At 73.3% G+C, this 57,671-nt stretch carries 42 protein-coding genes and 2 pseudogenes (2 of these 44 cut by a window edge); 27 read left to right on the top strand and 17 right to left on the bottom strand.

Annotated elements, in window-relative coordinates:
* From ACIO5D_RS24565 to ACIO5D_RS24540, 6 genes and pseudogenes are all read left to right on the top strand, one after another.
* Positions 1 to 3,229, top strand: the 3' portion of a protein-coding gene (locus tag ACIO5D_RS24565) for an SDR family NAD(P)-dependent oxidoreductase (RefSeq protein ID WP_400797772.1). It extends 10,655 nt beyond the left edge of the window; the window shows 3,229 of its 13,884 coding nt (coding positions 10,656–13,884); its start codon lies off the left edge, out of view; its stop codon occupies positions 3,227 to 3,229.
* Positions 3,226 to 6,849: pseudogene (locus tag ACIO5D_RS24560) on the top strand (type I polyketide synthase); the annotation flags it as partial. The gene ACIO5D_RS24565 and the pseudogene ACIO5D_RS24560, both read left to right, overlap by 4 nt.
* Positions 6,847 to 8,577 carry a type I polyketide synthase gene (locus ACIO5D_RS24555; RefSeq protein ID WP_400797803.1) on the top strand — a complete coding sequence of 577 codons (1,731 nt, stop codon included), beginning with the start codon at positions 6,847 to 6,849 and terminating at the stop codon, positions 8,575 to 8,577. The pseudogene ACIO5D_RS24560 and the gene ACIO5D_RS24555, both read left to right, overlap by 3 nt.
* Positions 8,564 to 11,935 carry a type I polyketide synthase gene (locus tag ACIO5D_RS24550; protein ID WP_400797769.1) on the top strand — a complete coding sequence of 1,124 codons (3,372 nt, stop codon included), beginning with the start codon at positions 8,564 to 8,566 and terminating at the stop codon, positions 11,933 to 11,935. Before ACIO5D_RS24555 ends, ACIO5D_RS24550 begins: the two co-directional genes overlap by 14 nt.
* Before the next feature lie 5 nt (positions 11,936 to 11,940).
* A complete protein-coding gene (locus ACIO5D_RS24545; protein ID WP_400659706.1) occupies positions 11,941 to 12,729 on the top strand; it encodes an arylamine N-acetyltransferase in 789 nt (262 codons plus the stop codon).
* Positions 12,726 to 14,354: a bifunctional 3-(3-hydroxy-phenyl)propionate/3-hydroxycinnamic acid hydroxylase gene (locus tag ACIO5D_RS24540; protein WP_400659709.1), complete on the top strand. Its 1,629-nt coding sequence runs from the start codon at positions 12,726 to 12,728 to the stop codon at positions 14,352 to 14,354. The genes ACIO5D_RS24545 and ACIO5D_RS24540 overlap by 4 nt, the downstream gene beginning before the upstream one ends.
* A gap of 154 nt (positions 14,355 to 14,508) precedes the next feature.
* Here ACIO5D_RS24540 and ACIO5D_RS24535 read toward each other — a convergent pair whose 3' ends face one another.
* From ACIO5D_RS24535 to ACIO5D_RS24525, 3 genes are all read right to left on the bottom strand, one after another.
* A complete protein-coding gene (locus ACIO5D_RS24535) occupies positions 14,509 to 15,738 on the bottom strand; it encodes a 3-deoxy-7-phosphoheptulonate synthase (RefSeq protein ID WP_400797766.1) in 1,230 nt (409 codons plus the stop codon).
* Positions 15,735 to 18,602: an AAA family ATPase gene (locus tag ACIO5D_RS24530; protein WP_400797763.1), complete on the bottom strand. Its 2,868-nt coding sequence runs from the start codon at positions 18,600 to 18,602 to the stop codon at positions 15,735 to 15,737. The genes ACIO5D_RS24535 and ACIO5D_RS24530 overlap by 4 nt, the downstream gene beginning before the upstream one ends.
* A gap of 219 nt (positions 18,603 to 18,821) precedes the next feature.
* The gene (locus ACIO5D_RS24525; protein WP_363614055.1) at positions 18,822 to 18,950 is read right to left on the bottom strand and encodes a hypothetical protein; all 129 of its coding nucleotides are present in this window, start codon (positions 18,948 to 18,950) and stop codon (positions 18,822 to 18,824) included.
* A gap of 503 nt (positions 18,951 to 19,453) precedes the next feature.
* Between ACIO5D_RS24525 and ACIO5D_RS24520 the strand changes: the two genes are divergently transcribed.
* Positions 19,454 to 22,567: a BTAD domain-containing putative transcriptional regulator gene (locus ACIO5D_RS24520; RefSeq protein ID WP_400797760.1), complete on the top strand. Its 3,114-nt coding sequence runs from the start codon at positions 19,454 to 19,456 to the stop codon at positions 22,565 to 22,567.
* Here ACIO5D_RS24520 and ACIO5D_RS24515 read toward each other — a convergent pair.
* The 7 genes from ACIO5D_RS24515 to ACIO5D_RS24485 form a co-directional block, all read right to left on the bottom strand.
* Positions 22,557 to 23,594 (bottom strand): LLM class flavin-dependent oxidoreductase, encoded by a 1,038-nt coding sequence (locus ACIO5D_RS24515; RefSeq protein ID WP_400659718.1) that lies wholly within the window; start codon positions 23,592 to 23,594, stop codon positions 22,557 to 22,559. The two genes, ACIO5D_RS24520 and ACIO5D_RS24515, sit on opposite strands and share 11 nt — an antisense overlap.
* A gap of 25 nt (positions 23,595 to 23,619) precedes the next feature.
* Positions 23,620 to 24,810 carry an acyl-CoA dehydrogenase family protein gene (locus tag ACIO5D_RS24510; RefSeq protein ID WP_400797757.1) on the bottom strand — a complete coding sequence of 397 codons (1,191 nt, stop codon included), beginning with the start codon at positions 24,808 to 24,810 and terminating at the stop codon, positions 23,620 to 23,622.
* Between the two features lie 53 nt (positions 24,811 to 24,863).
* Positions 24,864 to 26,624: a dipeptide ABC transporter ATP-binding protein gene (locus ACIO5D_RS24505; protein WP_400797754.1), complete on the bottom strand. Its 1,761-nt coding sequence runs from the start codon at positions 26,622 to 26,624 to the stop codon at positions 24,864 to 24,866.
* Entirely contained in the window at positions 26,621 to 27,478 is an 858-nt protein-coding gene (locus ACIO5D_RS24500; protein ID WP_363614064.1) for an ABC transporter permease, read from the bottom strand. The genes ACIO5D_RS24505 and ACIO5D_RS24500 overlap by 4 nt, the downstream gene beginning before the upstream one ends.
* The gene (locus ACIO5D_RS24495) at positions 27,475 to 28,452 is read right to left on the bottom strand and encodes an ABC transporter permease (protein ID WP_400797752.1); all 978 of its coding nucleotides are present in this window, start codon (positions 28,450 to 28,452) and stop codon (positions 27,475 to 27,477) included. The genes ACIO5D_RS24500 and ACIO5D_RS24495 overlap by 4 nt, the downstream gene beginning before the upstream one ends.
* Position 28,453: 1 nt before the next feature.
* Positions 28,454 to 30,100 (bottom strand): ABC transporter substrate-binding protein, encoded by a 1,647-nt coding sequence (locus tag ACIO5D_RS24490; protein ID WP_400797749.1) that lies wholly within the window; start codon positions 30,098 to 30,100, stop codon positions 28,454 to 28,456.
* Positions 30,101 to 30,424: 324 nt separating this feature from the next.
* The gene (locus tag ACIO5D_RS24485; protein WP_400797747.1) at positions 30,425 to 31,909 is read right to left on the bottom strand and encodes an MFS transporter; all 1,485 of its coding nucleotides are present in this window, start codon (positions 31,907 to 31,909) and stop codon (positions 30,425 to 30,427) included.
* Positions 31,910 to 32,032: 123 nt separating this feature from the next.
* On the opposite strand from ACIO5D_RS24485, the gene ACIO5D_RS24480 reads away from it, so the two are divergent.
* Positions 32,033 to 32,461, top strand: coding sequence for a winged helix-turn-helix transcriptional regulator (locus ACIO5D_RS24480; RefSeq protein ID WP_400758884.1), 429 nt, complete (start codon positions 32,033 to 32,035; stop codon positions 32,459 to 32,461).
* A gap of 71 nt (positions 32,462 to 32,532) precedes the next feature.
* Here ACIO5D_RS24480 and ACIO5D_RS24475 read toward each other — a convergent pair whose 3' ends face one another.
* The 3 genes and pseudogenes from ACIO5D_RS24475 to ACIO5D_RS24465 all read right to left on the bottom strand — a co-directional run bounded on the left by ACIO5D_RS24475 (position 32,533) and on the right by ACIO5D_RS24465 (position 35,211).
* Complete coding sequence (locus tag ACIO5D_RS24475; RefSeq protein WP_363614074.1) at positions 32,533 to 32,754, bottom strand: DUF5988 family protein; 222 nt, start codon at positions 32,752 to 32,754, stop codon at positions 32,533 to 32,535.
* Between the two features lie 7 nt (positions 32,755 to 32,761).
* Positions 32,762 to 32,923 (bottom strand): annotated as a pseudogene (locus tag ACIO5D_RS24470) (IS21 family transposase); the annotation flags it as partial.
* 344 nt (positions 32,924 to 33,267) lie between these two features.
* Positions 33,268 to 35,211 carry a hypothetical protein gene (locus ACIO5D_RS24465; RefSeq protein WP_400797744.1) on the bottom strand — a complete coding sequence of 648 codons (1,944 nt, stop codon included), beginning with the start codon at positions 35,209 to 35,211 and terminating at the stop codon, positions 33,268 to 33,270.
* Between the two features lie 306 nt (positions 35,212 to 35,517).
* On the opposite strand from ACIO5D_RS24465, the gene ACIO5D_RS24460 reads away from it, so the two are divergent.
* The 7 genes from ACIO5D_RS24460 (at position 35,518) to ACIO5D_RS24430 (ending at position 40,383) form a co-directional block, all read left to right on the top strand.
* On the top strand, positions 35,518 to 35,670 hold the full coding sequence (locus ACIO5D_RS24460; RefSeq protein WP_363614080.1) for a hypothetical protein: 153 nt from the start codon (positions 35,518 to 35,520) through the stop codon (positions 35,668 to 35,670).
* 123 nt (positions 35,671 to 35,793) lie between these two features.
* Entirely contained in the window at positions 35,794 to 36,141 is a 348-nt protein-coding gene (locus tag ACIO5D_RS24455; RefSeq protein ID WP_400797742.1) for a hypothetical protein, read from the top strand.
* Between the two features lie 574 nt (positions 36,142 to 36,715).
* Positions 36,716 to 37,294 (top strand): hypothetical protein, encoded by a 579-nt coding sequence (locus tag ACIO5D_RS24450; protein ID WP_363614084.1) that lies wholly within the window; start codon positions 36,716 to 36,718, stop codon positions 37,292 to 37,294.
* Between the two features lie 33 nt (positions 37,295 to 37,327).
* Complete coding sequence (locus ACIO5D_RS24445; protein WP_400797739.1) at positions 37,328 to 38,281, top strand: AAA family ATPase; 954 nt, start codon at positions 37,328 to 37,330, stop codon at positions 38,279 to 38,281.
* Positions 38,282 to 38,325: 44 nt separating this feature from the next.
* Positions 38,326 to 38,781 carry an HNH endonuclease gene (locus ACIO5D_RS24440; RefSeq protein ID WP_400797737.1) on the top strand — a complete coding sequence of 152 codons (456 nt, stop codon included), beginning with the start codon at positions 38,326 to 38,328 and terminating at the stop codon, positions 38,779 to 38,781.
* Positions 38,778 to 39,020: a hypothetical protein gene (locus ACIO5D_RS24435; protein ID WP_400797734.1), complete on the top strand. Its 243-nt coding sequence runs from the start codon at positions 38,778 to 38,780 to the stop codon at positions 39,018 to 39,020. The genes ACIO5D_RS24440 and ACIO5D_RS24435 overlap by 4 nt, the downstream gene beginning before the upstream one ends.
* Positions 39,021 to 39,312: 292 nt before the next feature.
* Entirely contained in the window at positions 39,313 to 40,383 is a 1,071-nt protein-coding gene (locus ACIO5D_RS24430) for an HNH endonuclease (RefSeq protein WP_400797731.1), read from the top strand.
* A gap of 142 nt (positions 40,384 to 40,525) precedes the next feature.
* Here the strand turns inward: ACIO5D_RS24430 and ACIO5D_RS24425 are convergent, their stop codons facing one another.
* Positions 40,526 to 41,539, bottom strand: coding sequence for an IS3 family transposase (locus ACIO5D_RS24425; RefSeq protein WP_400797728.1), 1,014 nt, complete (start codon positions 41,537 to 41,539; stop codon positions 40,526 to 40,528).
* A 188-nt stretch (positions 41,540 to 41,727) separates the two neighbouring features.
* Between ACIO5D_RS24425 and ACIO5D_RS24420 the strand changes: the two genes are divergently transcribed.
* The 4 genes from ACIO5D_RS24420 (at position 41,728) to ACIO5D_RS24405 (ending at position 44,283) form a co-directional block, all read left to right on the top strand.
* Positions 41,728 to 42,297, top strand: coding sequence for a hypothetical protein (locus ACIO5D_RS24420; RefSeq protein ID WP_400797725.1), 570 nt, complete (start codon positions 41,728 to 41,730; stop codon positions 42,295 to 42,297).
* Between the two features lie 90 nt (positions 42,298 to 42,387).
* Positions 42,388 to 43,239, top strand: a complete 852-nt coding sequence (locus ACIO5D_RS24415; protein WP_400797722.1) for a hypothetical protein — start codon at positions 42,388 to 42,390, stop codon at positions 43,237 to 43,239.
* A gap of 47 nt (positions 43,240 to 43,286) precedes the next feature.
* Positions 43,287 to 43,955 carry a hypothetical protein gene (locus ACIO5D_RS24410; protein WP_400797719.1) on the top strand — a complete coding sequence of 223 codons (669 nt, stop codon included), beginning with the start codon at positions 43,287 to 43,289 and terminating at the stop codon, positions 43,953 to 43,955.
* Between the two features lie 106 nt (positions 43,956 to 44,061).
* Positions 44,062 to 44,283, top strand: a complete 222-nt coding sequence (locus ACIO5D_RS24405) for a DUF6928 family protein (RefSeq protein ID WP_400758926.1) — start codon at positions 44,062 to 44,064, stop codon at positions 44,281 to 44,283.
* Between the two features lie 84 nt (positions 44,284 to 44,367).
* Here the strand turns inward: ACIO5D_RS24405 and ACIO5D_RS24400 are convergent, their stop codons facing one another.
* Both ACIO5D_RS24400 and ACIO5D_RS24395 read right to left on the bottom strand, forming a co-directional pair.
* Positions 44,368 to 44,544, bottom strand: a complete 177-nt coding sequence (locus ACIO5D_RS24400) for a SitI3 family protein (RefSeq protein ID WP_400797801.1) — start codon at positions 44,542 to 44,544, stop codon at positions 44,368 to 44,370.
* 108 nt (positions 44,545 to 44,652) lie between these two features.
* On the bottom strand, positions 44,653 to 45,081 hold the full coding sequence (locus ACIO5D_RS24395) for a MarR family transcriptional regulator (protein ID WP_400657631.1): 429 nt from the start codon (positions 45,079 to 45,081) through the stop codon (positions 44,653 to 44,655).
* Between the two features lie 38 nt (positions 45,082 to 45,119).
* On the opposite strand from ACIO5D_RS24395, the gene ACIO5D_RS24390 reads away from it, so the two are divergent.
* The 5 genes from ACIO5D_RS24390 to ACIO5D_RS24370 all read left to right on the top strand — a co-directional run bounded on the left by ACIO5D_RS24390 (position 45,120) and on the right by ACIO5D_RS24370 (position 51,601).
* Positions 45,120 to 45,944: an SAM-dependent methyltransferase gene (locus ACIO5D_RS24390; protein ID WP_400797716.1), complete on the top strand. Its 825-nt coding sequence runs from the start codon at positions 45,120 to 45,122 to the stop codon at positions 45,942 to 45,944.
* A 906-nt stretch (positions 45,945 to 46,850) separates the two neighbouring features.
* Positions 46,851 to 47,735: a hypothetical protein gene (locus ACIO5D_RS24385; RefSeq protein WP_400797713.1), complete on the top strand. Its 885-nt coding sequence runs from the start codon at positions 46,851 to 46,853 to the stop codon at positions 47,733 to 47,735.
* On the top strand, positions 47,732 to 49,117 hold the full coding sequence (locus ACIO5D_RS24380; protein WP_400797710.1) for a cytochrome P450: 1,386 nt from the start codon (positions 47,732 to 47,734) through the stop codon (positions 49,115 to 49,117). Before ACIO5D_RS24385 ends, ACIO5D_RS24380 begins: the two co-directional genes overlap by 4 nt.
* Positions 49,114 to 50,673: a prenyltransferase gene (locus ACIO5D_RS24375; RefSeq protein ID WP_400797707.1), complete on the top strand. Its 1,560-nt coding sequence runs from the start codon at positions 49,114 to 49,116 to the stop codon at positions 50,671 to 50,673. Before ACIO5D_RS24380 ends, ACIO5D_RS24375 begins: the two co-directional genes overlap by 4 nt.
* 601 nt (positions 50,674 to 51,274) lie before the next feature.
* Complete coding sequence (locus ACIO5D_RS24370) at positions 51,275 to 51,601, top strand: putative quinol monooxygenase (protein ID WP_400657468.1); 327 nt, start codon at positions 51,275 to 51,277, stop codon at positions 51,599 to 51,601.
* A gap of 290 nt (positions 51,602 to 51,891) precedes the next feature.
* Here ACIO5D_RS24370 and ACIO5D_RS24365 read toward each other — a convergent pair whose 3' ends face one another.
* A complete protein-coding gene (locus ACIO5D_RS24365; protein WP_400797799.1) occupies positions 51,892 to 52,182 on the bottom strand; it encodes a DUF2716 domain-containing protein in 291 nt (96 codons plus the stop codon).
* Between the two features lie 177 nt (positions 52,183 to 52,359).
* Here ACIO5D_RS24365 and ACIO5D_RS24360 point away from each other — a divergent pair, with 177 nt between their 5' ends.
* The 3 genes in view from ACIO5D_RS24360 to ACIO5D_RS24350 are tightly spaced (at most 16 nt apart) and all read left to right on the top strand, a layout consistent with a single transcriptional unit that may run on beyond the window.
* Complete coding sequence (locus ACIO5D_RS24360) at positions 52,360 to 53,844, top strand: Dyp-type peroxidase (protein WP_400797796.1); 1,485 nt, start codon at positions 52,360 to 52,362, stop codon at positions 53,842 to 53,844.
* Between the two features lie 16 nt (positions 53,845 to 53,860).
* A complete protein-coding gene (locus ACIO5D_RS24355) occupies positions 53,861 to 55,972 on the top strand; it encodes an FAD-dependent oxidoreductase (protein ID WP_400657470.1) in 2,112 nt (703 codons plus the stop codon).
* Positions 55,969 to 57,671, top strand: partial view of an alpha-keto acid decarboxylase family protein gene (locus tag ACIO5D_RS24350; RefSeq protein ID WP_400797704.1) — the 5' portion only. It continues 130 nt past the right edge of the window; 1,703 of the gene's 1,833 nt are visible here — the first part of the coding sequence; its start codon is at positions 55,969 to 55,971; its stop codon lies beyond the right edge, outside the window. The genes ACIO5D_RS24355 and ACIO5D_RS24350 overlap by 4 nt, the downstream gene beginning before the upstream one ends.

Genomic DNA, 57,671 nt, shown 5'->3' with positions numbered 1-57,671 from the left:
CGACACCGTGGTGGCCGCCTTCGAGGAGCGCGGCGCCCGGGTGCGGCGGATCCCCGTCGACTATGCCTCGCACACCGCCCACGTGGAGTCGATCGAGGCCGAACTCGCCGAGCTGCTCGGCGCCGTGAAGCCCCGTCCCGCCGCGATCCCCTTCCTCTCCACCCTGGAGAGCCGCTGGCTGGAGGGTCCGGAGCTGGACGCGGGGTACTGGTACCGCAACCTGCGGCAGACCGTCCGCTTCGCCGACGCCGTCGAGACCCTGGCGGGCGAGGGTTTCCGGGCGTTCGTCGAGGTCAGCGCCCACCCCGTGCTCGCCCACGCCGTCGTCGAGGCCCTGGAGGAGGCCGTCCAGGCGCCGACCGTCGTCACCGGGACCCTGCGCCGCGAGGACGGCGGCTGGGACCGCGTCCTGCTCGCCGCCGCCGAACTCCACGTCCGCGGCCTGCCCGTGGACTGGTCCACGGCCCACGCCGAGGCCGGCACCGTCCGCCCCTCCGAACTGCCCACCTACCCCTTCCAGCACCAGCGCTACTGGCTGGAGCCCGTGGCCGCCACCGGTGACGTGACCGCGTTCGGGCTCGCCGCCGCCGGGCACCCGCTGCTCGGCACCTTGGTCGAACTGCCCGACGGGGGAGAGGTGTTCACCGGGCGGCTGTCGATCCGATCGCACCCGTGGCTGGCCGGCCACGCCGTCTCCGGGACGGTCCTGCTGCCCGGTGCGGCCTTCCTCGAACTCGCCCTGCGGGCGGGGGAGCGGACCGGTCTCGGCCGACTCGACGAACTGGTCGTCGAGGCGCCCGGGATCCTGCCCGAGCGCGGTGGCCTCCAGGTCCGTGTCACGGTCGATCCGGCCACCACCGCCGACGACCGCCGGGCCGTCCACGTGCACTCGCGGCCCGAGGACGCGGAGGGCGGCGTGTGGACCCGGCACGCCACCGGCTTCCTGGCGGCCGAGACCGCACCGGAGTTCGGCTACGAGGCGTGGCCGCCGGCCGGCGCGGAGCCGGTCGCCCTGGATGGCTTCTACGAGCGGCTGGCCGAGGCGGGCTACGAGTACGGCGACGCGTTCCGGGGCCTGCGGGCCGCCTGGCGGTCGGGCGAGGAGGTGTTCGCCGAGGTCGCGCTGCCGGAGGAACTGACGGACTCCGCCGGGCGGTTCGGACTGCACCCGGCCCTGCTGGACGCCGCCCTGCAGTCCGCCAACCTGGGCGCGGCGCCGGTGGCAGGACCGGGGGAGGTGCTGCTGCCGTTCGCCTGGAACGACGTGGCCCTGTACGCGTCCGGGGCCACCGCGCTGCGGGTGCACTCCCGCCGGGAGGGCCCGGACAGCGTCTCCTTCGCGCTGACCGACCCGGTCGGCCGGCCCGTCGGTGCCGTCGGGGCGCTGGTCCTGCGGCCGGTGGCGCCCGAGCGGCTGTCCGCCGCCCAGGACACCGCCGCCGAGCACCTGTACCGCGTCGACTGGGCGCCAGTCGACCTGCCGCGGGCGGCGGACCGCCCGTCCGAGGACGACGTGCTCGACCTGACCCGCGTCCCCGAGGGGTTGCCGGCGCCGCAGGCGGCCCGCGCACTCGTCGGCGCCGCGCTCGGCGGGATCCAGGAGCACCTGGCCGGTGACTCCGCCGGCCCGCTCGCGGTCCTGACCGCGAACGGCGCCGGGGACCCGGCGGCCGCCGCCGTCCGGGGTCTGGTCCGCACCGCGCAGCTCGAACACCCGGGCCGGATCGTCCTGGTGGACACCGACGGCTCGGCGGTGCCCGCCTCACTGGTGGCCGACGCGCTCGCGTCCGGCGAACCCCACGTCACCTGGCGCGACGGGACTGTGGTGGTGCCGCGCCTGGCGCGTGCTGAGGTGCCCACTGGCACCGGGCTGGTTCTGGATCCGGCGGGGACGGTGCTGGTGACCGGTGGTACGGGGACGCTGGGCGGGCTGGTGGCCCGGCATCTGGTGGAGTCGTACGGGGTGGGGCGGCTGTTGCTGGTGAGTCGTCGCGGTCCGGAGGCGCCGGGTGCGGCGGAGTTGGTGGCCGGGCTTGAGGCGCTCGGTGCGTCGGTGGAGGTGGTGGCTGCCGACGTGTCGGACCGTTCGGTGGTCGACGAGCTGGTGGGTGGGGTTCCGGCGGAGCGTCCGCTGACGGCGGTGGTGCACACCGCCGGCGCGCTGGCCGACGGTGTGTTCGAGGCGGGGTCCGCGGAGCGGCTGGGGGAGGTTTTCGCCCCGAAGGCGGACGCGGCCTGGCATCTGCACGAGGCGACCGAGGGGCTGGGCCTGGCGGCCTTCGTCCTCTTCTCCTCCGGCGCGGGCGTGTTCGGGAACGCCGGGCAGAGCTTGTACGGGTCGGCGAACGGTTTCCTGGACGGTCTGGCCGGGTGGCGCCGTGAGCGGGGCCTGCCGGCGGTTTCGCTGGCCTGGGGCCTGTGGGCGCAGGCCAGTGGCCTGACCGGGCACCTGGACGAGGCCGACCGCGCCCGGCTGGCCCGGGGTGGTCTCAAGGCTCTGGCGACGGAGGAGGCGCTGGTGTTGTTCGACGCCGCGCTGCGTTCGCCGGAGGCGCTGCTGGTCCCGGCCCGGCTGGACCGCGACGCGCTGCGCAAGCAGGCGGCGGGCGGCGAGCTGAACCCGCTGCTGCGCGGTCTGGTCCGCACCCCCCGCCGCACCGCCGCCACCGGCGCACCCGCCGACGACGGCCGTGAGGTCCTGTTCCGCAGGCTCTCCGCGGTGGGCGAGGCCGAACAGCTCCGGCTGCTCCTGGACCTGGTCCGGGCCAGCGCGGCCAAGGTGCTCGGCCAGAGCATCGACGAGACGGTGAAGCCCGCTCAGGCGTTCAAGGACGTCGGTTTCGACTCGCTGACCTCGCTGCGGATCCGCGGCAGCCTCACCGAGGCCACCGGTGTCCGGCTCCCGGCGACCCTGGTCTTCGACCACCCGACCCCGGCCGCCGTCGCCGAGCACCTGCGAGACCGGCTGGGCCTGGCGGGCTCGGTGGCCGTGCCGCCCATCCTGCTCGAACTCGACCGGCTGGAGCAGGCGTTGGCGGCCACGGCCGGGACGGCCGGCGCGTCCGGGGCGCCCGACGGACTGCGCGCCCAGGTGGCCGCCCGTCTGGAGGCCCTCACCGCCCGCTGGGCGGAGTCGGGCGAGGAACCCGAGACCGAGGGCGTCGACCTGGGCGCCGCCTCGGACGACGAGCTCTTCGACCTGATCGACAACGAACTCGGCCTTTCCTGATGACGGATACGAGGAAGAACCCCATGTCGAACGACGACAAGCTGCGCGACTACCTCAAGCGCGTCACGGCCGACCTCCAGCAGACCAAGCGCCGCCTGCGCGACGTCGAGGCCCGGCGCACCGAGCCGATCGCCATCGTCGGGATGGCCTGCCGGCTGCCCGGCGGCGTCGCCTCCCCGGCCGACCTGTGGCGCCTGGTCCACGACGGCACCGACGCCATGGCCCCGTTCCCCCGCGACCGGGGGTGGGACGTGGACGGCCTGTACGACCCCGACCCGGACGCCGCCGGGAAGACCTACGCGGAGGAGGGCGGATTCCTCGCCGACCCGGGCGGCTTCGACGCCGCGCTCTTCGGGATCTCGCCGCGCGAGGCGCTGGCGACGGACCCGCAGCAGCGGCTGCTGCTGGAGACCTCCTGGGAGGCCCTGGAGCGGGCCGGCATCGACCCGGCCTCGCTCAAGGGGCAGCCGGTCGGCGTCTACGCGGGGCTGATGTACCACGACTACGCGCACCACGTGCTCAACCTCCCGGAGGGCCTGGAGGGGTACTTCGGGATCGGCAACTCGGGCTCGGTCGCCTCCGGCCGGGTCTCCTACACCCTCGGTCTCGAAGGCCCTTCGGTGACGGTGGACACCGCCTGCTCCTCCTCCCTGGTCGCCGTCCACCTGGCCGCGCAGGCGCTGCGCGAGGGCGAGTGCACGCTGGCCCTGGCCGGCGGTGTCGCCGTGATGGCCACGCCGGAGGTGTTCGTCGACTTCGCCACCCAGCGCGGCCTGGCGCGCGACAGCCGCTGCAAGGCGTACGCGGACGCCGCCGACGGCACCGGCCTGGCCGAGGGCGTCGCCGTCCTCCTGCTGGAGCGGTTGTCGGACGCCCGGCGCCTGGGGCACGAGGTGCTGGCCGTGGTCCGGGGTTCGGCCGTCAACCAGGACGGTGCGTCCAACGGTCTGACCGCCCCGAACGGTCCCTCGCAGCAGCGGGTGATCCTCGCCGCCCTCGCCAACGCCGGGCTGACGCCCGCGGACGTCGACGCCGTCGAGGGCCACGGGACGGGGACCTCGCTGGGCGACCCGATCGAGGCGCAGGCGGTGCTGGCCACCTACGGGCAGGGCCGTCCGGCCGAACAGCCGCTCTGGCTGGGGTCGGTGAAGTCCAACATCGGCCACACCCAGGCCGCCGCCGGCGTCGCCGGCGTGATCAAGATGGTGGAGGCGCTGCGGCACGGCGTGCTGCCGAAGAGCCTGCACATCGACGCGCCCACCTCGAAGGTCGACTGGGACTCGGGCGCGGTCGCGCTCCTCACCGAACGCCGCGACTGGCCGGAGGTCGACCGGCCGCGCCGGGCCGCCGTCTCCTCGTTCGGCGTCAGCGGCACCAACGCCCACGTGATCCTGGAGCAGGCCCCGGTCGGGGACGCGCCGCAGCCGGACGCCGAACCGACCGGTGCCGCACTGCCGTTGGTGCTGTCGGCCGCCTCCGAAGACGCCTTGCGTGCCCAGGCCGGCGCCTGGGGCCGGCTCCTGGCCGAGCAGCCGGACACCGGCCTGGCCCGTACGGCCCGCACCCTCGTCGCCGCGCGCACCCGGTTCACCGAGCGGGCCGTCGTGGTCGCCGCCGACCGGGCGCGGGCGCTGAGCGGGCTGAGGGCCCTGGCCGAGGGAGGGGCCGTGGCCGGGCTGGTGTCCGGTCGGGCGGAGGTGAGTGGTCGGTCGGTGTTCGTTTTCCCGGGTCAGGGTTCCCAGTGGGTGGGGATGGGGCGTCGGTTGCTCGCTGAGTCCGTGGTCTTCGCGGAGGCTCTCGGTGAGATCGATGAGGCTTTGAAGTCTTATGTCGACTGGTCGTTGCTCGATGTGGTGAATCAGGTGCCGGGTGCGGCCTCGCTGGAGCGGGTGGACGTGGTGCAGCCGGTGTCGTTCGCGGTGAACGTCGGCCTGGCGCGGCTGTGGTTCTCGTTGGGTGTTGTTCCGGATGCGGTGGTGGGTCACTCGCAGGGGGAGATCGCGGCGGCGCATGTCGCGGGCATCCTCTCGCTGGAGGACGCGGCGGCGGTGGTGGCGTTGCGGTCGCAGGCCATCGCGCGGGGTCTGGCGGGTCGGGGCGGGATGGTGTCGATCGGGCTGCCGCTCGCCGAGGTGACCGGCACGCTGCCGGACGGCGTGGAGGTCGCCGCTGTCAACGGCCCCTCCTCGGTCGTCGTCGCCGGTGACCCGGCGGGTCTGGACACGCTCGTCGTCTCGTACGAGGAGCAGGGTGTGCGCGTGCGGCGGATCCCGGTGGACTACGCCTCCCACACCGCCCACGTGGAGTCGATCGAGGCCGAACTCGCCGAGCTGCTCGGCGCCGTGAAGCCGCGGCCGGCTGTCGTCCCGTTCCTGTCGACGGTCGAGAGCCGCTGGCTGGAGGGTCCGGAGCTGGACGCGGGGTACTGGTACCGCAACCTGCGGCAGACCGTCCGCTTCGCCGACGCCGTCGAGACCCTGGCGGGCGAGGGTTTCCGGGCGTTCGTCGAGGTCAGCGCGCACCCCGTGCTCGCCCACGCCGTCGTCGAGGCCCTGGAGGAGGCCGTCCAGGCGCCGACCGTCGTCACCGGGACCCTGCGCCGCGAGGACGGCGGCTGGGACCGCGTCCTGCTGGCCGCCGCCGAACTCCACGTGCACGGCCTGCCCGTGGACTGGTCCACGGCCTTCCCGGACGCCGCCCTCCTCCCCGCCTCCGAGCTGCCCACCTACCCCTTCCAGCACCAGCGCTACTGGCTGGAGACCCGCCCCGCCACCGACGTGGGCGCCGCCGGGCTGGCGCCCGTCGGGCACCCGCTGCTGGGCGCGGCGGTGCAACTGCCCGAGGGCGGGGCGCTCCTCACCGGACGGCTCGACCCGAAGGATCACCCGTGGCTCGCGGACCACGCCGTCGCCGGCACCGTCCTCGCCCCGGGGGTCGTGCTGCTGGAGCTGGCCTCGTGGGCCGGCGACGAGGCGGGCACGCCCACCGTCGAGGAGCTGGTGATCGAGGCCCCGCTGCTCGTCCCCGGGCGCGGCGCCCTGCAGCTGCACCTGCGGGTGGACGCGCCGGAGGACGGCGCCCCCGACAGCCGGCGGCCGTTCGCCCTGTACTCACGGCCCGAGGACGGCGAGGGCGGTGCCTGGACGAGGCACGCCACCGGTTTCCTGGGCGGCGAGCAGGCGCCGGACACCGTCGCCCCCGGCGCGTGGCCACCGGCCGGCGCGGAGCCGGTCGCCCTGGACGGCTTCTACGAGCGGCTGGCGGACCGCGGCTTCGGCTACGGACCGGCGTTCCAGGGACTGCGGGCCGTCTGGCGGCTCGACGGCGAGGTGCACGCCGAGGTGTCTCTGCCCGCCGGCCGGGCCGCCGAGGACTTCGGCATCCACCCGGTGCTGCTGGACGCCGCTCTGCAGTCCACCAACTTCCTGGGCATCGCCGAGCCGGAGCCGGGCCACGTCCTGCTGCCGTTCGCCTGGAACGACGTGGCACTGTTCGCCACGCGTCCCACCGCCCTGCGGGTGCACGCCCGGCAGACCGGCCCCCACGCGTTCTCGCTCGTCCTCACCGACCCGACCGGCGGACCGGTGGCCTCGGTCGGCTCCCTGTCGCTGCGGCAGGTGCCGGTCGACCGGCTCGCCGGCCTCGGCGGGGCCGGTACCGACCACCTCTACCAGGTGGGCTGGACGCCTCTCGTCCTGCCCGCCGACGCCGCCGGTGTCGCCGCCCCGGCGGTGCTGGACCTGACCGCCGGGACGGCCGAGGGGCCCGAGGGCGCCCGGGCGCTGGTCGGCCGGGTCTCGGAGTTCCTGCACCAGGGACTCACCGATCCCGCCCGGAGCGGGGAGCCGCTGGCGGTCGTGACCGGGCCGCCGGACGCGGACCCGGCGGTCAACGCGGTGTGGGGGCTGGTCCGTTCGGTCCAGCAGGAGCAGCCCGGCCGGGTCGTGCTCCTCGGTGGCGAAGGGACGGGCTTCCCTGCCGCGGCGGTGGACCCGTCGGTGGTGGGCGGCCTGCTGGCGTCGGGCGAGAACCAGGCGCTCTGGCGCGACGGGACTGCGGTGGTGCCGCGCCTGGCGCGTGCTGAGGTGCCCACTGGCACCGGGCTGGTTCTGGATCCGGTGGGGACGGTGCTGGTGACCGGTGGTACGGGGACGCTGGGCGGGCTGGTGGCCCGGCATCTGGTGGAGTCGTACGGGGTGGGGCGGCTGTTGCTGGTGAGTCGTCGCGGCGCGGAGGCGCCGGGTGCGGCGGAGTTGGTGGCCGGGCTTGAGGCGCTCGGTGCGTCGGTGGAGGTGGTGGCTGCCGACGTGTCGGACCGTTCGGTGGTCGACGAGTTGGTGGGTGGGGTTCCGGCGGAGCGTCCGCTGACGGCGGTGGTGCACACCGCCGGCGCGCTGGCCGACGGTGTGTTCGAGGCGGGGTCCGCGGAGCGGCTGGGGGAGGTGTTCGCCCCGAAGGCGGACGCGGCCTGGCATCTGCACGAGGCGACCGAGGGGCTGGGCCTGGCGGCCTTCGTCCTCTTCTCCTCCGGCGCGGGCGTGTTCGGGAACGCCGGGCAGAGCTTGTACGGGTCGGCGAACGGTTTCCTGGACGGTCTGGCCGGGTGGCGCCGTGAGCGGGGCCTGCCGGCGGTTTCGCTGGCCTGGGGCCTGTGGGCGCAGGCCAGTGGCCTGACCGGGCATCTGGACGAGGCCGACCGCGCCCGGCTGGCCCGGGGTGGTCTCAAGGCTCTGGCGACGGAGGAGGCGCTGGTGTTGTTCGACGCCGCGCTGCGTTCGCCGGAGGCGCTGCTGGTCCCGGCCCGGCTGGACCGCGACGCGCTGCGCAAGCGGGCGGCGGGCGGCGAGCTGAACCCGCTGCTGCGCGGTCTGGTCCGCACCCCCCGCCGCACCGCCGCCACCGGCGCACCCGCCGACGACGCGGCGGACTTCGCCGCCCGGCTGGCCGCGCTGCCGGAGCGCGATCAGCACCGCGAGGTCCTCGACCTGGTGCGCTCCGCCGCCGCCGCCGTCCTCGGGCACCCGTCCAAGAACGCCGTCGCCGCCGCCCAGGCCTTCAAGGAGACCGGGTTCGACTCGCTCGGCGCGGTGCAGCTGCGCAACCGGCTGGCCCGGGCGACGGGCGTCCGGCTCCCGGCGACCCTGGTCTTCGACCACCCGACCCCGCTCGCGCTCGCCCGCCACCTGCGGTCCGAGCTGCTGCCGGAGCCGGCGGCCGGCCCGGCGGCCGTGACCCCCGGGCCGCGTGCGGCCGGCCCGGACGCGGGACCCGTGCCCGTGGAGGGGCCCGCCATCGCGGACCTGGACATCGACGGCCTCGTCGCCCGCGCCCTACGTGGCCGCGGCTGAACCGCCCACCCGACCGCGCAGACCCACCGAGCCGACCCACCGAGCCGACGCACCGCGCTCACCGACCCGCGCCCGTTCGTCCGCGCTCGGCGCCCGGCACACCTTCCGAAAGGCTGACATGACCACCACCAACGACGGCGCGGCCGCCTTCGACCAGACGGCGAGGCTGGTCGCGGCACTGCGGGCCGCGCTCCAGGACAACGAACAACTCGCAGCCGAGAAAGCCGCGTTGGAGGCGGCGGCCGGTGAGCCGATCGCCATCGTCGGGATGGCCTGCCGGCTGCCGGGCGACGTCACCTCCCCGGCCGAGCTGTGGCAGCTGGTCGCCGACGGACGCGACGGCGTGGCCGAGTTCCCCGAGGACCGCGGCTGGGACCTCGACGGGCTCTTCGACCCCGACCCGGACCGGGCCGGCCGCTCCTACGTCCGCGAGGGCGGATTCCTGCACGGCGCCGCCGACTTCGACGCCGCCTTCTTCGGGATCTCGCCGCGCGAGGCGCTCGCCATGGACCCGCAGCAGCGGCTGCTGCTGGAGACCTCCTGGGAGGCCCTGGAGCGGGCCGGCCTGGACCCGGCGGGCCTGCGCGGTACGGCCGTCGGCGTGTTCTCCGGCGTCATGTACCACGACTACGCCACCGGTCTGCGAAGTGTGCCCGCCGGGCTCGAAGGCTTCCTCGCCACCGGCACCTCCGGCTCCGTGGCCTCGGGCCGGGTCGCCTACACGCTCGGCCTGGAGGGGCCCGCGATTACCGTCGACACCGCCTGCTCCTCCTCGCTGGTCGCCGTCCACCTGGCCGCCCAGTCGCTGCGCAGCGGCGAGTCGACGCTGGCGCTGGCCGGCGGTGTCGCGGTGATGTCCCAGCCCTCGCCGTTCGTGGAGTTCTCCCGGCAGCGCGGCCTGGCGAGCGACGGGCGCTGCAAGGCCTTCGCGGACGCCGCCGACGGCACCGGCTGGGCGGAGGGCGTGGCGGTCCTCGTCCTGGAACGGTTGTCGGACGCCCGGCGCCTGGGGCACGAGGTGCTGGCCGTGGTCCGGGGTTCGGCCGTCAACCAGGACGGCGCGTCCAACGGCCTCACCGCGCCCAACGGGCCCGCCCAGCAGCGGGTGATCCGGGCCGCGCTCGCCAACGCCCGGCTGACGGCGGCGGACGTCGACGCCGTCGAGGGCCACGGGACGGGGACCTCGCTGGGCGACCCGATCGAGGCGCAGGCGGTGCTGGCCACCTACGGGCAGGGCCGTCCGGCCGAACAGCCGCTCTGGCTGGGGTCGTTGAAGTCCAACATCGGCCACGCCCAGGCCGCCGCCGGCGTCGCCGGCGTGATCAAGATGGTCGAGGCGCTGCGGCACGGCGTGCTGCCGCGGACCCTCCACGTGGACGCGCCGACCACCCAGGTCGACTGGTCGGTCGGGGAGGTGCGGCTGCTGACGGAGGCCCGGCCGTGGCCGGCGGCCGACCGCCCGCGCCGGGCCGCCGTGTCGGCCTTCGGGGTGAGCGGCACCAACGCCCACGTCATCCTGGAGGAGGCACCCGCCGCCGAGCCCGCCGCCGAGCCCGCCGCCGAGCCCACCGCCCCCGAGGCCGCCGCCGTCCCCTGGCTGTTGTCCGCCGCTTCCGCCGGCGCCCTGCGCGCCCAGGCGGAGCGGCTGCTCGACTACACCGAGGCGCGCGGCCCGGCACCCGCCGACGCGGCCCGCGCGCTGGCCGAGGCCCGGACACTGCTGGCGCACCGCGCCGTCGTGGTGGCGGACGCGCTCGACGGTCACCGCACCGGCCTGGCCGCGCTCGCGGGCGACGCCGCCTCGCCCGCCCTGGTCACCGGCACGGCGGACGTCGCCGGGCAGACCGTCTTCGTCTTCCCGGGTCAGGGTTCCCAGTGGGTGGGGATGGGGCGTCGGTTGCTCGCTGAGTCCGTGGTCTTCGCGGAGGCTCTCGGTGAGATCGACGAGGTTTTGAAGTCTTATGTCGACTGGTCGTTGCTCGATGTGGTGAATCAGGTGCCGGGTGCGGCCTCGCTGGAGCGGGTGGACGTGGTGCAGCCGGTGTCGTTCGCGGTGAACGTCGGCCTGGCGCGGCTGTGGTTCTCGTTGGGTGTTGTTCCGGATGCGGTGGTGGGTCACTCGCAGGGGGAGATCGCGGCGGCGCATGTCGCGGGCATCCTCTCCCTGGACGACGCCGCCGCCGTGGTGGCGTTGCGGTCGCAGGCCATCGCCCGCGGCCTGGCCGGACGCGGCGGCATGGTCTCGGTGGGCCTTCCCCGGGAGCGGGTGGCGAGCGCGCTCCCCGTCGGGGTCGAGGTCGCGGCCGTGAACGGTCCGTCCTCGGTCGTGGTGGCCGGTGACCCGGCCGGGCTCGACACCCTGGTGGCCGCGTACGAGGAGCAGGGTGTGCGGGTCCGTCGGATCCCGGTGGACTACGCCTCGCACACCTCGCACGTGGAGTCGATCGAGGCCGAACTCGCCGACCTGCTGGGCTCCGTGAAGCCCCAGCCCGCCGCGATCCCCTTCTTCTCCACCGTCGAGAGCCGCTGGCTGGAGGGTCCGGAGCTGGACGCGGGGTACTGGTACCGCAACCTGCGGCAGACCGTCCGCTTCGCCGACGCCGTCGACACCCTCGCCGCCGCCGAGTACCGGGCGTTCGTCGAGGTCAGCGCCCACCCCGTGCTCGCCCACGCCGTCGTCGAGGCCCTGGAGGAGGCCGTCCAGGCGCCGACCGTCGTCACCGGGACCCTGCGCCGCGAGGACGGCGGCTGGGACCGCGTCCTGCTCTCGGCCGCCGTCCTGCACGTCCGCGGCGTGGAGGTCGACTGGTCGGCCTCCTACGCGGGCGCCGGCACCCTCCCCGCCTCCGAGCTTCCGACCTACCCCTTCCAACACCGGCACTACTGGCTGGAGTCGGTGCCCGTGACGACCACCCCCGCAGGAGATTCCCCGATGGCCACCGAGACCGAGCCCGACATCACCACCGAGGAGGCGCCCGGCGCCGTCCTCGCCCGCCGGCTGGCGGACGCCGACCCGGGGGAGCGCCTGGCCGTGCTGGTCGACGTGGTCCGCACGGAGGTCGCGGCCGTCCTCGGGCACGAGGGCACCGGCGAGATCGGGGCGGACGCCGTCTTCTTCGACATCGGCTTCGTCTCGCTGACCGCCGTCGAACTGCGCAACCGCCTCCAGAACGTCACCGGGCTCGAACTGCCCGCCCTGCTCGCCTTCGACCAGCCCACCCCGGAGCGGCTCGCCGGCCACCTCCTCTCCCTGCTCGACGAGACCGGGTCCGGCGACACCGGAGCCGCCGAGACCGTGCCCGCCGAGACCGGAGCCGCCGAGACCGGAGCCGCCGAGCAGCGGACCGAAGGGAAGTGACCGCCGTGTTCGACACCACCGCCTACCTCAAGGCCCTCGACTACGACGGCCCGCTCGACCCCACCGCCGACACCCTGCGCGAGCTGCACCGGCGCCACCTGATCGCCGTCCCGTACGACTCCTCGCTCAACACCGCCCGCGGCGAGGCCCTGTGGGCGGGCGTCGACATCGACGTCGACGCCGTGTTCGACGCCGTCGTGCTCGGCGGCCGGGGCGGCGTCTGCTACGAACTGAACGGACTCTTCCTCGTGCTGCTGCGCGAACTCGGCTACGAGACCGGGCTGTTCTCGGCCGGGATCCGCCAGGTGGACGACAGCTTCGGGCCGGACCTGGAGCACGTCCTCGGCTTCGTCCGGCTGGACGGCGACCTCTGGCTGGTCGACGTCGGTTTCGTCGGCCCGTCCTACCTGGAGCCGCTGCGGGTGGTGCCCGACGAGGTGCAGCCGCAGTTCGGCACCGACTTCCGCGTCGTGCGCGCGGACACCGGCCACTACGTGGTGCAGCGCCGGGGCCGGGTCGGCGACTGGCGCGCCGTCTACCGGTTCCACTCGCGGCCGCGCGCCTTCGCGGACTGGCTGGTCCCCTCGCCGGAGCTGGACCGGTTCGCCCGGGCCCTGGCCGGCTCCGGCATCGTGGTGCGCGGCCGGGCCTTCGAGGGCGGCCAGCGGATCCTGATCGGCACCCGCCTGGTCGTCGTCGAGGACGGCACCGAGCGGCTGCGCGGCCTCGCCGACCCGGAGGAGCACGCCCGGGTGCTCGCCGAGATCCTGCGGAAGGACGCGGCCACCGAATGAGCGCCCCCGTCCACACCGAGACCGCCACCGACGCCGCGGGCAACGGCGGCGGCCTCGACACCGACATCGCGATCGTCGGCTACGGGCCGGTCGGCCAGACCGCCGCCCTGCTGCTGGCCGCCCGCGGCCACCGGGTCACCGTCCTGGAGCGCTTCCCCCGGCCCTACCCGATGCCGCGGGCGGTCTCCTTCGACGGCGAGTCCGCCCGCATCCTCGCCGCCACCGGCGTGGGCGCGGCCCTGGACGAGCACGTCGAGTCCTCCCGGGACTACGTCTGGCACAACGCCGACGGGCAGACCCTCTTCCGGGTGGACGTCGAGGACGCCGGCCGCTCCGGCTGGCCCGACTCCAGCGCCGTCTACCAGCCGGGCCTGGAGACCGCGCTGGCCGCCCACGGCGAGCGGTACCCCACGCTGCGCGTCCTGCGCGGCCACCGGGTGACGGCGCTCGCCGACCGCGGCGACGCGGTCACGCTCACGGTCGAAGGACCGCGGACCGGCCCGTCGGGCGGCCCGCTCACCGCCCGCTGGGTGATCGGCTGCGACGGCGCCAACAGCGTGGTGCGCCAGGAGGCCGGGCTGACCGCCACCGACTTCGCGTTCTTCAACGACTGGCTGACCTGCGACGTCGTCCCGCACGACGGCCGGGAGTCCGTTCCCAACAACCTCCAGGTCTGCGACCCGGCCCGGCCGCGCACCGCCGTCTCCGCCGGGCCGGGCCACCGGCGCTGGGAGTTCATGCGGCTCGACCACGAGTCGCCCGAGGAGTTCGGCGGCGAGGCCAACGTCTGGAAGCTGCTCTCGCTGTTCGACATCGACCCCGGCAACGCCACCCTGCTGCGGCACGCCGTCTACACCTTCCAGGCGCGCTACGCGGACCAGTGGCGGCGCGGCCGGGTGCTGATCGCCGGGGACGCCGCCCACCTGATGCCGCCGTTCGCCGGGCAGGGCATGTGCTCGGGCTTCCGGGACGCCGCCAACCTCGCCTGGAAGCTGGACCTGGTGCTCACCGGCCGGGCCGCCGAAGGGCTGCTCGACAGCTACACCGCCGAGCGGCGCGAGCACGTGCGGCACGCGCTCACCATGTCGATGGACCTGGGCCGGGTCATCTGCCAGACCGACCCGGCCGCGGCCCGCGACCGCGACACCGTCATGCTGGCCGCCCAGGAGCGCGCCCGGCGCGGCGCGGAGGTCGGCGCAGCCCGGCCGCGCACCCCGGTCCAGCCGCTCACGGCGGGCCTGCGGCACGGCGGTGGGCCGGCCGGCGACCTGGTCGTGCAGGGGCGCGTGACGGCGGCCGGCCGGCCCGCCGGGCTCTTCGACGACGTGGTGGGGCGCGGCTTCGTGCTGCTCACCACCGAGCCGCCGGAGAGCCTGCTCACCGACGGGGACCGCGTCTGGCTGGCCGACCTCGGCGGCCACGTGGTGAGGGTGCTCGCGCCCGCCGACGAGGAGCCCCCGGCGGGCGCGGTGGGCGACACCGACGGGGTGTACCTGCCGTACCTGGCCGAGACCGGGGCGGTCGCGGTGCTGGTCCGGCCCGACTTCTACGTCTACGGCGCGGCGGCGGACCGGACGGAGCTGGCCGCGCTCCTCGAAGCGCTCCGCACCGACCTCGCCGCCTGACGGCCCGACCGCCGCCCGTCGGAACCCGCCGGAACCTGCGGGGACTCGCCCGCCGGCCCCGCCCCGGCCCGCCGCCCGCCCCCTCCCGCGCACGCGCTGACGGCCCGCTCCCCCTCCGCGTGGAGGAGCGGGCCGTCGGTCCGGGTGGCGGTCCTCAGACCGCCACGGGCGCCCGCCGGGCGGAGTGCTCCAGCAGGATCTCCGCCACGACGCGCGCCAGGTCGAGGGTCTGGCGCCCGTTCAGCCGCGGGTCGCAGCCGGTCAGGTAGCGTTCGGGGAGCTGCTCCTCGCGCAGGTCCTCGCGACCGCCGAGGCACTCGGTCACGTCGTCGCCGGTCAGTTCCAGGTGCAGGCCGCCGGGGTGGCTGCCGAGCGCCCGGTGCACGGCGAAGTAACCGCTCACCTCGGCGGCGATCCGGTCGAAGCGGCGGGTCTTCAGCCCGCCGGCCGCCGTCTCGGTGTTGCCGTGCATCGGGTCGCAGAGCCAGACCACCGGGTGCCCCGCGTCCGCCACCGCCTCCACCAGCGGCGGCAGCACGTCGGACACCTGGTCCGCGCCCATCCGGCTGATCAGCGTCAGCCGGCCGGGGACGCGGTCCGGGTCCAGCGCCTCGGCGTAGGCGACGGCCTGGTCCGGGGTGGTGGACGGGCCCAGCTTGAGGCCCAGCGGGTTGGCGATCCGGCGGGCCAGGGCGACGTGCGCGCCGTCGAGCTCGCGGGTCCGCTCGCCGATCCACAGGAAGTGGCCGGACAGCGCGTACCCGTCGCGCACCAGCGGCACCTCGTAGTCGAGCAGCAGGGCCTCGTGACCGGCGAACAGTTCGGTGCGGGTCGCGTCGGCCACCGAGTCCAGCACGTCGAGCGCGGCGCCGGCGCCGTCGTACGCGGTGAGCATCCGCCGCGGGTCCGGTGTGCGGGCCTCGGCTGTCGCCGCGAGGCCGTTGACGATGTCGCCCCGGTAGGAGGGCAGCCCGTCCGGGCCCGTCGGGCTGGAGCGCGGCTTGGCGTACTGCCCGGCGACGCGTCCGACCGGCACCACCGGCAGGCCGGAGGCGACCTCGAACAGGGTCGCGCAGTGCAGTAGGGCGTGCAGGTTGGCGCGCACGTGCTCGGGGGTGTTGCCGGCGAAGGTCTCGGCGCAGTCCCCGCCCTGGACGACCAGGGCCCGGCCGAGCGCGGCCTCGGCCAGGCGCTCCCGGAGCCGGTCCACGGCGGCCGGCTCCACCAGGGGCGGCAGGGCGCCGAGCGCGGCGCGCACCTCGCGCACCCGTTCCTGGTCGGGCCACTGCGGCTGCTGACCGGCGGTCAGGCCCGCCAGGGCCCGGGCGAGGTCGGGCCCGGTGCCGTCGTGCACCGTCGGGGTCGTGGTGGTCGGCGTCGTCATCCCGTCTTCCTCAGGTTGGCCCACAGATCGGCTGGCAGATCCTTGCGTCGGCGTACCCCGAGCTTGCGGTAGACCCGGGTGAGGTGCTGTTCCACGGTGCTCGCCGTGACGTACAGGCGTCCGGCGATCTCGCGGTTGGTGTAGCCGAGCACGGCGAGCGAGGCGACCCGCCGCTCGGACTCGGTGAGCGCGCCGACCCCGCCCGGCTCCCGTGCCTCGTCGGCGGCCGGGCCGCTCTCGCCGAGGTCCGCCGAGACCGACAGCAGCTCCTGGGCGAGCGGCTTCAGGGCGCACATGTTCGCCACGTGCAGGGCCTGGCGCAGCAGCAGCCGGGCCCGGCGCTTGTTGCCGGCGCCCTGGTGCGCCCGGCTCAGGTCGGTGAGCACCCGTACCTGCTCGTAGCGGTCGCCGGAGGCCTCGGTGAGGTCGACGGCCTCGGTGAGCAGGGGGCCGCGCCGCCCGGCCGGCCCGGCCGCGGCGAGCAGCCGCAGCGCCGGGCCGCGGTTGTGCGGCAGGTCGGCGTCGGCCCGGCTGAGCTGTTCGTGGATCAGCCGCCAGGCGCGGTCCCGGTTGTCCAGCCGCAGCCAGGCGTCGGCGGCCTGGGTGCGCCAGGGCACCACCCCCGCGCCGTCCAGGCCCCAGGTGCGCAGCAGTTCGCCGCAGGACAGGAAGTCGGCGAGTGCCGCGTGGCCGTGCCGGGTCGCCAGGTAGTGCTCGCCGCGGGCGAACAGGTAGTGCAGCCCGTACAGGCTCTGGAACATCGCCTCACCGACGGCGTGGGTGAGGTGCTTGGCCGCCGAGCGGTGCTCGCCCGTGCGGCTCTCGGCGATGATCAGTGTGCCCAGCGGCAGGCCCACCGCGATGCCCCAGGCGGTGGGGCTGAGGTGGGTCAGCGCGGCCCGGCTGTGCTCGGCCGCCGTGGTCGGCTCGCCGAGCCGCAGGGCCGCCTCGGCGTGCGCCGCCGAGTACAGGGCCGTCGCGGTCGGGACCTCGCGGCGCGCGGCGGTGTCGAGCAGCCGTTGGCTCCAGACCGCCGCGGTGTCGGCGCGCCCGGCCTGGAGCAGCACCCGCAGCGCGAGCAGCGCGGCCTCCTCGGCCCACGCTGTGCGGCCGTGCAGGTGGGCGTCGTGCAGCACCTGCTGGGCGTGGTCGACGGCCTCCGCGGCCCGTCCCCGGGTGAGCGCCCCGGCGAGCGCGGCGGCGGCCCGCAGCTGCGGGTCGACGTCCGGGGCGACCGCGTGCCGCAGGTCGGCGGGCAGCGCCGGGACGCGGCGGCCCCGGGCCAGGCCCGGGTGGGTGTAGGCGAGCCAGGTCTCGACGTCGCGCAGCGCGCCCGTCTCGGCGGGGGAGGCCGGTCCGGTCCGGGCGCGCAGCAGATCCAGGACGGCCAGCGCCTCCTCGCCGCGGCCGTGCCACAGCAGGTACCGGACGAGGACGAGCGCCTCGGCGAGCCCGAGGTGCCCGGCCCGGACCGCGGCGGTGAGCGGAACCAGGTGCCGGGCCGCCGCCGAGGGGTTGAGCTGCCACTCGGCCTGCGCCAGCCGGTGCCGGAGCACCGCCCGGTCGTTCTCCTCGGCGGCCTCCTTGTGGGCCAGGCGCAGGCAGGCGACGGCGGTGCGGTGACGGTGGTCGAGCAGGGCGTGCTCGGCCGCCTCGGTCAGCGCGGCGACCGCCCACGGCGCGGGCGCCCGCCCGGCCTCGACCAGGTGCCGGGCCACCTCGGCGGCGGGGCTGCCCGTCTCGTGGGCCAGCTGGGCGGCCCGCAGCCGCAGTTCGGTGCGCTCGTGCGGGGCGAGGTCCTCCAGGACGGCGGCGCGGGCGGCCGCGGTGCGCAGCCGTCCCTCGCCGTCCAGCAGTCCGGCGGCGGTGAGCGTGGCGCGGATCCGGGCGACCGCGTCGGCGCTCTCCCGCTCTCCCAGCAGCCGGGCCACGTCCTCGGCCGGGGCCTCCTCGCCGAGCACGGCCTGGGCCTGGACGACCCGCAGCACGCCGGGGCCGGCCCGGTGAAGGCAGCTCAGCAGGGCCGGGCCGTAGCGCGGTTCGGGCTCGTCGGCGCGGTCGAGGTGCTCCTCGACGAGGGCGTGCAGCAGCAGCGGGTTGCCGCCGGCCACGTCCACCAGGCCGGGGCCGCGGTGACGGGCGTCCTCCTCGCCCAGGCCCTCGGTGACCAGGCGCAGCGCGCCGGCCCGGGACAGCGGGGCCAGCGCGAGGCGGTGCGCGTGCGGGTGGCGCAGCAGTTCGGCGTGCAGCCGGCGCCGCGCGGGCCACGGGGTGCTGCCGTCGGTGAGGACCAGCAGCACCCGGCTCTGCGGCAGGTGGCGGACGAGGTGGCGCAGGAAGTGCAGGGACGCGTCGTCGGCGTGGCCGATGTCCTCGACGCAGAGCAGTACCGGGGTGTCGGCGGAGGCCGCGAGCAGGGCGGTGGTCAGGTCGCGGCAGGCGCGCAGCAGCGCGGGCGACGGCGGGCCGGCCGGGTCGCCAGCCGCGCCGGTGCCGTTGAGGGCGGTGCCGTTGAGGGCGGTGCCGTTGAGGGCGGTGCCGCCGGCACTCTCGGCCGGGTCGGCGAGGACGGCCGGGGCGGCCAGCGCGGCCAGCCGCTCGGCGTGTCCGGCGGGCCAGCCGGGGGAGCGGGCGATCCGGTCGGCGATGCCGAAGGGCAGATCCCGCTCCTGGGCGGAACAGCCCGCGCCCACGACCAGGACTCCGCGCTCGGCGGCCCGGGCGGCGAACACCCGCAGCAGCTCGCTCTTGCCGCTGCCGAGGGGTCCGTCGACCAGTGCCACCCGGCCCGCGCGGCCGAGACACTCGGCGAGCAGGTGGTCGAGTCTGTCGATGTGCGCATCACGTTCCAGCAGGGAAGGCACCGGGTACCCCCGACCTCATCTCTTGTAGGCGTCCGGCCGCCGGTCCCCGGCGGCTCCCCCGGGGCGATGGCGACGTCCGCCCGCTCCCGGTCGAACCCATCATGGGGACACCCCGCCCATCGCCCGGGAACTGACCGCCCATGGGCGGGCCACTGCCGCCGGGGCCGCCGGGCGGGGCAGGGATGATTCACAGTCCTGATGATCTTGTATCGTCCCTGCTCAGGGGATGTGGAGGAGGTCGAGGGGGCGAGTGAAGGGCCGGTAGGAGACGTGGCGGAGGCCGGCGGCGATGCTGGTGTGGCCGTGGTCGCGGAGGGTGTTGATCGCGAGGTTGCGCAGGGTCGCCATGTTCTCGGGCCCGTGGCCGGTGCGGATCTTGGAGGCGTCCTCGCGGAAGGCGGTGTCGCGGACGAAGTGGAGCCGGTTCTCGATGGTCCACTGCGAGCGGGCGGCCTGGCCGACGCGGCGACCAGCACCACACTCGTCAACGGGTGACGCAGACCACGCGGATCCACCGGCAGCGCCAGCCGGTCCACCAGACCCGCGCCGTTCTCGAGTTGACGAACAGGCGGGTCGGAGAGGGGGCAGGTGACAGACTGGCGACGCGTCGAGGCTCCGGTTCGGGGCGACGGACGAGGTCACCCCTTCAGCCGGAGCCTCGATGCGTTCGCAACGGCCCGACACCACCCCATCACACCCCCGTGACCTGCGCACTTGCCTGATCACCACGACTTTGAATCAGCCCTGCCGGGCGGGGGCGGTGAATTGCCGCGGAGATCACCGGCGGGGGTCGCCGGTGGTATCGTAGATAAGAATTGACGTGCAGTCAATGGAGGGCCCGGGTCGACCTGATGTACCATCGGGCACATTCTTCGGAATGGCATTGTCCGGAATCGCCGGGAATCGAGGGGGTAGGGGTGCGATTCAACGTTCTGGGGCCGCTTGAAGTGCTCTCCGACGGCACTGACGTGCCCATTCGCGGCCTGCAGCAGAGGGCCCTGCTCGGTGTTCTCCTGCTCCGCGCGAATAGCGTGGTGGGCATCAATGAGATAGCCGCCGCACTCTGGGGCGATGACCGTCCGTCCACGGCGCGGAAAATGGTGCAGAACTCGGTGGCCGGGCTGCGCCGCGCATTCCAGGCGGTCGGGGAGCCGGCGGACGGGAAAGTCGCGCTGAATACCACTCTGCCCGGATATGTGCTCAGAATCGAGCCGGAACAGCTCGATCTCACGGAATTTCATGAGCTTGTCACATTGGGCCGGGCCCGACTGGCGGCCGGCGACTGGACGCAGGCCTCGGAACTGCTGCGCCGCGCCCTCGGCCTGTGGCGCGGCCCGGTGCTCGCCGACGTGAGCGACGCCGGGCTCACCTGGCCCGAGCTGGCCGCCCTCCAGGGCACCCGGCTCGCCGTCCACGAGGACTGCATCCAGGCCGAGTTGGCGATGGGTCGGGACCGCGAGCTGATCGGCGAACTGGAGTCCCTGCTGGAGGCCGAGCCGACCCGGGAACGCCTGGTCGCCCAGCTGATGGTCGTCCTCTACAACTGCGGGCGCCAGCCCGAGGCGCTGGACCGCTACCGGCGCACCCGGGACCTGCTCGCCGACCGCTTCGGCCTGGAACCCGGCCGCGACCTGCGACGCCTCCAGCGCGCGATCCTCAGCCACGACCCGGCCCTGGCGCTGCGGCTCACCGCCGCCCCGGGCGGCGCGGCGGACTTCCCGCCCCCGGCCGGACCCCGGCCCGCGGCCGCCGCCCCGCGACCGCCGCACCCCCGGCCGGCACCCGCCGCGCCGTCGCCGGCGCCCGCCCCGGCCGCGCGCGCCGACGACCGCGGCGCCGGCCGCGCCGGGACCGCCGACGCCCCGGCCGCCGAGAACGCCTTCCGCGCGTCCTGGGAACGGGTCGAGCGGCGCCCGGCCAGCGTCGTCATGGTCCGCGCCCGGTGGACGGCCGACGACGGCGCCCTCGCCCCCGAGCGCGTCGACCACGCCGTCAAGGAGCTGACCGCCGGCATCCGGCGCGAGATGGCGCCCTTCGGCGGGCACGTGCGCCGGGCCTTCGGCTCGGTGTGGCTGGTCGTCTTCGGTGTCCCCCGGGCCCACGAGGACGACGCCGAGCGGGCCCTGCGCGCCGCCCTCGCCCTGCGCCGCCACTTCGAGGCGCCCGGACCGGCCGCCCCCGGGGGCACCGTGCCCGGACCGGCGCCCGGTACCGCGGCCACCGCCACCCGGCCGGTCACCCACCTCGTGGTCGGCACCGGCGAGGTGGTGGTCACCTACGACGACAGCGCACCCGAGCCCGTGGAGGTCACCGGCCAGGTCCTGGACGCCTGCCACCACCTGCTGCTGCAGGTCCCCCGCGGGGAACTGTGGGCCGCCGACGCCACCGTCGAGGCCGGCGGCGCCGGCCTCGGCTTCGCCCCGGTCCCCGGCGTCCCCGGCGTCCACCGCCCCGCGCGCTCCCGCCCCGACGGCCGCGGGCCGTCCGGGCACCCCGTCGAACCGCCGTTCCTGGAGCGCACCCACGAGCTGAACCTGCTGCGCGGCGCCTACCAGGACACCATCCGCCGCCAACTGCCGTACCTGGTCACGGTGATCGGCGAGCCCGGTATCGGCAAGACCCGGCTGATCGGGGAGTTCGCCGCCGCGCTGCGCGACGGCGCCGGACCGCTGGCGCCCCGGGTGCTCCACGCGGGCACCCCCGCCTTCGACGCCCACACCCCCTACGAGCCACTGGCCGGCGTGGTCCGCGCCTACACGGGCATCCGCGCCGGCGCGCCGGCGGCCGTCGTCCTGCCCGCGCTGACCGGCGTCGTGCGCGGGCTCTTCCCGCACGCCGCCACCGGACCGATCGTCACCGCGCTCGCCGCCTGCCTCGGCCTGCCCGCCGCGGCCGCCTCCGCCCAGGGGCCGGACGGTGGCGCCGTCCCACGGGAGGAAGTCCTCGGCGCGCTGCGGCAGTTCCTGGAGGAGGCGGCCACCGACCGCCCGCTGGTGGTCGTCCTGGACGACCTCCACCGCGCCGCCGACTTCGTCCGCTCCTTCGTTGAGGACCTCACCGTCCGGCTCGGCCCGGTCGCCCTGCTGCTGATCGTCGGCGCCCGCTCCGAACTGCTCCACACCAGGCCCTCCTGGGCGTGCGCCAAGCGCCGCTCGGCCCTGCTGCACGTGGCACCGCTGTCCACCGCGGCCACCGCCACCGTGATCGGCGCCGCCTCCGGCCGCCGCCACCCGACGCCCGCCGACGACCGCCGCGCGGCCCTCGCCGACGGCAACCCGCTGTTCGCCCAGGCCTACGCGCGGGCGGCGGACGCCGGCGCCGACCCGGCCGCCGCCCACCCGCCGGCCGTCCTCGCCGTCGCCGCCGCCCAGCTCGACGGCCTCGACCGCACCGCCCGCTCGGTGCTGCGCGACGCCGCCGTCGTCGGCGGCACGCTGTGGCGCGGCGCGGTCGCCGCCGTCAGCCAGCGCGACCCCGAGGAGGTCGGCCGCAGCCTGGAGCTCCTGGAGTCGCGCGAACTGCTGCGCCGGGTGCGCCGCAGCGGCGTCCCCGGAGACGTCGAGTACGCCTTCCGGTACGCCGTCAGCCGCGATGTGGCGCTCGCCCAGCTGCCCGGCCGCGTCCTGGTCGAACGCCACCTGCGGGCGGCCGACTGGGCCGCCCTGCTGGACGTGCCCCGCCCCGGGCTGCTGGCCTTCCACTACGACCGCGCCATCGCGCTCGCCGAGGCGGACGGCACCCCGGTGGAGACGATGGAGCGCCGCGCCTGGGAAGCCCTGGTCGGGGCGTCCGCCCGGGCCGCCGCCGCGGGCGACGACGCGCTCGCGGTCAGCTGCCTCGACCACGCCCTGGACCGCTGCCCGCCGGGCGAGCCCGAGCGGGTCTGGCTGGTCACCCACCACCGCCGCATCCGCGACAGCCTCGGCACCCGCGCCCATCGCCGCCGCCCGGCCGTTACGAGCTGACCCCGGCGGGGACGGGCAGCGCCGGGGCGAGTTCCCGCACGCGTTCCAGCGAGCGGATCTTCTCCTCGACGTCGGTGACGTTATTGGTCACCATCAGCTCGTCCGCGCCGGTGCGCTCCAGCAGGTCCGCCAGCGCCCGGCGGACCTCCTCGGCGTCACCGACCGCCTGGGTGCTGAGCAGCGCGTCGGCGGCGGCCCGCTCGGCCTCCGTCCACGGGTACGCCGCCGCCTCCTCGACGGTGGGCAGCGGCGCGATCGGCGAGGCGCCGTTCAGCCGCAGCACCGGGAACAGCGCCGGCGCCGCCAGTCGGCGCGCCTGCTCCGAGGTCTCCCCGCACACCGTGTAGGCGGTGACGATCGCGTGCGGCCGCTCGGCCCGGGCCGAGGGCCGGAAGCTCTCCCGGTACGCCCGCAGCGCCTCCTCGGTGCCGCGAGAGTTGAAGAAGTGGTGGGCGAACGCGTACGGCAGCCCGCGCCGGCCCGCGTCCACGGCGCTGCGCACACTGGCGCCCAGCAGCCACGGCCGGGGCGGCTGCGGCGGCTCCGGCAGGGCCTCCAGCCGCTGGTAGACGTGCCCGTCCGGGAAGCCGCCATCGACGAAGGCGAGCAGCTCCTCCAGCGCCGCAGGGAAGTCCTCTTCGGGCGCCCGGCGCAGCGCGTGGGAGAGCACCGGGTCCGCGCCCGAGCGGCCGATGCCCAGGTCCACCCGGCCGGGGAAGAGCGCGGCCAGCGTCCGGAAGGACTCCGCGACGGCGTACGGTGGGTGGTTGGGCAGGATCACCCCGCCCGCGCCGATCCGGATCCGGCTGGTCCGCTCGCCGAGCGCGGCCAGCAGGACGGCCGGGACGGAGCCGGCGATCCCGCGCGAGTTGTGGTGCTCGGCCACCCAGAACCGGGTGTAGCCCAGCTCGTCGGCGGCCGCCACCAGCCGGCGGGTGCCGACCAGGGTGTCGGCGGGGCGGCCGGCGGAGTCGATGGACGATATGTCGAGGACGGACAGCGGGACGGTCGGGGAACTGCTGGTCATGCGCGGGTGCTCCTTACTCGGGGTGTCACGCGTACCAGGTGGGGCGGGGGACTTCGCCGTGCAGGAGGTGGCGCCCCACCACCCGGGCGCGCCCCGGGTCGTCCTCGTGCACCCGCCGCGCCCGGGTGTCCCGCCAGTAGCGGTCCAGCCCGGCCGCGGCCTCGGCGCCGCCGGGGCCGGCCGCCCCGAGCACGCCGGCGGTGACCGCGTCGGTGGCCGCGCCGGCCTGCGTGGCCAGCGCCGCGACCCGGACGGCGTGCCGGCCGCGCTCCTCCTCGGTCACCGTGCGGCGCCGGGCGTGCAGGGCGTCCGCCTCGGCGCCGACGGCGTCGGCGAACGCCTCCACCGCCCACAGCGCGGAGGCCAGGGCGCCGTAGTGCCGGGCCGCGTCCGCGGCGGCGGCCTCGGTCAGCGGCGCCTCCGAGCACTGCTCGCGCGCGTGCCGGGCGGCGGCGTCCAGCGCGCCCCGGGCCGCGCCGATCAGCGCGTTGGCCTGGGCGAGCCGGAAGGCCGGGGTGAGGAAGGTGTTGTAGACCCGGGGCACGAAGGTCTTGTCGACGTGGCCGAGCGCCCCGGTCCACGGGATGTTCGCGCCGTCGGCGACCACGGTCCCGGCAGCCAGCGACCGCAGCCCGAACTCCTCGGCGCCGGGCTCGAAGGACAGCCCCACGTGGCCGCTCATCGCGAGCGCGCTGATCGGGGTGTCGCCGTCCTCCAGGAAGCCCTCCAGGATGGTGATGTCCGACACCGGGTGGCCCAGGGCGCGCTCCAGCCGCCCGTGGAACAGCATCTCGCGGCCCGTGTCCTGGATCACCAGGGGCGCCGAGCGGGGCTTCGAGGACCCGCTGAAGAACCACCGGGCCCGGGCCGACACCTCGCCGATGTGCTGGATCTTCTCGTCGGTGCCGATGAACTCGGCGATCGACACCCACACGTAGTGGTGGGCCAGCAGCTCGCCGACCGAGGCGTCGGCCGCCGCGACGGTGCGCACCACCCGGAACGCGGTGGACCAGTTCTGGCCGGCCCCGCCGTACTCGACCGGCCCCAGGAGGGTCACCAGGCCGGTCTCCTTCAGCAGCCGGATCTCCCGCACCGGCGGGGTGCCCTCACGGTCGCGCCGGGCGGCGCCGGGTGCCAGCCGCGCCGCGACCTCCTCGGCCCGCCGCAGCCACACCTCGGCGGCCTCGGGGACGGCGTCCGTCGTCGTGTCAGTCATGTCTCCCACTTCGTGACGTGCTCGCCGTCCTGCCCGGCGACGTGTTCGGTGTCCTACTCCGTGTCCTGCTCCGGGTCGTCGCGGCCGGTGACGTCCGCGCCGTGCGTCCCGTCCGCGCCGTGCGTCCCGTCCGCACCGTCCGCGCCGTCCGCACTGCCCGCACCGTCCGCGCCGGGCAGCCGCAGGACGGCGTCCAGCAGGGCCCGGGTGTACGGGTGGGCGGGGGCCTCGAAGATCCGCTCGGTTTCGCCCTCCTCGACGACCGACCCGCCGCGCATGATCAGCACCCGGTCGGCGACCTGCCGCACCACGGCCAGGTCGTGGGTGATGAACAGCAGGGCGATGCCCCGCTCGCGCCGCAGCCGGTCCAGCAGCTCCAGCACCTGCGCCTGCACCGAGACGTCCAGCGCCGAAACCGGCTCGTCGCAGACCAGCACCTGCGGACGGCCCGCCAACGCCCGGGCGATGGCCACCCGCTGGCGCTGACCGCCGGACAGCTGGTGCGGCCGGCGGGAGAGCAGTTCGGCCGGCAGGCCGACCTGGTCGAGGAGTTCCGCGCACCGCCGGGCCCGCTCGGCGCGCCGCAGTCCCGGCAGCGCCTCGCCGATGATCCGCGCCACGGTGAACCGGGGGTCCGCCGAGGCGTACGGGTCCTGCTGGACGAACTGGATCGCCGAGCGCCCGGCCCGGCGCCGCCGCTCCGCAAGCGCCGACCAGGGCCGCCCGTGCAGCAGCACCTCCCCGGCGTCGGGACGGGACAGACCCATCGCGACCCGCGCCAGCGTGGTCTTGCCCGAGCCGGACTCGCCGACCACGCCCAGCGCCTCACCCGCCCGCAGGGTGAACCCGACCTCGTCGAGGGCCCTCGGCCCGCCCAGGGCGAAGGACTTGACCAGCCCGCGCCCGGTCAGTACCGGGGCCGCTTCCTCGGCGTCCGGTGCCTCGGGCGGGGCCTGGGCGGGACGGGCCGGCGGGCGGCCCGAGGGCACCGCGTCCAGCAGCATCCGGGTGTACGGGTGCTCCGGGGCGGACAGCACCCGGCCGGCCGGCCCGTTCTCCACCACCCCGCCCCGCCGCAGCACCAGCACCCGGTCCGCCAACTGCGCTACCACCGCCAGGTCGTGACTGACCAGCAGCAGTCCCCGGCCCTCGTCCTTGAGCCGGCCGAGCAGTGCCAGGATCTGCGCCTGGACGATCGCGTCCAGCGCCGTGGTCGGCTCGTCGGCGATCAGCAGCGGGGCGTCGGCGGCCAGCGCCGAGGCGATCAGCGCGCGCTGGCGCAGCCCGCCGGAGAGCTGGTGCGGGTACTGGGTGCGCCGGGCCTCCGGCTCCGGCACGCCCACCGCCGTGAGCAGTTCCACCACCCGGGCACCGCCGTCCGGGCCGGCGGTGCCGCCGAGGCGGGCCGCCTCGGCGATCTCGGCGCCGACGGTGCGCAGCGGGTCCAGCGCGGTCAGCGCGTCCTGGAAGACCATGGCGACCCGCCGGCCGCGCACCGCGCGCCACTGCCGTTCGCCGAAGCCGGTGGTGTCCGCCCCGGCCACCTCCAGGGTCCGGGCGGAGACCCGGGCCCTGGCGCCCGCCAGCCCGATGAGGGAACGCGAGGTGACGGACTTGCCCGAGCCGGACTCGCCGACCAGCGCCACGCACTCCCCGGGGCCGATGGCCAGCGACACCCCGTCCACGGCGGGCCGCGGCGCGCCGGGGAACGACACCCGCAGCCCCTCCACCCGCACGAGCGGGCCCGGCACCGACGCACCGGTGTCCCCGGCCGCCGCCTTCGCCGCGGTCGCTTCCGTTGTCGTCGTCGTCATCGCACCGCCCTCAGCTGCAGCGAACGGCCGATCAGCGTGGTGCAGACCACCACGACCGAGACGGCCAGGCCGGGTGCGATCGAGATCCACCAGGCCGTCTGGAGAAAGTCCTTGCCGTCGGCGACCATCGAGCCCCAGTCCGCCTCCGGCGGGACCGGGCCCAGGCCGAGCACGCTGAGCCCGGAGCCCGAGATGATGGCCGAGCCCAGCCCGATGGAGGCCAGCACCACCAGCGGGCCGCCGACGTTCGGCAGCACGTGCCGCAGCACCGACCGCCAGGCCGGCACCCCCAGCACCCGCGCCGCTTCCACGTACTCCGAGCGCAGCACCAGCCGTGCCTGGCCGCGCACCAGCCGGGCGTAGTTGGGCACCCCGGCGATGCCGATGGCGATCGCCACGTTGACCGTGCCGCCGCCCAGCAGCGCCACCACCACCAGCGCGAGCAGCAGTTCGGGGAAGCCCAGCAGCACGTCCACCACCCGCATCAGGGCGAAGTCGACGCGCCGTCCGCCGCAGCCGGCGACCAGGCCGAGCAGCGCGCCGCCGCCCACCCCGATCAGCGTCGCGCCGACCGCGATCAGCAGCGACAGCCGGGTGCCGTGCACCAGCCGCGACCATACGTCCCGGCCGAGCTGGTCGGTGCCCAGCCAGTGCTCGGCACCGGGCGGGCGCAGCGCCGCCGCGACGTCCGTCGCCTCGGGGGCGTGGGTGGCGAACACCCCGGGGAAGACCAGCACGAGCGCCACCGCGGCCAGCAGGACCAGCGGTGCCAGGCGGGCCGACGAGCGCAGCAGCGCGCCCCGGCGGGCGGTGGCCGCGGCCGGCCGGTCGAGGAGGGCGGTCACGGTGCTCATGCCGTTCCTCTCTCGCGCAGCCGGGGGTCGATCAGCGGGTGGAGCACGTCCACCAGGGTGTTGATGACCACGAACGCCGCGCTGGAGATGACCACCAGGGCGCTGACCACCGGCAGGTCGCGCGAGCCGACCGCGTTGGCCAGCACCCGGCCCAGGCCCGGCCGGGTGAAGATGTTCTCCACCAGCACCGCGCCGCCGAACAGGCTGCCCAGCACGAAGCCGGCCAGCGTGGTCAGCGGCAGCAGCGCGTGCCGCAGGGTGTGCCGCAGCAGCACCGCCGTCGCGCCCAGGCCGCGCGAGCGCGCGGTCAGCACGAACGGGCGGCCGTCGGCGCTCTCCAGCTCCTGGCGGATCACCTGGGCGAGCACTCCGGCCAGCGGCAGCGCCAGCGCCAGCGTCGGCAGCACCAGCGCCGCCGGCCCGTCCGCCCCGATCGAGGGCAGCGCGTGCAGCCGGTAGGAGAACACCGTCAGCAGGATGATGCCCAGCCAGAACGACGGCATCGACACCATCAGCAGCTCGGCCATACCGGCGGCACCGCGCACCGCCCAGCCCCGGCCGGCCGTCAGGGTGGCCGCCAGCACCGCCAGCACCAGCGCGGTGACCAGCGCGGACACCGCCAGCTCGACGGTCGGGCCGAGCTGGCTGCCGAGCAGCCGCCCGATCGGCTCGTTGAGCTGGTACGACCAGCCGAGGCCGCCGCTCGCCAACTGGGCGAGCTGGCGGCCGTACTGGACGAGCAGCGGGTCGTCCAGGCCGTTCTCGGCGATCACCTGGTCACGCAGGGCCGGGGTGGCGGCGGCGCCCGGCCCGATCAGTCCGTCCACGATGTCGCCGGGGGCGAGGTGGAGGGCGAAGAACGTCACCGTGAGCGTCCCCCACACCACCACCAGCCCCGCCGCGAGCCGCCGGGCGACGAACCTGGCCCAGGGCGGCACGTGCCGTCGCGGCACAAGCCGGGCGCGGTCGGACACCTCAGGCCACCCCGATGCCGTAGAAGTCGGGGTTGGCGTCGACGTCCAGGACCAGCCCGTTCACCTTGCCGTGCCGGGCGACGTCCATGGTGGCGATGTAGGCCGGGAAGGAGTACGCCTGCTCGACGATCTTCCGCTGGACCTTGCGGTACAGCTCGGCTCGCTGCGCGGCGTCCACGGTCGCCTCGGCCTGGTCCAGCCAGCCGTCGATCTCGGCGTCCTTGACCCGGCTGCCGTTCGCCCCGCCGCCCCCGAACTGGGACTTGGAGTGGTAGAGGCTGCCCAGCAGGCTCGGGTCGGAGCCCTGCCAGGCGAAGGCGAACACGTCGTAGTCGCCCTTGCCGGTGCGCCCGGTGGAGCCTGCGGAGTCCAGCGGCACCAGCTTCAGCTCGATGCCGACCTGCTTCAGCGCGTCCTGCACGCCCACGTCGAAGGTGTGGTTCTGGGCCGAGACGAAGGTCTGCACGTACGGCTGCTCGGCGGTGAGGCGCTTGCCGTCCTTGGTGCGGTAGCCCTCGGCGTCCCGCCCGGTCCAGCCGGCCTCGTCCAGCAGCTTCTCCGCCTTCTCCTTGCTGTACTCCCAGGCCGGCTTGGCGAACGACGGCTCGGCGCCGGGGGTGGAGGGCGCCAGCGGCCCCCAGGCCTGCTCGTACTCGCCCTGGAAGATGCCCTTGACGATCCCGGCGAAGTCGATGGCGTGCCGGACGGCCTGCCGGGCGCGCGGGTCGTCGAACGGCGCGCGGGCGGTGTTGAGGTAGTAGGTGTAGGGGACGCCGGGGACCGCCTTGCGGACCACCTGGACGCCGTTCTGGCCGCGCAGGCCGGCCAGCCGGTTGGCGGGGATCAGCTCGGCGGCGTCGACCTGACCGGACGTCAGGGCGCCGACCCGGGAGGCGTCCTCCTTCAGCAGCAGCACGACGATGCTCTCCAGCTTCGCCCGCCCCTGGTGGGCGGCGGTCGGCGGGGCCCAGTTGTAGTCGGGCCGGCGCTTGAACACCGCCTGCTGGCCCGGCGTCACCGACTCGAAGGTGAACGGGCCGGTGCCGACGACGAACGCGCCGCCGGAGGAGAGGTCGCCCGCGTGGTCGCGCAGCGCGACGGGGGAGTGGAAGCCGAGGAAGGTGCTCCCCGCCGAGCCGAGGAACGAGGAGTGAGGGGCGGTCAGGTGCACGGCCACCGTGCGCGGGTCGACGACCTCGGTCTCCTTGTAGGGGCCGAGCAGGCCGGCCGCCCGCTTGGACGCCGTCTTCGCCGCCGTGACGTGGTCGAAGTTCGCCTTCACGGCCGCCGCGTCGAACGGGGTGCCGTCGCTGAAGGTCACGCCGGTGCGCAGGGTGAAGGTGTAGGTGAGGCCGTCGGGCGAGACCGCCCACGAATCGGCCAGCCACGGCTTGACGGTCCCGTCCGGGGCGATCGCGACCAGCGACTCCAGCACCGGGCGCAGCAGCCGCCCGGTGACGGCGGTGGACGCGGCGTGCGGGTCCCAGCTGTCGGGTTCGACGGCGGCGCCGTAGCGCAGGGTGCCGCCGCCGCTCTTCGCGGAGGGCGGGGCGGAGGAGTCGGAGCAGGCCGTGAGGACGGCGGGGCCGATGACGGCGGCGGCGGTCAGGGTGACCGGGAGACGGAGGAAACGGCGTCTGGTGTACATGGGTCCTTCTCGATCCTGCGCGAGGCGGGGGAACGGTGGGCGGCGTAAGGCCCGCCCACCCCGCGGGGCAGGCGCTGATGGCCCCGGCCGCGGACGATGCGACGAGTCTGCTGGCTCCGTCCGGATCCGACCCCCCTGACCGTCCCCCTATGCGGGCCCTTTCCGGGGCCCGCGGGTTTCGCGGCGGGACGCTCGCGGGTGTGCTCGGCCGGCGTGCTCTGACGTGGTGCGGAGTGCGGTGCGGTGCGGCCCCGGCGGCGGTGCGCGCCGTCAGGGTGGTGCGGCCGTTCCGGGGGGCCTTCCGGAACGGCCGCACGGGGACCGTCAAATGTGCGGCACGGGGGAATCCGCAGACTTGAGGTCCGGTCCGGGGGCGCTCTCGGCACCGTCCGCGGGGCTGCGCAGGACGAAGGCGGCCACCAGGACGCCGACCGCCACGAACACGGCGCTGAGCCCGTAGGAGAGGTGGAAGCCGCCGGTGAGCGCCGCCACCTTGCTGTCGCCCTTGCCGAGCAGTGTCGCGGTGCGGGAGGCGGCCACCGTGGCGAGCACGGCGGTGCCGATCGAGGCGCCGACCTGCTGGGTGGTGTTCACCAGGCCGGAGGCGATGCCGGCGTCGTTGGGCGAGGTGACCGACATGGCCTGGCCGATCAGCGCCGGCATGGCCGCGCCGAAGCCGAGGCCGAGCAGCACGAACGGCGGCACGATGTCGGCGAGGAAGCTTCCGTCGCTCGGCACCCGGGCCAGCAGCGCGAGCGCCGCGGCCACCAGCAGCAGGCCGACGACCAGCACCCGGCGGGGCCCGAACTTCTGGTTCAGCTTGACCGCGAAGCCCAGCGAGACGATCGCGATGGTGACCGGCGCGGGCAGGAAGGCGAGCCCGGTCTTCAGTGCGTCGTAGCCCAGGACGTTCTGGAAGTACAGCGCGGTGCAGAACTGGTAGCCGAACAGGCCGGCGACCATCAGGACCATGATGCCGTTGGCGCCGGAGACCGCCCGGGAGCGGAAGATGTGCAGCGGCAGCAGAGGCTTGGCCGCGTACGCCTGGCGGACCACGAAGCCGGTCAGCAGCACCAGCGAGCCGGCCAGCAGGCCCAGCGTGCGGCCGTCGCCCCAGGTGTACTCCTCGGCCTTGACGATCGTGTAGACCAGCAGCATCAGACCGCCGGTGGCGAGCACCGAACCGACCAGGTCGGCGCCCTCGCGCAGTCCCAGTCCCTTCCCGCCGGGCACCACGCTCTGCGTCAGCACGAGCGCCACCAGGCCGATCGGCACGTTGACGTAGAACACCCACGGCCAGCTGAAGCTCTGCGTCAGCACGCCGCCCAGGATCAGGCCCAGCGAGGCGCCGGCCGCGGAGACGAACGCGTACGCCGCCAGTGCCTTGGCGCGCTCGCCGGCGTCGGGGAACAGGGTGATGATCATGCCCAGGACGACGGCCGAGGCGAGCGCCCCGCCGACCCCCTGGATGAACCGGAACGCCACCAGCGTCGTCGAGGAGGAGGACAGGCCGCAGGCCAGCGAGGCCACCGTGAACAGGCCCAGGCCCGCGCTGAAGACGCGCTTGCCGCCCAGCAGGTCGCCCAGCCGGCCGGAGAGCAGCAGCAGCCCGGCGAACGCGATGAGGTAGGCGTTGACCACCCAGGCCAGGCCGGACTGGGTGAAGCCGAGGTCGGTCTGGATGGTCGGGAGGGCGACGGTCACGATCGAACCGTCGAGGATGATCATCAGGTTGCCGGTGCAGAGGACCCCCAGCGCCAACCAGCGTGACCTGGAAGGCTGGAGGGACGGCGGGGCTTGCGTGGTCATCGGAGGAGTCCTTCGGGAACGGCCCGGGAGGGGCGCCCGGTGGCGCCCGCGCTCCCTGAGGGCACTTCTTGTTACAGCGACCATCATGTGTGACCATCAAGTCCACCGTAAGGAGGCACTTTCATGTTCCTGGGGAACAGCGATGTGATCGAGGACATCGAGGAGGCCGGCGGCGACCCGGCCCCCGCCCGCGAGGCGTGCACCGTCCTGGAGGCGCTCAACCGGATCAGCGGCAAGTGGGCGATCGGGATCCTGCTCAACCTCAGCCACGGCCCGGTCCGCTTCACCGAACTCGAACGGTCCGTACCCGGAATCAGTCGCCGTATGCTCACTCTGACGCTGCGGAACCTCGAACGCGACGGACTGATCGAGCGCACCGTCTACGCGACCGTGCCGCCCAAGGTGGAGTACCGCGGCACCGAGATGGCCGACGAGCTCTACGCCTCCCTCAAGGGCCTCACCGCCTGGGCGGAGCGCCACCGCGACGCCATCGCCCGCTCGCGCGACTCCTACGACCGGGAGCAGGCAGCGGTGGGCGCCGGGGACCTCTGAGGCCCGGCCTCCGCCAGTCCGCTCGCGCCTTCGACTGTCCTGGTCGCTCGCCCGCCCCTTCGCCCTCCGGGCTACTCGGCCGGGCGGGTGGACCCCGTCCACTCGAACACACGCGACTCGGAGGCCTCGTGACGCACCGTCCGGTGTGAGCGTCGGAAGTGCTCGTACCGGTTCCCGCGCGGCAGCTTGAGGACGTGCTGCTCCGCGTCCAGGAACCGGACCCGCTCGTGCTCCGGCAGGCCGTTCGCGGGCCCGCCCTCCAGAATCGTGTTCGGTTCGGTGTCGAGCGCCATGGCGTGCGGGCCGCAGCTCGCGCACCCGTTCCTTGAGGATCGTGATCCCGCGTTCCCAGCCGATCCGCTCGGCGATGACCGTGGCCGGCATCGTCGGGGTCGCCTTGAGCAGCTCGCGGATCTCGGGCTCGAACGCGTCCACCGCCGAACCCTTCAGCGGGCGCTGGTAGACATGCCACGATCGCGGAGCGCACGCACCCGGTACCTGATCAAGCCTTTGGATACCCGTCCACCCATCGACCTCGTACACATCGCCGCCCGCTCTCGGCGCGCCGCCCGGCCCGCGACCGGTCGGCGGCGGCGACCTGGACAGGGGAGGCGTCCTCGCAGCTCAGCAGGACGGCCTGCTGTGCTGCACGCGGCCGCCCAGGTCTCCGAGTTCAGGACTGCCGACCTCGAGGACGATGGGACGACGAGGCACGGCGGTGTATGGCCGGGTAGTGCTTGACCTGCGTACTCGGACCGGCTCGGTACTGCCGTAAGGCCAGCCTGCCTCGGGGCCGCCTGGATCTGTCACCGGGCGGTGGGCGGCTTCGGCCATGCCGTTCCCTCTGCTGCGGCCGTGAGGATGTCGCCGAGGCGGAGCCAGGCGTTCGGGCCGGAGGAGCTGATCGGGCTGTCGGCAAGCCGTTGCCAAACGTGGTCGTCGTCGCCGAGTATGCCGACGACCAGGGCGACCACGGTGGGGTGGATGGTGTCGTAGTGGCTTCCCTTCGCTTTGAGTGCGGTCCAGGCCGGCATTGCGAGGACGGTTTCGTCGGGGCAGTCGGGCAGAGCGAGAACGTGCCGGGCCCAGGCTTCGCGGTTGGCGGGATTCCCGCCGAGCCTGCTCCGTAGTCCGTGAGTCAGCGTGTGGACTGCCTGCCGCGGGTTTGTGTGGCGTGCGAGGACATCGGGGAAGGAGCGGTCGTACCCGTAGCCACTGTGCGCGAACGACAGCAGTGCCTTCTCGACGAGTTCGTCGTCGCCGGCATGCCGGTCCAGGTACTCGTCGAGGACGTTCGCGGCGACGGCGGAGAGGGCGCGGGGCGTCACCTGTGCGGGATCGCCGAGGGCCGCGCGTCGTGTGGCGGATGTCTGGGGGAGCGGATCGGTGACGATCCGGCTGATTGCAGCGATCAGTTCGGTGAACTGCCGGTGGTCCTCCTGGGCCGTGTAGTCGTAGGACCTGGGACGGGTCTGGCCGCGCCGGGCATCGCGGATCATCGACTGGACCGTCTTCTTGACGGCAGGTGTCACGTCGGGCAGGTGGAGCAGCATGGCATGGACCCAGCGGAGGTCGGCTGCCTGGCTGATGCCGAGGGAGCCGTTCGGTTGCCAGGTCTGGAGCGCCTGTACCGCCACATCGGCGAAGTGCCGTCCCAGTTCGGTGAGTTCATCCGCGGGCGTGAGCCAGGTGTAGGGATCGCCGTACGAGGGCTTGGCCTCGGCGGGGTTGAGTACCAGGCGCCACCGCCCCTCTGCGGCGTGGGAAGCCCACGAGACGGCGGCGCCCATGCCCCACCTGGCCCGGCGACCGCTGTCCTCAAGGTAATGCTCGATGTGTTCGCGGCCCTCCTCGCCGAGGGTGGCGAGTTCGGCAGCGAAGTGCTTCCGGGCTTCCTCCGGTGAGGAGCCTTCCTGGAGGACGCGGCACACCCGGGCCACCAACCTGGCCCGAGCGAAGCGGTCCAGATCCTCGAAGGCGATCCGCTTGAGCAGGCTGGGCTCGACCATCCACGGCAGGCTGCCGAGCAGCTGGTCCATGATGACGCGGTGCGCGTCGGTTCCTTCGGTGCGGACGACGAGCTGGGAGTGCCGGTCGGGGTGGCGCTTGAGGACCCCCGACCACATGGTCTCCCAGGCGGCGAACGCCTGCTTGGTCCGCTCCCACCAGGCGTCGGAGTTCTCGTTGTCGTGATCGCTGTAGTCGGGCGCATCGGGCAGCAGCGAGACCGCGGTGTCGAACACGTCGTCGTGAAGGTGTTCTGTCCGCAGGACCAGCTGGGCGGGTGTCGGTTCCTTGAGGAGGGCTGGTGTGATGAACGGACGCTGAGGTACCCGCCTGCGCAGCTCGGAGGCGACGGCCTTGTACAGAACCGGCGACCGGCCGGCGGTACCGAGAGAACCGAGCTGGCTGGCCGTGCAACGTTGGAGTGCACTGTCTCGAAGGGCATCCCCGCACTCGGGATGGGCAAGCGCGAGAGCCACCAGCTCGATCGCCGTCCCGACCAGGTACTCGGGCTCTGACTCCGCCTTCCGCAGGCCGCTCGTCACCGCCGCTTCCAAGAGCCAGTCAGGCGCCTCGTCCCGAAAAGGTCTCGTGAGCAGTGCTTCGAGGAGACGCGCGTACTGCCGGTCATCTGCCAATGCGCGGGCCTGCTCGGCAGCCATCCGGGCCGCAGCCGACCCGGCGTCGGCGCCGGCTGCAACAGCGACCAGGAACTCCACAGGCAGCCGTGAGCTGTTGGTGGTCATGCCGTACGTTCCTCCCCAGACACGAATGGTCAGGCCCATCCTGCTCCATGGATCGGACAACCAGGTCAACAGGCCGGTCTACGGTTCAACAGACGGGACCGATCCGGCTTTCGAAGCGGACACGGGTGCTGCCGTCGGGTACGGTGATGGCGGACCCAGGTCCGGGCCGCCGACAGCATCGGCGGAACCAGCCACGGTCGATCGCCTTCACCACCGTCCGGGGACGCGTCAGCAGCGCGTCCACCAGCGGAACTCCACGCCTGTGCGGCACCACCTGCCCGCGCCCCTTCCTCCGGAGTCCTCCGCATGCCCCAGCACCATCTCACCGCTGCGCTCCGCGACTTCTTCTGCGAGCACACAGCCAGCAAGAGCCGCGTTCTGGCTCTCGTCGGCCACCAGGACGGACCGGACTCGCTCCAGGCCGTCCTCACCTGCCGCGAGCCCGAACTCGCCCAATGAGCCGCCGAACTGCTCCGCGCTCTGCGTTCGGGCTCCGACGCCCCGTTGGAGGAACATGTCGAGGACCTGTGCGGACGACTCCCTGATGCGCCGGCGGCCTCCCTCCGGCAGGCGGTGGCCCACGTGCGCGCCGGAACCTGGCCGGCCGCCGCAGAATCACTCTTCAACCTCGCCCTCCACTTCGCCCTCGACGACGCCCGCGACCTGCAGGACGAACTCGACGACAAGGAGGACGCCGTCCACGCCGCGCTGCCGGTCGACCGCGACGACTACGACTTCGGCGCCTGCACGGACATGTTCTTCCAGGACACCGACGTACTGATGCTCTACAGCGCCCGGTTCGACGGCATCGAGGACCCGGACGGCGAGACCAACCGGCAGATCGGCATGGGCGACCTGCGCGTGGCGGCCTGGTTCGAACCGTTCGGGAACGTGAAGACCCGCGACCCGCACCGCGACTTCCGTCGTTGAACGATTCACTTCCACGTAGAACGGTGGGGCCGAGGCGCGAGGTGCCCCGGCTCCACCGCTGCTTCGGTCGGAGAAGGACCGCCGGAGGCAGCTCCCGGGCCCGACACCTCGCCTTGTCGGCTTCCCGCACAGCAGCGCCTTGCGAACGGATGGCCGAACAGTTCAGGGCAGTCTCGTTCGGCACCCGAAGACCCGTGGGCAGCCACATCGTGCAACCACGTCCCGATCGCACTGGCCGCAGGGTCCGCCGGGGATGACTCGATCGATCCGGTGGGACCTTTGACGCCTTGCTCGAAGGTGTTCGACCGGTCACTCTCTGTGAATGGTCAACAGGTGCCGTGCCATGAAGAAGGACGGAAGGCTCTGCAGGAACCGGGTGCGGCAGCAGGGCCTGCGATGCCACCAGCACCAGGGCCTCCCGGGCGGCAGACGCCCCCTCGACCCGTCGCCGCGACGAGCCACGAACTCCTCCCAGCCCCATCCCACCGGCACGAGGACCCGCCGTCCCGCCGCCACGGTGAACCGCCCCTCCCGAAGCACGCGACCCGCTCCCACCCCCGCGCCGAGAACCCCCGTGATCCCGGTCCAACGCCGTCCGCAGCGGCCCGCACCGCGGGTGGTGAGCCGGGCGGAGTCGGACGGCGCGGCGCAGGTCTGCGTCGAACTCGTTTCCGGCGGCGGCAACGACGTGATCGTCTCCCAGGCGCTGCGGTACGCGAGCGAGTCGACTTGGAACGCCCTCCTCGAACAGCAGCGGGGGAGGGGCTGCGAGGCCCTTGCAACGCTTGCCCGGGCGCTGCTAGACGGCAGGAAGTCGTTGCACGGCATGGTCGGTGCCGTCATCGGCCGACTGTGGGCGGCCCTGGGCCGACCCCGGATCGAGCAGGTCTTCGCCCGGGAACTGGCCGGCCGGGTACCCCTGCCGTTCGGGTACGAGGTCGCCGCCGCGGCACGCGGCCTCCAAGCCGCCGGCATCCTCGTCTGCTTCACCGGCGGCGGCCCGATGCAGGACTGCGCCTGCCTGAAGGACCTCCTCGTCAATGAGGGCAGAGCCCAGTTCGAGAACCTGATCCACGGCGCACTCCACGACTGGAGCGAACTGCCCGGACGCATGCACGACCCCATCGCTTCGCCCGGATCTGCTCAGGCGTGACCACGAAGGCACGAACGTCTCCCGAGGGACCACGTGACCTCGTACTTCCCCGACCTGGTCGAGTCCTTGTGGCGGTGGCGCCCGGCCGCTTCGCGACACTGCCGCAGCCTGCACCCAGCCCTGCCGTCTCTTGCCGCTACTGCCCGTCCTGCGGTCGGTGGCCGGACGCCCACTGCTTCACACGCTCGATCACGTCGTCCGGGTCGGGGGCGGTCGAGTGGACGGTCAACTCGGCGTAGCCGGGATCCTCGATGGCCAGTGCCGGCAGACGGTGTTCGCGAAGCCGGGCGACGAGGTATCGTCCCGCGAGGAGATCGCCGGACCGAGTACACCATCGGGGACGTCGACTCCGACGGCCTGTGGGTGGCGCACGACGGCCGGTCGTTCGCCCTTCGGGAGATGAGTGACGGCTACCGCACCGTTGCCGCGCTCGTCGTTGACATCCTCAAGCAACTCCACGACACCTACGGCGCCATCCACGTCGAACGCGACAGTGGCCACCCCGTCGTGACCGTTCCCGGTGTCGTGATCATCGACGAGATCGACGCGCACCTGCACGTGTCGTGGCAGAAACGCATCGGTGGGTGGCTCAAGCAGCACTTCCCGCTGGTCCAGTTCCTGGTTACCACCCACAGCCCCTACATCTGCCAGGCGGCCGACCCCGCAGGGCTGATCCGCCTGCCTGGCCCCGACGTCGATGAGGCTCCCCAGGTCGTCGGGACCGACCTGTACGACCGGGTGGTGTTCGGCAGCGGCGACGATGCGGTGCTGTCCGAGCTCTTCGGTCTCGACACCCCGTACTCGCAGCGTGCGGACGAGGCCCGGGCGCTCCTGGTCGCGTTGGAGATGAAGATCGTGTCCGGTGAGGCCGGCGAGGACGAGCGGGAACGGTACCGCCTGCTGAAGCGGACACTGACCAGTTCCCCCTCTGCCCGGGTCGACGAGGTCGCGGCTCGGTTGTACTCCCTGACCGGGCACGTCGTGTGATCCGGATCCGGCGGCTTCCCCTGCCCGAACCGCCGCGCTCCCGCATGGCCGAGTGCACATCCGAGATCGTGCTGGCCCCGGAACCCGAGACCAAGGCGCGACAGCTCTGGAAGAACACCACGGTGCGACGCCACGTGCACGCGCCGCTGCGGGATCTCCTCGCCGACATGGCGGCCGGGCGGGAGCGGTGCATGTACTGCGGAGACAACCAGGCCACCGACATCGACCACTTCGAGCCGATCGACCGGCGTCCGATCCGCGCCTTCGACTGGACCAACCACCTCCTCGCCTGCTCGCTGTGCAACAGCCACCTGAAGGGTGCCGCTTTCCCGCTCGACGAAGGCGGGAACCCACTGCTGATCGACCCCACGGCCGAGGATCCGACACCGCACCTGCGCCTGTCCTGGCAGTCGGCAGGTACCACCCGCTCACGCCCAGGGGCCAGGCCACCATCGACGTGTTCGACCTCAACCGAGGCCTGTTGGCAAAGGGCAGGGTGAACGCCTACCACGTCACGAAGGCCTGCGTCGCCCAGTGGGCCGCAGCCACGGCCCAGGGCGACCACGAAGCAGCTGACCAGTGGGCCAGGGTCGTCAACGAACAGCCGATGGCCGATGTCGTGCAGGCGATGCTGCATCAGGCGCTCGATCCCGCCGCCGAGATCGTCTTCGAGGACGACTCCCGGCTCCTCGCACACCTTCGCGAGCCCGGGCTCAGGTCTGCCCTGCTCATCCGGTAGCGCCACGCTCTCCGTGAGTGATCCCGGGTTCGCGATTCGCCTGGCGTGCCGGCAGAGCGCGCGCTCACCATGACGCGCCGAGCAAAGATCACCTCCGTGGCTGGTGGGTGGTTGACCCGGATTCGCCCGCGACGGCCGGACTGGCCGGTGGGCCCGAGGGCACGGCCGTCGGGCGCCGGATGCACCTCTTGCTGAAGGGGCGTCGGATCACTGCTACTCGCTGTGACTGGAGGCGCTGGCGGACAACGCGACGACGGTTGGGCCGGTTGCGGAGGGAGAGGGTAGTCGGACGATGCCGATCTGGTTCGTCTACAGTCGAGCCGGTATGTCGACGGAAGGACATGGCGGCGTGGGGAACGACAGCGAGTACTGGCAGTGGCGCGACGAGGTTCTGAAGACCGAGAGCCGCGCCAAAGGAGGGGAGCCGTGCAGGCTGTGCGGGGAGGCCATAGCGCCGACCGCTCACTGGAAGCAGCGGGACCGCCATGTGTGCTCGCCCCGGTGCAACGCTACGCTCAATCGTCGGTTGAACCGGCAGATCGAACGGGGCGAGGTCAGCCCACCGACCGTGAACGCCCCGGATCCCCAACCGTCGCGTGGACCCCAGGTGTTCCGGACCCTGCCTCAGGACTCGCCATTTCCGTATGAGTTTCTCGGCTACTCGCCCAAGCCGGGCGATCTCGTCGAGCGCCACGGTTCTCGCACCGTCTACCTGCCGCTGTCGGTCCTGCTGCCGGAGAATATTCCCTGGCAGGTCACCGCAGGAGCACCGGACCACTGGCGGCTCGACCGCGTGGTGTTCGCCCTGCACGAGGAAACAGGCTCGACCTGTTTCTACGAGGTCGATGAGAGCGGCACCCCGACGTCGCTCCTCCTGGGCCAGTACCTCGGCCTGCACAAGGTCGACACATACACGCCCTTCGAAGCCCGCGGGCGGACCTGGCGCTGGTACCAGGAGATCATCCGCGACATCGACCAGGACGGCAACGAGTACACCTGGACGGCCCACGTCTGCGGCTTCCAGGACATCCCCACGCTGTGGACCCCCGCGTACGTAGCCCGCTCCCAGCGGCTCAAGCGCATCAGCGCAGCGGCCAGCAGCTACGCCAGCCGCATGCGCAGGCTCGGGCAGGAGGGCGAGATCGAGCGTCTGGACCCGCAGGCGATCTTCGAACGAGACGGTTGGGTCTGCCAGATCTGCCACACCGCAGTTGACCCGGCCTTGTCATGGCCCGACATGTGGTGCGCGACCCTGGACCACCGGGTGCCGGTGACTGCGGGTGGCGATCACACCAGCGACAACGTCCAGCTGAGCCATTGGATGTGCAACCTCCGCAAGGGCGACCTTTTCCTCACGGAGTGAGCGCGTTGTCTCTGCCGGACCTCTCCCAAAGACGGGCGTCTGCGCTGGCTCACTGCGGGAGAGCGACCATGGCACCGTCCCGGCGACAGTCCGGAACAGCGCCGGGGCGGAAGATTTCAAGTCCAGTGAGACGGTCGTGGCGTTATGAGGTTTGTGGTGCGGGTTCCCTGCGCTTGGCGGGGTCGTTGCTCCACGCTGTCTTCGGGATCTCGGGTGGTCTGGGGCGGCGGTCGAAGCGTTCGGGGTGCCGTGGGTAGGCCTCGGTGAGGGTGACGGCCCGCTGGTCGCGGATCTCCTCCGCGGTGCCGAAGTGGACGCCGGCGGGCGTGTGGGGTCCGATGCCCGAGTGCCGGTGCTCGTGGTTGTAGTACGAGATGAAGGCGTCGAACCATTCACGGGCGTGGGCCAGGGAGTCGAACCGCTCGGGATGGTCGGACATGTACTTGGTGGTCTTGAACTGGGCCTCGCTGTAAGGGTTGTCGTTGGAAACCTTGGGACGCGAGTGGCTTCTGGTGACGCCGAGGTCGATCAGCAGCTGGGAGACCTTCTTGGAGGTCATCGAGGTGCCCCGGTCGGCGTGCACGGTCTCGGGGGCGATGCCGTTGCGCGCGATGGCCTCGCGGATCAACTCCTCCGCCCGCTCGGCCGACTCGGCTGATTCGGCCGACTCGACGGTGTGGCCGACGATGTAGCGGCTGAAGATGTCGATGATGACGTAGGCGTGGTACCAGATGCCCTTGCTGGGGCCGGCAGCTTTGGTGATGTCCCAGGTGAAGACCTGGGAGGGTCCGTCGGCGACCAGTTCGGGCACCGTTTTGGCCGGGTGGGTGGCCCGGCGGCGGCGCTCACCGGACTGCCCCCGCTCGCGCAGGATCCGGTACATCGTGGAGACCGAGCAGTGGTAGCGCCCGGTGTCCAACTCACGGGCCCAGATCTGCGCGGGCGCCAGCTCCGCGTACTCGGGGCTGTTCATCAACTCCAATACCGCATCACGCTCTTCGGCTGTCAGGGCCGACGGCTGGACCTGCGGCGGCCTGGGCCCGCGCACGGGCAGCGGCTTCAGCCTGCGGTAGTGGGTGGCCCGGGAGCGGCCGGTCAGCCGGCACGCGGCCGTGATGCCCAGCTCGTGTTCGAGGCCGGTGAACGCCTCGTCCACGACGGGATCCGCGGCGTGCGTCAGTCCGCGCTCTCGGAGATCATTTCCAAGAGCGCCGACGCTTTTCCCAGGACCTCCAGCGGCTTCAAGCGTCTGGACGAACTGCTTCCCGGTGCTGGCCGGCGGAAGGCTGGGCGGGCAAAGAATTCAGGGGACACTCCGCGGTGCGCACAGCAGGATGACGCACTGTGAATCCCGCGCTGCTCGGCCTCGCCGTGAACCCCGCCCTCCCGCCCGACCTGGTTGACCGGCTGATCGACGCTGCGGACGAGGAGCTCGCAAGTGAGCTGGCGCTGCGTCCGGACCTGGACCGCGATCAGGTCCGCGCGCTGGCAGCTCGATCTGTCACGGTTGCCGTCCAGCTCGCCTACGGCTGCCGGCTGCAGCCGGAGGATGTCGATCCGGTCTCCCAGCCGTTCGCCGCACTCGCCCTGCTCGACCAGGGGGTCGGCCTGCCACAGTGGGCCCGGCACTTTGCCGCAGATCCGTGCGTGGAACACCGGGAGAAGCTGGCCGCGTGTCCCGGGCTCCAGCCGGACGTGGCCCGAAGCCTCGCCGACGACCCCGGCACCCGGGTCGTCGCCGAACTCGCCCGATGGGCCCCGACGTACCTGGCCGCCGAACTCGCGTGCCATCCGCATGCAGAGGTCCGCCGCGCGGTCGCCGGCAATGAGGCGACGCCAGCGGAGCTGCTGGCGGCGCTGCTCACCGGCGAAGGCCTGCCTGCGGTGCGGTTCTGCCGAGTCTGCGACCAGTAGGAGGTGCCCTTCGTCCATGCGCCGGACTGCCCTCATGGCGATTGCGTGCTGTTGCCCGGGGACGCGTGTGATGGATCCCATCAGTCCGCCGTGCACGACATTCAGTGGCAGGCGCTGCACAACGCGGCCACCCCGGCGCCGGCCGTGGCCCGGTTCACCGACCACCCGTCGGCGCTGCTGCGTGAACTCGTCGCCGCACGCGAGGGTCTGCCGCGGCACGCCTACGCGCAACTGGCCGGGGACCCTGTGCCGTGGGTCCGCGCGGCACTGGCGAAGAACCCGTCGATCGACGAGGCCCTGGTCCGCAGGCTGGCCCAGGACCACGGCCACGACGTCCAGCGGTCCCTCGCACACCATCCGGGTCTGCCGCTGGACGTGTTGGCACAGCTCACCCGCTCCACCAAACTCGGCTCTCCGCTGCTCCCACGCATCGCTGCGGCCACGCTTGCGGAGGTTGTCGACCTCGCCACGGCCGCCGACCCGACCCGGCGCATGCTGATCGCCCTGCGCCGGGACCTGCCGGACGCGATCCGCGACATGCTCGTCCGCGACTGCGACGCGAAGGTCCTCAAAGCAATCGCCCCGCACCCGGGTCTCACCGAGGACCAGCTGCTCGCCATGATCGACCGTCACGGTCTCCGCGTGGCCGCCAAGGCCGCCACGAACCCTGACGCGACCGCGCTCGTCCTGGAGGGACTGACCCGTCAGCCCGTCTCCGCGCGCAAGGCCTTTCGGGAGGTCGCCCGCCACCCGAACGCCTCGCTCGCGGCGCTTCTCGCATGTCTGGCGGACCCGCAGGCCCGCCGCGTCGCCGCCGCGCGTCCAGAGATCCCTTCCGCAGTCCTCGTCGGCCTTCTGGCCGACGAGGACTGGCAGGTCGTGACGGCGGCCGCCGCCAACCCTTCCCTCCCCGCTGATGTCATGACCGGGCTCCTGCCCTGAGGCGCAGACTGCTCTCGATCGTCCGGCTGTCGGCGGTGGCCTGTTCAATGACCGTCATGAACGTTCAGGAGCTCGTGACTGTGCTTCCCGACCCCGGTGTCCTGCGTGCCCGCTGCCGGGCGCTGGCGCTGCTCGACATCGTGCTCGACGGCTTCGCCCCGAGGCACGGCTATGTCCCGGGCTGGCGTGCGGGCGTGGACCTGGCCACGATGGAGAACGGTTCCGGTGATCTGTACGGGATCGTCTTCGATCCGGCCGGGGTCTTTCTCTACGGTTTTGACCATGAATGCGACGCCACGCCGTGGCGGGAGTGGCCCAGGGCGCACTGGCCTGGGCTGCTGGAGGGCCTGCCCGCCGCGCTGGCGCACTACCCGGCTGATCCGGAGCTGCAGTTCGAGGGCTTCTTCGACGTGACGGTGTGTGCCTGGCGCGAGACGGGCGCGACCTCGTGGCAGTGCGGTCCTGTGGTTTTCGAGCCCGGGGAGTCCGATGGAGCTGGTTGGCTCTTCGGGGTGCTGACCGACGGCAGTGCCGAGGCCGTCTGCAGTGACGCGGAGGACTACTACGAACGGCCCGTCGACCGGCAGGCTGTCGCCGCGCTCCTGGCGGGCGCCCCGCTGGACCCTCGGACGGTCGGTGCGCTCAATCCGGCGGCGGACTTCGAGGTGATGGCCGAGCGTGCCGGCCTACTCGGCTACGCGGTGGCGGATGCCTGAACGAGCGGCCGGCTGTGCCTCCTCTTGTCGGTGCTCGTGAGTAGGGTGCGACCCCAACGCGCCTTCACTGCAAGGAGGATCCTTGGGCGCGAAGACTGGTCTGCTGGTGTACGCCGACGGGGACGTGCCTCGTCGCCTGGGGCAGGTGGGTGGGGCGGACCTGGGGCGGACGGCCGCCATGATGCGGCGCCTGTACCCGGGTTGGGTGATCGAAGCGGCTGGCGGTTCGACCTTGTGGGACGGGGTCTACCCTCCGGACGATCGGGCCTACGCGGCTGTGAGCTGCTCTGGCCTTCTTGGGGTCCAGAATGTCACCGTAGGTCGGTAAGGGGCCAGATGGGGGTCGGCCCCGGTGGGTGGGGTGCCGGGGCCGACTCTTCACTGCTCACCAACCCGCGGCGGTGGTCGCCGTTCAGTCCTGATCGGAGAACTCGTAGTTCTTTCGACGGTAGGGGCTGGAGATGGCGGCAAGGCGGCTCGGCGGCCAGATGTCGCCGTGCTCGCTCAGGCTCGGCTCGCCGTCCAGCCGTACCAGCCAGACCGTCTCCGACTGGAAGTGCAGGACCGCGTCACCGGGTACCTGGGCCAGTTCGTCCGCCGGACCTGACCGTGCCCAAACCCCGTCTGTGCGCCCAGGGTTACTGGCGTCCCTGACCCCCGGCCGACCGGGCCGACGGTGCGCCGGGCCCGGGGTGCGTCAGGGCAGCAGCAGGGTGGCGAGTTCGTCGAGCAGTTCCACCGCCCGGCGGGCCCGCTGATCGTCCGGCACCGCCCGGGCGATCACCGGTTCCACCGGTTCGGCGACCCAGCCGTGGACGGCCTGGCGGGCCATCGCGGAGACGGTGAGCAGGGTGCGCCGGCCGTCCGACGGGTCGGCGGCCGCGTCCAGCAGCCCGCGTTCGCGCAGCCGCGCGACCGACCCGGAGACGTGGCTCTGCGCGAAGCCCGTCCGTACCCGGATCTCCTGGACGGAGCTGGCGGGGTGGCCGAACACGTCGGCGATCACCGCGACCTCGCCGGGGGTGAGGGTCTGCGAGGCCGGGTCGGTGACCATCTCCCGGCCGAGTTCGGTCAGCCGCTTGCCGAGTCTGAGAAGCCGTACGCCGTCCACCCCGAAAGAATACATCTTCACAGATGCATCGGTGCCGATGTAAATTCTCGGCCATGACGCCCCAGACCCCCGAGGCCCTGAGCCCGGTGTCCCGCACCGCCCTGTCCGTCGCCCTGGTGCGGGCCTACGAGAGCGCCCGGCCCGAACCGCTGTTCACCGACCCCTACGCCGCCGCCTTCGTCGCCGCCGCCGGGATGCCGCTGCCCGACGGGCCCCACGGACCTCTCGCCAGGCGCCTGGTCGCCCAGGGCATCCTGCGCACCCGCTTCTACGACGACCGCCTCCTCGCCGCCGGAACCGGCCAGGTCGTGCTGCTCGCGGCCGGCCTGGACACCCGCGCCCACCGGCTCGCGTGGTCGTCCGGCACCCGACTGTTCGAACTCGACCTCGCCCCGGTGCTGGCCTTCAAGCAGCGGGTCCTGGACGGGCTCGGCGCCGCCCCCGCCTGCGAACGCGTCCCGCTGGCCGCCGACCTGGTCGACCCCGACTGGCCCGCCCTGCTCACCGCGGCCGGGTTCGACCCCGGGCGGCCCACCGCCTGGCTGGCCGAGGGCCTGCTGGTCTACCTGAGCGCCGACGAGGCGGCCGGCCTGCTCGCTGCCGTCGGCGCGCTCTCCGCCCCCGGCAGCCGCCTGCTGCTGGAACAGGGCCGCGACGTCACCGGCACCCCGCAGGACCCGGCGCTCGCCCACATCACCGCACTGTGGCGGGGCGGCCTCGGCCCCGGCACCCACGACTGGCTCGCCGCCCGCGGCTGGACCACCCACCTCACCTCCCTCGACCACCTCGCCACCACCCACGCCCGCCCCCTCCCGCCCGCCGCCGGCCCCGGCGCCCCCGGCTTCATCGAAGCCCACCGCACCGGGCCCGCCGCATGACGGCATAGCTCTGACCTGGCGTGATCCCTTGACCTGCGCTCAGATCGCCTACGGCTCCCTTCAGCGGCTCGCGGCCTTGTGGATCACGTTCGGCGGGGCAGGCGCCGACGGCCTGGGTGAACGTGCGGTTGCCGACAGGTCGACGGCTGTCACGCGGAGTCGCCGAGGGGAGCGGGTGGTCAGAGCCCTCCGTTGTCACCCTGGGTGATTGTCGAGGGGATGCGTCGTGTGTCCGGGCGGGCGGTCTCGGTGGCGGGTCAGGTGAGCCGGTCGCGGTGTCGGGCGGCGGTTTCGGGGACGAGGTGGGCGAAGCGTTCGCGGCTGCGGTCCTGGGTGCTGTTCGGCCTGTTCGTCGTTCCGGTCCTCCGCCTCGTCGGCATCGGCGTCCTCGTGGTCGGGGTCGTCGTATTCCTCGTGGAGGAGCTGGCAGGCGTGGATGCCGGTGAGGAGGTCTTCGAGGTGTTCGCGCACTTGAAGGACGCAGGCTGGCGCCGCGGGTCGTCGGCAGCACCCCCACCGCGCCTGGTCCCGGGCGCGATGGCACGCCGTCGCAGGCCGTCGGCCCCGCCATGTCCGCAGGGTTGCAGCAGTCGTCCCACCGTGCGACATGCGGGAGTCAGTCCCAGGAGGTCGGCCGTCACCGGAGCCCGCACCCGACCCGAAGGCTGCGAAGGGGCGGGGAAGCGGTGGAAGCGTGGGTGTGGCGGATGGGACGGCGGGTATCAATCGCGCGTCGGACAACGCAGTTTGATGCTGTGACACAACGGCGCCGGCCAAGGGAGTGAATGTGCGCGGCGAGGACGTCGGGTGACGGCGGCGAACGCGACGGGTCGTCCGGTGAGCGCCGGTGGCACCGGTCTCGCGGGGCCCGAAGTCGCTGTCGCCGCGTTCCTGCACCGTTGGGGCATGGTGCCCGAGGGCGAGGTGAGGGACCGTCTGCTGCGCACGGGGATCGGCGGCAGTGTGGCCCGGTGCTTTCCGGCGGCCGACGCGGACGGCAAGCGGATCATCACCGAGGCCTTCACCTGGTTCACGGCCTTCGACGACCTCCACGAGCCCGGGACCGGCCCCGAGGCTGCGGACACGGCCGCCGCGATCGCCGGCCTCGTCGCCGTCCTGGACCTGGACGGCGCTGGCGAGTCGCCTGCCGGCTGCGGCACCGGGCAGGGCGCGGCGGTCGCCGCGTTCGCGGCGGTGAGCGCCGAACTGCGCCGCCGGCTCACCCCTGCGCAGTTCGGCCGGCTGGCGGACGCGGTCCGCGGCTACCTCCTCGCCGTGCTGTGGGAGCACTCGGCCCGCGACGTCCGCGCGGCCGACTACCTCGCCATGCGGCGCCACCTGAGTTTCGCCCGTCTGCTCCCGCCGCTGCTCGAATGGACGACGGGCCGCGAACTCCCGGCCGGCCTGCACGACGCCCCGGTGACCCGCCGGCTGCTGACCGAGTTCTGCGACGTCGTCCTGATCCACAACGACCTCGTCTCCTTCGCCTGGGAACAGGCGCACCGGGGACGGGCCGAGGACCTGTCCAACCTGATCACGATCACCGCACGCGACACCGGGCGCCCGAACGCGGAAGCCGCCGCGGTCCTGCGAACGATGCTCGACACGGCGCTCGACCGGTACCGCGTACGGCGCGCCGCCGTGGCGGTCGGCGCCCCACAGGCCGGCGCCTACCTGGGCGCGCTGGACGACTTCCTCGCCGGGCTGCTCTCCAACGGTCTGCCGGGCCGCTACGGAACCGGGCCGGCGCCGCGCGCACCACTCTCCGACGACGACGGGCGGCACGCATGAGCGGGGGCCCGGTACTGCCCCAAGTGCCCGGCGCGCTACCGCTCCTGGGACACACCGTCGCCCTCCTGCGCGCGCCGCTGGCGTTCCTGGAGCGGCTTCCGGCGTACGGCGAAGTGGTGGAGGTCCGCCTCGCCGGCCGCAGGATCGTCGTGGTGTGCGACCCGGAGCTGACCCGGACGATGCTGGTCCACGACCGGGTCTTCGACAAGGGCGGCCCGCTCTACCAGCGGCTGCGCGAGGCGGGCGGGCACGGTGTCGCCAGCTGCCCCGCGAGCGACCACCGCCGCCAGCGCCGCCTCGTCCAACCGGCGTTCCACCAGCCCCGACTGCCCGGCTACGCCCAGGTCATGACCGACCGCGTGGAGAAGACTCTCGGCAGCTGGCGCAGCGGGCAGCGGATCGACCTCACCCAGGAGGCCCGGAAGATCACCGCCGGCGTGGTCATCGCCGCCTTCTTCGGCACCGGCCTGGACGAGGCCGCCCACGCCCGCCTGGCCGCCGACTTCACCGTCATGATGGCGGGCTTCTCCCGGCGCATCCTCATGCCCGAGGCGCTGTGCGCACTCCCCATCCCCGGAAACCTGCGCCACCGGAGAGCCACCGAACGCATCCGCCAGGAGCTGGGCCGGCTGATCGCCGACCAACGCAGCGCCGACACGGCCGCGGACGCCGCCCCGAACCTGCTGTCCCTGCTGCTGGCGGCCCGCGACCCCGACAGCGACGCCGACGCCTTCACCGACCACGAACTCGTCGACCAGGCCATCACCATGTACACCGCGGGCACCGAGACCACCGCGGGCGCGGTCTGCTGGGCGCTCCACCTCGCCGCCACCCACCCCGACGCCCAGGAGAAGCTGCGCACCGAGGCGCGCACCGTCCTCGGCGGACGCGCCGCGACCTGGGAGGACCTGCCCCGACTCGGCTACACCCGGCAGGTCCTCACCGAAGCGATCCGGATGTACCCGCCGGGCTGGTTCCTCACCCGGGAGACCACCGGCGCCACCGAACTCGGCGGACACCACCTGCCGGCCGGCACGACCGTCGCCTACAGCCCCTACCTGATCGGGCGCCTGCCCGCGCTCTACGAGGACCCCGGCCGCTTCGACCCCGACCGCTGGCAGGCAGGAGAACGGACTCCGCAGGCCCCGGCCACCGTCTTCGGCGGCGGCGCCCGCTCCTGCGTCGGCGACCGGTTCGCCATGGTCGAGGGCGTCCTGCTGCTCGCCTCCATGGTCGGCCGCTGGCACCTCGAACTCACCCCCGACAGCCTCGCACTGCCCCGGCTCCCGCAACTCACCCTCAACCCCGGCCGCATGAGGGCCACCGTCACCGTACCCAGCGGGATCGACACCCCGCCGCAGCGGCAGTGCCCGGCGTCATGAACCACACCGTCGCCAGGCCCGCCCTGCCCGGCCCCGGCGCGCCGCCCGGCCCCGGCGGACCCGCGCAGCGCGCCGAGCGGGCGCGGCACCTCCTCGAACAGGTCGACGCCGACCCGTGGGGGCAGTTCACCCCGTCCGTCTACGAGACCGCACGCGTCCACGCCCACCTGCCCCGCCTGCCCGGCGCCGCGAAGAGAGTCGGATGGCTCCTCGACCAGCAGAGGGCCGACGGCCGGTGGGGCACCGGCTCCACCGGACACCAGGTGCTTCCGACCCTCAGCGCCACCGCCGCGCTGCTGTCCCACCTGCACGACGAGCCGCCACAAGGCCGGATCCCGGCAGCCGTCACCCGTGCCCTGGCCGCCCTGCGGCACATACCCGGCCACGGCGCACCACCGGACACCGCAGCCGTCGAACTCCTCGTCCCCGCCCTGCTGGCCGAGGTCAACCGGCTCCTCGACGCCCCGGCCAGCGGCCGGTACCCCGCACTGCACCACTCACCCCGCCTCGGCCCGCTCTGCGGCCAACCCGCCGACCTTCCCACCGCGCTCACGCACCGGCTCCACCGGCTGCCGCAGCTGCCCGTCAAATGGCACCACTGCTACGAGGCACTGGCCGCCCGGATCCCCGACCGCCTCGTCCCGCCGCCTCCCACCGGGCTGCTCGGCGCCTCGCCCGCCGCCACCGCCGCCTGGCTCGCCACCACACCCGCCTCCCCCTCCCACCGCCCGGCCGCAGCCGCCCTCGAAGCCACCGCGCACCGCTACCGCGGCCTGCTGCCCGAAACGGCTCCACTGGCGGCGTTCGAACGCCTCTGGGTCCTCTCCGCGTTCGCCAAGACCGGACTGCTGACCGGAGCCGAACACCTGGCCCGACGATGGCTCGAACCCCTCACCGAGCACGGCAGCGTGCGCGGCGCACCCGGACTCGCGCCGGACGCCGACGACACCGCCATGGCGCTCTTCGTCGCCGCCGAACTCGGCCTGCCGCACGACCACGACGCGCTCGCCCCGTTCCGGACCGGCGACCACTTCGCCTGCTACCTCGGCGAGGACACCGGCTCCCTTTCCGCCAACGCCCACGCCCTGCTCGCGCTCGGCGCCTGCCTGCCCCACCACCCGGCCCACCGCGAGGCAGTCGCCGCACTGCGCACCTGGCTCACCTCCCAGCAGACCCCCGCCGGCCACTGGACCGACAAGTGGCACGCCTCACCCCTGTACGCGACCAGCCGCGCCGCCACCGCACTGGCCCGCCACGGCGGCCCCACCGCCCGCCCCGCACTGCGCCGCGCCGCCGAATGGGCGATGCGGACCCAGCACCCCGACGGCTCCTGGGGCATCTGGGGCCCCAGCGCCGAGGAAACCGCCTACGGCAGCCAGATCCTGCTCGCCGCCCCGACCACCCCCACCGAGCCCCTCACCCGCGCCCGCACCTACCTCGCCCACCACCTGACCGACGCCCCCGCGAACCCGCCCCTGTGGCAGGACAAGACCCTCTACACCCCCACAGCCGTCGTCGAGGCCGAGCTCCTCGCCACCCTCCACACACTCCCCTGAACAACCCCGGCCACCAGTTGGGCCGGATGGACACCCCGAACCCCACCGAGAGGAGCACCACGCCACCCGTCGCCACGCCGGGTACGGCGCGGGCACAGCGGCGATCCGACGTAGCCTGCGCCGACCTGACCCATCGTCAACCACCCCTCCGTCATCCCGTCGAGGACCGTGCTGATCGACATCGGGCGGTGACGGCGGCGGTCTCCCGGGATCGCAACCGGGGGACTTTCCCGGCGGCCGGCGGCCGGTGGCCTGTTGGCGGGCCGGCTGCGCCGGTGGGTGGCGTCGCGGTGGCGCCGCTCGGTCGCCTCCAGCTCGGCGCGGGCCTCGGTGACCTGCCGGTGCCGAGGTTCGCCGCCTCGTCGGGCGTGGCGGCAGAGCGCGCGGGGCGGTGCGCGAGGCACGTCAGAACCACGCGGTGGTGATCGTGTACGAGTCCGGTCCGGTGGTGTCGGGGTCCACCGGCTGACCGGCCTGGGTCGCGTGGCGCCTCCCGTGTCGCAGACCACCCGTCTGACCTGCGACGATTGCCACCGTGCTCGCTGAGCAGCCTGCCCTTACCCGCACTGCCACGTGTGAACGTGGAGCGAAAGGAAGTCCCATGATCTTCATCACGGTCAAGTTCGCGGTCCGCCCCGAGCGCGCCGACGACTGGCTCAGCCTGGTCGACGACTTCACCCAGGCCACCCGCAACGAGCCCGGCAACCTCTTCTTCGAGTGGTCCCGCAGCGTCGACAACCCCAACGAGTTCGTCCTGGTCGAGGCGTTCCGCGACGGCGACGCGGGCAAGGAGCACGTGGAGTCCGCGCACTTCACCAAGGCCATGGACGACCTGTCGTACGCGGTGGCCACCAAGCCGCAGATCGTCTCGATCGAGATCCCCGGCATGGACGGCTGGGGGGAGATGGGCGAGATCACCCCCCGGTGACCTCCGAGGGCTGCTGTGCCCGAGGAGCGCAGGAGCGGGGGAGAGGAAGGGGCCGTGTCGGTTGACCACGGGGAACGGCCGGTCGATCCGAGGATCGACCGGCCGTTCGGTGTCCGTGGACGCGGCTGAACGCCGATGGGGACAGCAGGCCTCACCTGCGGGGTGGTGCGGGAGACGCTGGAAACGTTCCGCTCGATCAGGTCCAGCAGGCGTCGGACGGCCTCGTCCGCGTCGGGCCGGTGGACGGCGACGATGCGGCTGTACGGGCAGGGGGAGGAGCCCAGTGGGCTTCACCCCGGACTATCGGTCTTCGGGAGATCCGGACGGAGCCCGTAACAGGTGTGCTGCCAGTCCAGTATCCGGAGCGACTCCCCTGGCTTGCTGCAGCCGGTGAGGCCGTCCCGCACGACGTCGACCAGACGGTCGAGCTTTCGGTAGCCGGGGTCGTCGTTCAGCTCGTCGAGACTCCACGTGATCGAAGGCGAGGGCTCCGTGATGCCCGGGAACTCGTAAATGCTGGGCCGGAAGTCGAACTTGGCATCGAAGCGGTCCCAGGTCCCGGCGTATTCGGGGTCGTACAGCCGGGCGGCGCCGGGTGACCCCGCCGAGGGGCTGACCTCCGTTTGACAGGTCCCGTCGGCGACAGCGAACCTACTCTAGGTATCCGATTCGTCACTTCTTGTGATCGATGGCGCCGCGCCGTCCGTGTGCGAATCCGCTGCCGCCCGCCACCTCATGCGAGGAGCCCCACCGTGACCATGACTCCCATCCGTCCCACGGCCGTCCCATCCGTCGAGCAGCTGCCCCAGCCGGAGCTGCGTGGGTCCACCGACATCCAGGGCAACATCCTGGCCGCGTTCAACAAGGACTTCACGGACTTCCGCTACCTGCACTTCCCTGACGCCGCCAGGGGCCGCGGCTGGCTCTCCGCGATCCTCAACACCGTCGCGACGACCAATGAGACGGAGGACTTCAACGAGCAGTTCTCGCTGGCCCGCCGGGCCTTCGGCCGCGACCCCGCGATCACGGCCGTCCGCTGCGGGGTCTCCCTCACCTTCGAGGGCCTCGTGACGGTCGCCAACAAGCCCGACCAGATCAAGAAGGACCTCAGCGCCTTCGCGTCGTTCTGCGCGGGCGCGGCCGCGCGGGCCCAGGATCTCGGGGACACCGGCGAGAGCGACCCCAAGACCTGGCTGTTCGGGGCCGGGACCGGCGACAAGGTCGTGCACGCGGTCCTCGTCGTCGCCGCGGACACCGAGGAACTGCTGAGGGAGAAGCTGAAGAACCTCGACACGGTCGAGCAGACCCACCAGATCACGCGCGTCCATGTCGACGAGGGCCGCACCCTGACGGGCGACCTGAGGGGCCACGAGCACTTCGGCTACAAGGACGGCATCTCCCAGCCCGGCGTCAAGGACTTCCACCGCGAGGACGCGGGCCGCAAGGGCTTCCGCGACAACCACGCCGGGACCGAGCTGATCGAACCCGGCGAGTTCGTCTTCGGCTACAAGAGCGAACAGGGCGACCGGAAGGCGCCGGCGTGGATGAAGAACGGCTCCCTCCAGGTGGTGCGCCGCCTTCGCCAGGACGTCGCCGGCTGGAACAAGGCCGTGGTGGACGGCGTCAAGGACTTCACCGGGAACATGGACGCCAACCGGCTCGGTGCCTGTCTGGTCGGCCGGGCCAAGGACGGCACACCGCTCGCCCCGCCGTGCAGCGCCGTGACCGGCCTCGGCTCGGACCGCAACGACTTCGACTACGTGAACGACGCCATCGGCCAGCACACCCCCTGGGCCGCGCACATCCGCCGTACCCATCCGCGCGCCTTCGCCGGCATCGTCGACAACAAGCCGAAGAGCCACCGCCTGATGCGCCGCGGCATCCCGTACGGCCCTGAGTTCAAGGGCGGCCCGGACGACGGCAAGGACCGCGGGCTGATGTTCGTCTGTTACGGCAGCTCGCTGGAGGAGCAGTTCGAACTGGTCCAGCAGCACTGGTCCAACTCCGACACGTTCCCCCCTGGGGAGAGCCGGCCCGACCAGGTGGTCGCCAACGGCTTCGACAAGGTCAGCGGTCTCGCCGGCCAGGCCTCGATCGAGCTCGCGGACGGTACCTCCGGCACGGTCGACATGAAGCGCTTCGTCCGTACCACGGGCGCGCTCTACGCCTTCACCCCCTCGATCAGCACGCTGCGGCTGCTCGCCGAGGGCAAGGACCTCCCCAACAAGTCGATCGGCTCCTGAGCGGCGAGGAGAAGCCATGAGCGAGAACCCCACCGTCGAGGGCACGGCCAACGACCGCGCCCGCCGGCGAACCTGCCAGGAGCTGGCCCGCGAGCTGCTGCTGGTCGGTCCGGACGACAAGGACCTGAAACTGCGCTACCTCGACGTCCTGATCAAGGAGGGCGTCCCGAAGACCGACCAGCCCAAGGACGTGCTGATCGTCGGCGCCGGGATCGCCGGTCTGGTCGCCGGGAAGCTGCTCAAGGACGCCGGGCACAACGTCACCATCCTGGAGGCCAACGCCAGCCGGGTCGGCGGGCGGATCAAGACCTTCCGCTCCACCGGCGACGAGCAGGACGGCCCGTTCTACGACCCGGAGCAGTACGGGGAGGCCGGGGCGATGCGGCTGCCCAGCTTCCACCCGCTCACCCTGGCCCTGGTCGACAGCCTCGGCCTGCGCAGGCAGCTGTTCTACAACGTCGACGTCGACCCCGACACCGGCAACCAGAACGCGCCCGTCCCGCCGGTGGTCTACGAGTCCTTCGAGGACGACAAGGTCTGGAAGTACGGCGAGGACAGCCCGGACTTCCGCGAGCCGGTCAAGCGCTTCAACAGCTGGATCCGCACCAACCGGATCCAGGCCCGCCGCAGCGAGTACGCCGCCGACCCGAGCGGCATCAACGAGGGCTTCCACCTCACCGGCGACGAGGCGCGGATCACCGCCGCCGAGATGGTCAACCAGGCACTGGAGCCGGTCCGCGACTACTACTCGTACATTGAGAACGGCAAGCGGGTGCGCAAGCCGTTCGCCGAGTGGCTGGACGGCTGGGCCCGGGTGATCCGCGACTTCGACGGCTACTCGATGGGCCGCTTCCTGCGCGAGTACGCGGGCTTCAGCGACGAGGCCATCGAGGCGATCGGCACGATCGAGAACATGACCTCGCGGCTGCACCTGTCCTTCTTCCACACCTTCCTGGGCCGCAGCGACATCAACCCGGACGCCACCTACTGGGAGATCGTCGGCGGCAGCTGGCAACTGCCCTACGCCCTCGCCGAGGACCTCCGGGACGAGCTCGAAATGGGCGAGCGGATGATCCGAATGGAGTACTGGGACCCGCGCCGCGACGGCGGGGCCGGCCAGGACGTCGGACCGAACGGGCCGCAGGTCGCCGTCCACACCGTGCCCGAGGGCAACCCGGAGGCCGAACCCACGGTCTGGAAGGGCGACTTCGCGATCGTCACCGTCCCGTTCTCCGCGCTGCGGTTCGTCCAGGTCGCACCCCCGTTCTCGTACAAGAAGCGCCGGGCGATCATCGAGACGCACTACGACCAGGCCACCAAGGTGCTGCTGGAATTCTCCCGCCGGTGGTGGGAGTTCACCGAGGCGGACTGGAAGGCCGAGCTCGACTCCATTGAGCCGGGCCTGTACGAGTACTACCAGCGGGCCGGCGAGGAGGACGCCGAGGCGGCCGTCGCGGCCGCGCACAACGGGCACCGGCCCCCGCCCAACCTGCCGAAGGTGCTGCTCGGCGCCCACCGGAGCGTGGACTCCAACCGGATCGGCCAGGACCAGTTGGAGGCCTACCGGCACACCCCGCTGCACCGGGCGAGCGTGCGCCCCGCCACCAACTGCATTGGTGGCGGCTCGACCACCGACAACCCGAACCGCTTCATGTACTACCCCTCGCACCCGGTGCCCGACAGTGACGGCGGCGGCGTGGTGCTGGCCAGCTACAGCTGGTCGGACGACGCGGTGCGCTGGGACTCGATGGAGGACTACGAGCGGTACGTCTACGCGCTGCGCAACCTCCAGTCGGTGCACGGCCGGCGGATCGAGGTGTTCTACACCGGCTACGGGAAGACCCAGAGCTGGCTGCGCGACCCGTACGCCTTCGGCGAGGCAGCCGTCTACACCCCGCACCAGATGACCAGCTTCCACCTCGACGTGGTCAAGCCGGAAGGCCCGGTGCACTTCGCCGGCGAGCACGTCTCGCTCAAGCACGCCTGGATCGAGGGCGCGGTGGAAACCGCCGTCCGGGCGGCCATCGCCGTGCACGAGGCGCCACCACCGCCACCCCCGGCGGAGCCGGAGATCCGGCCCGAGGCGCAGGTCCGCCGGGAACGCCGAGAGGAGATGCTGAGCAGATGAGCGGCGATGACGATTGGACAGTGGGCCGTTACCTGGCCACCAGGTTGGAGCAGTTGGGCATCCGGTACCTGTTCGGGGTGCCGGGCGACTTCCTCGGCCCGTTCCTGACGATCATGCACGCCACCACCGGGGTGCGCTGGATCGGAACCCCGACCGAGATGGGTGGCGGCTACGCCGCGGACGCCTACGCCCGGGTGCGGGCCGCCGACGCCGACCTGGACAAGGGTGAGCAGGGCATCGGCGCCGTCGCGGTGACCTACGGGGTGGGCGCGTTCAGCCTGCTCAACACGATCGGCGGCGCGTACGTCGAGGACGTGCCGCTGATCGCGATCAACGCGGCGCCCTCGTACGAACAGTGGCTCAACTACCAGGCGGTCGGCCTGCTCACCTCGCACATGAGCTGGCGCCGGGAGAGCAACCTGGACATCTACCGGCAGGTCACGGTGGACGCGCAGGTGCTCTCCAACCCGGGGCTCGCGCCCTGGCAGATCGACAGCGCGATCACCGCGTGCCTGACCGGGCGCAAGCCGGTCTACCTGGAGGTGATGGAGGACCTCTGGCACGCGCCGTGCGATCCTCCGCAGGGTGAACTCCGGGCTCGTGAGCGGACGTTCACCAAGCGGAACGAGGAGATGCTGGCCAAGGCGGTCACGGCGGCGGTGGAGCTGATCAGTGAGTTCGGCACGCCGATCGTCTGGGCCGGCGAGGAACTGGTCCGCCAGCGGCTGGAAGGCGAACTGCTGGAGTTCGTCCAGAGCACCCGGATGCAGTTCTGCACCACGGTCGGCGCGAAGTCCGTGGTCTCCGAACGGCATCCGCAGTTCGCCGGCGTCTACAACGGCAAGGCGAGCCTGCCGGAGATCCGGAAGACCTTCAAGAACGCCGGGTGCCGGATCGGACTGGGGACCTGGTCCACGTCCAAGAACCTCGGCGGCGAGCAGTCGATCGGCGATGACTGGATCGTGGCGGCCCGCGACGGCGTCAGCGTCGGCGCCAGGTACTTCCCCGAGGTCCAACTGGGGCGGTTCGTACCGGCGTTGCGCAACGCACTGGCGGGACAGACGTTCGCGGCCGACCACTTCGCGCTGGCGCACGCGGCGGGCCTGGACGTCCCGGCCAGCACGTCCGATTTCCTGGAGTCGCTGAGCTCCGCCCGGTATCCGGCGGAGCTGACGTACGACAGCTTCTTCCAGCACGTCAACTTCTTCCTGGAGCACCAGGCCACCGGCGGGGACCCGCAGGCCCCCTCGCCGTTCACGGTGGTCTCGGACGCGGCGTTCGCGCTGCTCGGGTCCATGAACCTGCGGATCACCGAACGGGCCGGCTTCCTGGCGCAGAACAGCTGGCTGTCCATCGGCTACTCGGTCGGCGCGGCCACCGGCGTGGCGCTGGGCCGACAGCAGCCGATGAAGCGGCCGCTGGTGTTCGTCGGGGACGGCTCGTTCCAGGAGATCTGCCAGGAGCTGTCCACCCAGGTGCGCCACCACCTGCGGCCGGTGGTCTTCGTACTGGACAACGAGGGCTTCTACGGCATCGAGCAGATGCTGGTCAGCCCCTGCTACTACAAGGAGAAGCCGTCCGACGGGGCCGACTTCTACAACGTGCTGCACCCGTGGCGGTACGAGAAGCTGGCCGAGGTCTTCGGTACGGAAAAGGACCGGATGCACGGGTACGAGGTCACCACCCACACCGAGCTCGA

Source organism: Kitasatospora sp. NPDC087315 (assembly GCF_044744345.1).
In the GTDB taxonomy this organism is placed as follows: domain Bacteria; phylum Actinomycetota; class Actinomycetes; order Streptomycetales; family Streptomycetaceae; genus Kitasatospora.
The sequence above is the reverse complement of the archived record's forward strand: the minus strand, read 5'-3'. Positions and strand labels throughout refer to the sequence as shown.

What these genes read in the sequence shown, in the direction of transcription:
- ACIO5D_RS24540 (WP_400659709.1), top strand. Translation starts at nt 12,726, where the DNA reads ATGAGCGCCCCCGTCCACACCGAGACCGCCACCGACGCCGCGGGCAAC.
- ACIO5D_RS24535 (WP_400797766.1), bottom strand. Translation starts at nt 15,738, where the DNA reads ATGACGACGCCGACCACCACGACCCCGACGGTGCACGACGGCACCGGG.
- ACIO5D_RS24525 (WP_363614055.1), bottom strand. Translation starts at nt 18,950, where the DNA reads ATGGCGACCCTGCGCAACCTCGCGATCAACACCCTCCGCGACCACGGC.
- ACIO5D_RS24520 (WP_400797760.1), top strand. Translation starts at nt 19,454, where the DNA reads ATGTACCATCGGGCACATTCTTCGGAATGGCATTGTCCGGAATCGCCG.
- ACIO5D_RS24515 (WP_400659718.1), bottom strand. Translation starts at nt 23,594, where the DNA reads ATGACCAGCAGTTCCCCGACCGTCCCGCTGTCCGTCCTCGACATATCG.
- ACIO5D_RS24510 (WP_400797757.1), bottom strand. Translation starts at nt 24,810, where the DNA reads ATGACTGACACGACGACGGACGCCGTCCCCGAGGCCGCCGAGGTGTGG.
- ACIO5D_RS24505 (WP_400797754.1), bottom strand. Translation starts at nt 26,624, where the DNA reads ATGACGACGACGACAACGGAAGCGACCGCGGCGAAGGCGGCGGCCGGG.
- ACIO5D_RS24500 (WP_363614064.1), bottom strand. Translation starts at nt 27,478, where the DNA reads ATGAGCACCGTGACCGCCCTCCTCGACCGGCCGGCCGCGGCCACCGCC.
- ACIO5D_RS24490 (WP_400797749.1), bottom strand. Translation starts at nt 30,100, where the DNA reads ATGTACACCAGACGCCGTTTCCTCCGTCTCCCGGTCACCCTGACCGCC.
- ACIO5D_RS24485 (WP_400797747.1), bottom strand. Translation starts at nt 31,909, where the DNA reads ATGACCACGCAAGCCCCGCCGTCCCTCCAGCCTTCCAGGTCACGCTGG.
- ACIO5D_RS24480 (WP_400758884.1), top strand. Translation starts at nt 32,033, where the DNA reads ATGTTCCTGGGGAACAGCGATGTGATCGAGGACATCGAGGAGGCCGGC.
- ACIO5D_RS24475 (WP_363614074.1), bottom strand. Translation starts at nt 32,754, where the DNA reads ATGGCGCTCGACACCGAACCGAACACGATTCTGGAGGGCGGGCCCGCG.
- ACIO5D_RS24465 (WP_400797744.1), bottom strand. Translation starts at nt 35,211, where the DNA reads ATGACCACCAACAGCTCACGGCTGCCTGTGGAGTTCCTGGTCGCTGTT.
- ACIO5D_RS24460 (WP_363614080.1), top strand. Translation starts at nt 35,518, where the DNA reads ATGCCCCAGCACCATCTCACCGCTGCGCTCCGCGACTTCTTCTGCGAG.
- ACIO5D_RS24440 (WP_400797737.1), top strand. Translation starts at nt 38,326, where the DNA reads ATGGCCGAGTGCACATCCGAGATCGTGCTGGCCCCGGAACCCGAGACC.
- ACIO5D_RS24430 (WP_400797731.1), top strand. Translation starts at nt 39,313, where the DNA reads ATGCCGATCTGGTTCGTCTACAGTCGAGCCGGTATGTCGACGGAAGGA.
- ACIO5D_RS24410 (WP_400797719.1), top strand. Translation starts at nt 43,287, where the DNA reads ATGACCGTCATGAACGTTCAGGAGCTCGTGACTGTGCTTCCCGACCCC.
- ACIO5D_RS24395 (WP_400657631.1), bottom strand. Translation starts at nt 45,081, where the DNA reads ATGTATTCTTTCGGGGTGGACGGCGTACGGCTTCTCAGACTCGGCAAG.
- ACIO5D_RS24390 (WP_400797716.1), top strand. Translation starts at nt 45,120, where the DNA reads ATGACGCCCCAGACCCCCGAGGCCCTGAGCCCGGTGTCCCGCACCGCC.
- ACIO5D_RS24385 (WP_400797713.1), top strand. Translation starts at nt 46,851, where the DNA reads ATGGTGCCCGAGGGCGAGGTGAGGGACCGTCTGCTGCGCACGGGGATC.
- ACIO5D_RS24380 (WP_400797710.1), top strand. Translation starts at nt 47,732, where the DNA reads ATGAGCGGGGGCCCGGTACTGCCCCAAGTGCCCGGCGCGCTACCGCTC.
- ACIO5D_RS24375 (WP_400797707.1), top strand. Translation starts at nt 49,114, where the DNA reads ATGAACCACACCGTCGCCAGGCCCGCCCTGCCCGGCCCCGGCGCGCCG.
- ACIO5D_RS24370 (WP_400657468.1), top strand. Translation starts at nt 51,275, where the DNA reads ATGATCTTCATCACGGTCAAGTTCGCGGTCCGCCCCGAGCGCGCCGAC.
- ACIO5D_RS24360 (WP_400797796.1), top strand. Translation starts at nt 52,360, where the DNA reads ATGACTCCCATCCGTCCCACGGCCGTCCCATCCGTCGAGCAGCTGCCC.
- ACIO5D_RS24355 (WP_400657470.1), top strand. Translation starts at nt 53,861, where the DNA reads ATGAGCGAGAACCCCACCGTCGAGGGCACGGCCAACGACCGCGCCCGC.